General features: G+C 61.9%; 41 protein-coding genes. 32 read left to right on the forward strand and 9 right to left on the reverse strand.

Going from position 1 to position 42,635, the window contains the following annotated elements:
* The first annotated feature begins 284 nt into the window (after positions 1–284).
* The 18 genes from greB (at position 285) to secF (ending at position 15,838) form a co-directional block, all read left to right on the forward strand.
* Positions 285–803 carry a transcription elongation factor GreB gene (gene greB, locus GY725_00565; GenBank protein ID MCP4002661.1) on the forward strand — a complete coding sequence of 173 codons (519 nt, stop codon included), beginning with the start codon at positions 285–287 and terminating at the stop codon, positions 801–803.
* 120 nt (positions 804–923) lie between these two features.
* The gene (locus GY725_00570; protein MCP4002662.1) at positions 924–1,190 is read left to right on the forward strand and encodes a hypothetical protein; all 267 of its coding nucleotides are present in this window, start codon (positions 924–926) and stop codon (positions 1,188–1,190) included.
* Positions 1,191–1,346: 156 nt separating this feature from the next.
* Positions 1,347–1,904, forward strand: coding sequence for an LPS export ABC transporter periplasmic protein LptC (gene lptC, locus GY725_00575; GenBank protein MCP4002663.1), 558 nt, complete (start codon positions 1,347–1,349; stop codon positions 1,902–1,904).
* Positions 1,904–2,458: a hypothetical protein gene (locus GY725_00580; protein ID MCP4002664.1), complete on the forward strand. Its 555-nt coding sequence runs from the start codon at positions 1,904–1,906 to the stop codon at positions 2,456–2,458. Before lptC ends, GY725_00580 begins: the two co-directional genes overlap by 1 nt.
* The gene (gene lptB / locus GY725_00585) at positions 2,455–3,180 is read left to right on the forward strand and encodes an LPS export ABC transporter ATP-binding protein (protein ID MCP4002665.1); all 726 of its coding nucleotides are present in this window, start codon (positions 2,455–2,457) and stop codon (positions 3,178–3,180) included. The genes GY725_00580 and lptB overlap by 4 nt, the downstream gene beginning before the upstream one ends.
* Positions 3,181–3,185: 5 nt before the next feature.
* Positions 3,186–4,646 (forward strand): RNA polymerase factor sigma-54, encoded by a 1,461-nt coding sequence (rpoN, locus tag GY725_00590; protein MCP4002666.1) that lies wholly within the window; start codon positions 3,186–3,188, stop codon positions 4,644–4,646.
* A gap of 27 nt (positions 4,647–4,673) precedes the next feature.
* Entirely contained in the window at positions 4,674–5,135 is a 462-nt protein-coding gene (locus tag GY725_00595) for a PTS sugar transporter subunit IIA (GenBank protein MCP4002667.1), read from the forward strand.
* Positions 5,136–5,155: 20 nt separating this feature from the next.
* On the forward strand, positions 5,156–5,677 hold the full coding sequence (locus GY725_00600) for a hypothetical protein (GenBank protein ID MCP4002668.1): 522 nt from the start codon (positions 5,156–5,158) through the stop codon (positions 5,675–5,677).
* Positions 5,674–6,552, forward strand: coding sequence for an RNase adapter RapZ (gene rapZ / locus GY725_00605; GenBank protein MCP4002669.1), 879 nt, complete (start codon positions 5,674–5,676; stop codon positions 6,550–6,552). Before GY725_00600 ends, rapZ begins: the two co-directional genes overlap by 4 nt.
* The gene (locus GY725_00610) at positions 6,549–6,974 is read left to right on the forward strand and encodes a PTS fructose transporter subunit IIA (GenBank protein ID MCP4002670.1); all 426 of its coding nucleotides are present in this window, start codon (positions 6,549–6,551) and stop codon (positions 6,972–6,974) included. The genes rapZ and GY725_00610 overlap by 4 nt, the downstream gene beginning before the upstream one ends.
* Positions 6,975–6,993: 19 nt before the next feature.
* Positions 6,994–7,242 carry an HPr family phosphocarrier protein gene (locus tag GY725_00615; GenBank protein MCP4002671.1) on the forward strand — a complete coding sequence of 83 codons (249 nt, stop codon included), beginning with the start codon at positions 6,994–6,996 and terminating at the stop codon, positions 7,240–7,242.
* Positions 7,239–9,008, forward strand: a complete 1,770-nt coding sequence (gene ptsP, locus GY725_00620; protein ID MCP4002672.1) for a phosphoenolpyruvate--protein phosphotransferase — start codon at positions 7,239–7,241, stop codon at positions 9,006–9,008. The genes GY725_00615 and ptsP overlap by 4 nt, the downstream gene beginning before the upstream one ends.
* Before the next feature lie 110 nt (positions 9,009–9,118).
* Positions 9,119–10,282, forward strand: coding sequence for a methionine adenosyltransferase (locus tag GY725_00625; protein ID MCP4002673.1), 1,164 nt, complete (start codon positions 9,119–9,121; stop codon positions 10,280–10,282).
* A 26-nt stretch (positions 10,283–10,308) separates the two neighbouring features.
* The gene (locus GY725_00630; GenBank protein ID MCP4002674.1) at positions 10,309–11,754 is read left to right on the forward strand and encodes an adenosylhomocysteinase; all 1,446 of its coding nucleotides are present in this window, start codon (positions 10,309–10,311) and stop codon (positions 11,752–11,754) included.
* A 125-nt stretch (positions 11,755–11,879) separates the two neighbouring features.
* Positions 11,880–13,007, forward strand: coding sequence for a SpoIID/LytB domain-containing protein (locus GY725_00635; GenBank protein MCP4002675.1), 1,128 nt, complete (start codon positions 11,880–11,882; stop codon positions 13,005–13,007).
* Positions 12,989–13,348 carry a preprotein translocase subunit YajC gene (yajC, locus tag GY725_00640; GenBank protein ID MCP4002676.1) on the forward strand — a complete coding sequence of 120 codons (360 nt, stop codon included), beginning with the start codon at positions 12,989–12,991 and terminating at the stop codon, positions 13,346–13,348. The genes GY725_00635 and yajC overlap by 19 nt, the downstream gene beginning before the upstream one ends.
* Positions 13,345–14,916 carry a protein translocase subunit SecD gene (secD, locus tag GY725_00645; GenBank protein MCP4002677.1) on the forward strand — a complete coding sequence of 524 codons (1,572 nt, stop codon included), beginning with the start codon at positions 13,345–13,347 and terminating at the stop codon, positions 14,914–14,916. The genes yajC and secD overlap by 4 nt, the downstream gene beginning before the upstream one ends.
* Position 14,917: 1 nt before the next feature.
* A complete protein-coding gene (secF, locus tag GY725_00650; protein ID MCP4002678.1) occupies positions 14,918–15,838 on the forward strand; it encodes a protein translocase subunit SecF in 921 nt (306 codons plus the stop codon).
* 17 nt (positions 15,839–15,855) lie between these two features.
* Here the strand turns inward: secF and GY725_00655 are convergent, their stop codons facing one another.
* From GY725_00655 to GY725_00675, 5 genes are all read right to left on the reverse strand, one after another.
* Positions 15,856–17,169: an MBL fold metallo-hydrolase gene (locus tag GY725_00655; protein ID MCP4002679.1), complete on the reverse strand. Its 1,314-nt coding sequence runs from the start codon at positions 17,167–17,169 to the stop codon at positions 15,856–15,858.
* A 72-nt stretch (positions 17,170–17,241) separates the two neighbouring features.
* Positions 17,242–17,775, reverse strand: a complete 534-nt coding sequence (locus GY725_00660) for a TetR/AcrR family transcriptional regulator (GenBank protein MCP4002680.1) — start codon at positions 17,773–17,775, stop codon at positions 17,242–17,244.
* Positions 17,776–17,846: 71 nt separating this feature from the next.
* A complete protein-coding gene (locus GY725_00665) occupies positions 17,847–18,224 on the reverse strand; it encodes a polymer-forming cytoskeletal protein (GenBank protein MCP4002681.1) in 378 nt (125 codons plus the stop codon).
* A 348-nt stretch (positions 18,225–18,572) separates the two neighbouring features.
* The gene (locus GY725_00670) at positions 18,573–20,147 is read right to left on the reverse strand and encodes a TolC family protein (protein ID MCP4002682.1); all 1,575 of its coding nucleotides are present in this window, start codon (positions 20,145–20,147) and stop codon (positions 18,573–18,575) included.
* Positions 20,144–20,776 carry a TetR/AcrR family transcriptional regulator gene (locus GY725_00675; GenBank protein MCP4002683.1) on the reverse strand — a complete coding sequence of 211 codons (633 nt, stop codon included), beginning with the start codon at positions 20,774–20,776 and terminating at the stop codon, positions 20,144–20,146. Before GY725_00675 ends, GY725_00670 begins: the two co-directional genes overlap by 4 nt.
* A 312-nt stretch (positions 20,777–21,088) precedes the next feature.
* Between GY725_00675 and GY725_00680 the strand changes: the two genes are divergently transcribed.
* From GY725_00680 to GY725_00720, 9 genes are all read left to right on the forward strand, one after another.
* On the forward strand, positions 21,089–21,634 hold the full coding sequence (locus GY725_00680) for a CarD family transcriptional regulator (GenBank protein ID MCP4002684.1): 546 nt from the start codon (positions 21,089–21,091) through the stop codon (positions 21,632–21,634).
* A 109-nt stretch (positions 21,635–21,743) separates the two neighbouring features.
* Positions 21,744–22,442, forward strand: coding sequence for a 2-C-methyl-D-erythritol 4-phosphate cytidylyltransferase (gene ispD / locus GY725_00685; protein MCP4002685.1), 699 nt, complete (start codon positions 21,744–21,746; stop codon positions 22,440–22,442).
* Between the two features lie 16 nt (positions 22,443–22,458).
* The gene (locus GY725_00690) at positions 22,459–22,938 is read left to right on the forward strand and encodes a 2-C-methyl-D-erythritol 2,4-cyclodiphosphate synthase (GenBank protein ID MCP4002686.1); all 480 of its coding nucleotides are present in this window, start codon (positions 22,459–22,461) and stop codon (positions 22,936–22,938) included.
* A 32-nt stretch (positions 22,939–22,970) separates the two neighbouring features.
* On the forward strand, positions 22,971–24,338 hold the full coding sequence (locus GY725_00695; GenBank protein MCP4002687.1) for a cysteine--tRNA ligase: 1,368 nt from the start codon (positions 22,971–22,973) through the stop codon (positions 24,336–24,338).
* Positions 24,331–26,385 carry an excinuclease ABC subunit UvrB gene (gene uvrB, locus GY725_00700; protein ID MCP4002688.1) on the forward strand — a complete coding sequence of 685 codons (2,055 nt, stop codon included), beginning with the start codon at positions 24,331–24,333 and terminating at the stop codon, positions 26,383–26,385. Before GY725_00695 ends, uvrB begins: the two co-directional genes overlap by 8 nt.
* Positions 26,382–28,379: an excinuclease ABC subunit UvrC gene (gene uvrC, locus GY725_00705; GenBank protein MCP4002689.1), complete on the forward strand. Its 1,998-nt coding sequence runs from the start codon at positions 26,382–26,384 to the stop codon at positions 28,377–28,379. Before uvrB ends, uvrC begins: the two co-directional genes overlap by 4 nt.
* Before the next feature lie 24 nt (positions 28,380–28,403).
* The gene (locus GY725_00710; GenBank protein ID MCP4002690.1) at positions 28,404–29,297 is read left to right on the forward strand and encodes a DUF4124 domain-containing protein; all 894 of its coding nucleotides are present in this window, start codon (positions 28,404–28,406) and stop codon (positions 29,295–29,297) included.
* Positions 29,298–29,465: 168 nt separating this feature from the next.
* Positions 29,466–29,804 (forward strand): hypothetical protein, encoded by a 339-nt coding sequence (locus GY725_00715; protein ID MCP4002691.1) that lies wholly within the window; start codon positions 29,466–29,468, stop codon positions 29,802–29,804.
* A gap of 84 nt (positions 29,805–29,888) precedes the next feature.
* Positions 29,889–32,219 carry a DNA internalization-related competence protein ComEC/Rec2 gene (locus GY725_00720; GenBank protein MCP4002692.1) on the forward strand — a complete coding sequence of 777 codons (2,331 nt, stop codon included), beginning with the start codon at positions 29,889–29,891 and terminating at the stop codon, positions 32,217–32,219.
* A gap of 118 nt (positions 32,220–32,337) precedes the next feature.
* On the opposite strand, the gene GY725_00725 is transcribed toward GY725_00720, so the two are convergent.
* Positions 32,338–32,874, reverse strand: a complete 537-nt coding sequence (locus GY725_00725) for an HAD family hydrolase (protein MCP4002693.1) — start codon at positions 32,872–32,874, stop codon at positions 32,338–32,340.
* On the reverse strand, positions 32,871–33,869 hold the full coding sequence (locus GY725_00730; GenBank protein ID MCP4002694.1) for an aminopeptidase: 999 nt from the start codon (positions 33,867–33,869) through the stop codon (positions 32,871–32,873). Before GY725_00730 ends, GY725_00725 begins: the two co-directional genes overlap by 4 nt.
* Here GY725_00730 and GY725_00735 point away from each other — a divergent pair.
* Positions 33,863–34,738, forward strand: coding sequence for a methyltransferase domain-containing protein (locus GY725_00735; protein ID MCP4002695.1), 876 nt, complete (start codon positions 33,863–33,865; stop codon positions 34,736–34,738). The genes GY725_00730 and GY725_00735 overlap by 7 nt on opposite strands.
* Here the strand turns inward: GY725_00735 and GY725_00740 are convergent.
* The gene (locus GY725_00740; GenBank protein ID MCP4002696.1) at positions 34,720–35,667 is read right to left on the reverse strand and encodes an NAD-dependent epimerase/dehydratase family protein; all 948 of its coding nucleotides are present in this window, start codon (positions 35,665–35,667) and stop codon (positions 34,720–34,722) included. The two genes, GY725_00735 and GY725_00740, sit on opposite strands and share 19 nt — an antisense overlap.
* A gap of 29 nt (positions 35,668–35,696) precedes the next feature.
* Positions 35,697–37,556, reverse strand: coding sequence for a tetratricopeptide repeat protein (locus tag GY725_00745; protein ID MCP4002697.1), 1,860 nt, complete (start codon positions 37,554–37,556; stop codon positions 35,697–35,699).
* A gap of 406 nt (positions 37,557–37,962) precedes the next feature.
* Here GY725_00745 and GY725_00750 point away from each other — a divergent pair, with 406 nt between their 5' ends.
* The 4 genes from GY725_00750 to GY725_00765 all read left to right on the forward strand — a co-directional run bounded on the left by GY725_00750 (position 37,963) and on the right by GY725_00765 (position 42,410).
* Positions 37,963–38,658, forward strand: coding sequence for a hypothetical protein (locus tag GY725_00750; GenBank protein ID MCP4002698.1), 696 nt, complete (start codon positions 37,963–37,965; stop codon positions 38,656–38,658).
* Entirely contained in the window at positions 38,655–39,911 is a 1,257-nt protein-coding gene (locus GY725_00755; GenBank protein MCP4002699.1) for a VCBS repeat-containing protein, read from the forward strand. The genes GY725_00750 and GY725_00755 overlap by 4 nt, the downstream gene beginning before the upstream one ends.
* Before the next feature lie 234 nt (positions 39,912–40,145).
* A complete protein-coding gene (locus GY725_00760; protein ID MCP4002700.1) occupies positions 40,146–41,825 on the forward strand; it encodes a choice-of-anchor D domain-containing protein in 1,680 nt (559 codons plus the stop codon).
* Positions 41,826–41,882: 57 nt separating this feature from the next.
* Positions 41,883–42,410 carry a hypothetical protein gene (locus GY725_00765; GenBank protein MCP4002701.1) on the forward strand — a complete coding sequence of 176 codons (528 nt, stop codon included), beginning with the start codon at positions 41,883–41,885 and terminating at the stop codon, positions 42,408–42,410.
* Positions 42,411–42,635 lie beyond the last annotated feature (225 nt).

Raw genomic sequence — 42,635 nt, forward strand, 5'->3', positions numbered from 1 at the left:
CGAGCGGCGCATTCCGACCCGCAGACTGCCGGGCGGACGGAGTCACGAACTCTCTTACGCGTACTGAGTCCAGGGAACGGGTCAGATGGCCTGCTCCGAGAAGACCTGCGGACTCGAAAGGCACATTCTTCGGACCACAACTCAAACCATCGGGCCTCTGCGGTCGATGTGAGCTGGTGATCGACTCCCGACTGGGCAGATCGATGTACGGATAGAAACCGCTCCGGCCCCGGTCGTCCAGGCGATCCGTTGACCCGCTTTCTCGAGCGAGCGATGCTCCCTCCGTGGCGACACCCGAGCGATCCAGGAAGAGCTGCATCACGCCCGAGGGCGTCAAGAGGCTCCAGGCGGAACTCGAACGCTTGTGGAAGACCGAACGACCGCGGGTGACACTCGAGGTCCAGGAAGCGGCAGCGATGGGCGATCGCTCCGAAAACGCCGAGTACATCTACGGCAAGCGCCGCCTGCGGGAGATCGACAGTCGGATCCGTTTCATCCGCAAGCGCTTTGATCAACTCGTGGTCGTGCAACCCGGAGAGGTCGATGAGGATCGCGTGTTCTTTGGCGCGTGGGTCACTCTCGAGCCCGAGCAGGGTGAGACGGTGCGCTACCGGCTGGTGGGTCCCGACGAGACCGATGTCGAAAACGGGCTGATCAGCATCGAGTCGCCCATGGGGCGGGTGCTGGTTGGCAAGGAGGAGGGCGAGGAGGTCATCGTCCGCCGCCCAGCGGGTCCTGCGAGCTTCACGATCCTGGAGATCGACTACGCAGGCGAGGCTGACGCGCCGGGCGCGTTTGGCTAGCCGTGCCCACTCATGTCTGCTTCCCGGGTGGTCGATAGAGCCATGAAAGGCCAACGGCGCCAGCAAGGTCCCGAGAGGTCGGCTATCTTGGTACGGTCAATCCGCGGAAGGATGAGATCTTTGAAGCTCACAAGCCTCGTTTCAGCACTGATTCTGGTCTGCGCACTCACGTTGCCGGCTTCCGCGAAGCCTCGCTCGGACTACAACCCACGCCATGCCGGACACCCGCTGCGGGTCGTGGCCTATGCCCTCCATCCGGTCGGTGTGGTCCTGGACTACCTGATCTTCCGCCCCGCCTGGTACATCGGCGGGGTCGAGCCGTTCCGCACTCTCGTGGGTCGCGATCTCGAAGAGGTTCGCGACGACGCTGAGCCGATCCAGCCCTAGGCTCCCGCGCCACTCCTTGCGGGTTGCGCCAAGGGAATGGTATGTTTCTTGCTAGGGGCGGAAAGTTCCTCCCCCGCGAGTCGGTTCCGGTACCCCCGGTCGGTTCGCTCCGAGCTGTCGGCAGGCGTTCCTGTCCGGCAGGGGAAGAGACATCGCTTGCAGATCGGGAACACACTCCAGGCCGTCGCTGTGCGGCTCCTCTCCGCAATCGCTTGCTGCGCCCTGCTGGGCTGTGATTTGGGGCGCGACGCCGATCTGGCGGCCCTGGCGGGCGACCTGAGCTTGCCGCCCGCGCAGTTGACCGGGGTGGTGTTCGAGGGCTACGCAGCTGGAGCTCGAGACCTCCTGATTTCGGCGGCGACGGCCGAGGTCGATTCCAGTGGCGGCGTCGCGAGGCTCGAAAAGGTGATGATCCTGTTCGCCCAGGAAGAGCGAGGTCGAACACGAATCACGGCGCCCCACGCCGAATTTCGACTCGACAGTGACGACTTCCTGCTGACCGGCGGTGTCGAGGGCACGACGCAAGACGGAGATCGCTTCGTGACCGACGAGGTCCGATATGAACACGAACGGCGCAAGCTGTACTCGAGTTCGGGGGTGCGTGTGGAGCGGGAGAACCTGAAGTTGAAGGCTGACGGTATGGAACTCGACGTGGCCACGCGCAGTTTGAAGCTCACCGGCCGCGTGCAGGCGAACATGAACGGGGGCTCCTAGTGCGCACACTCGTCTCCCTCCTGTTCGTCTCCGCCTTCGCCCTGGTGGTTCAGGGCCCCGCGCATGGCCAGGACAAGACCTCTCCGGGCGCGGAAAAAAACACCGGCGAAGCCGCTGCGCGTCTGGGATTCGAAATCGCTCGCAATTCACCGCTCGAGATCAAGTCGAAAGAACTCGAGTTGATGCCCGATCAAGGTGGACAACGGCGAGTGGTGTTCAAGGGTGGTGTGAGAGCGACCCAGGCCGATATGAGCTTGAGCTGCGACTGGGCAGAGGCGGTCTACCAGAAGACGGGGAGCGGCCAACCCGATCGCATAACCGCAGGCGGAAATGTGCGCATCGTTCAGGGCGCCAATACCGCACTCTGTCACAAGGCAGTTTTGGACAACCTCGCCTGTACGGCCTTGTGCAAGGGAGGTATGGCCCGGGCCGTGTTGCAACGCGGCGACGATGTCGTAGAGGCCGACGAGATCTTCTTCGATCTGTGCGAGGGCCTGGTCCGGGCAAGTGGGGGAGCCACCGTCCGGGTGAAAGGCGAAACGGCGAGCGAGTGAATCCCACCCTTCACGCTCACGATCTCTGCAAGAGTTTCGCGGCGAAGGAAGCCGTGCGAGACATTCGCCTCGCGGTCGCGCCAGGCGAAGTCGTTGGGCTTCTTGGGCCCAACGGTGCCGGTAAGACGACAACGTTCAACATGATGGTCGGGCGCGTACGCCCCACGGCCGGTTCGGTTTTTCTGGGTGATGAGGAAATCACCAAGATGCCGATGTATCAAAGAGCCCGTAGGGGAATTACCTATCTGCCGCAGGAACCGTCCATCTTTCGCAAGCTAACGGTTGAGGAGAACATTCTGTCGATTCTGGAGACGCTGCCGATCTCCCGCTCCGAACGCCATGTTCGTCTGGAAAGGCTCATGTCCGAGTTGAACCTCACGGCCAAGGCGAAGCAGAAGGGCGCGACACTGTCGGGTGGAGAGCGCCGACGCGTGGAGATCACGCGCGCACTGGTTCTCGATCCGTGCTTCATGCTGCTTGACGAACCGTTCTCGGGTATCGATCCGATTGCAGTGATCGACATCCAGAAAATCATCTCGCAGTTGCGCGAACGCGGCATCGGTATCGTGATTACCGACCACAATGTGCGCGAGACACTTTCGATCTGTGACCGCGCTTCGATCATCAAGGACGGACGCATCATCCGAGAGGGAACCCCCACCGAGATCACTGAGGATCCGACGGTTCGCGAAATCTATCTCGGCCAGAACTTCCGGATGTAGATCTCATGGCGCTTGATCTCAAACTTCAGCCGAAGCTCAGCCAGACTCTGGTCATGACGCCGCAGTTGCAGCAGGCGATCAAGCTTCTGCAGCTCTCGCGCCTGGAACTCCAGACCACGATCCAGCAGGAACTCGTCGAAAACCCCGTTCTCGAAGAGGTCTACGAAGAAGAGAGCGACGAGAGCGGTGTCGACGATACGAGCAAGCCCGAATCCGACGACACTCCGGCACCGGTCGAAGAGGCTCCCGCGCCCGAAGCCGAGGCTCCCGAGCCTACGACGGATGACATGGTGGGAGACGTCGACTGGGAAAACTACATGGAGTCCCAGCCGCAGACGAGTCTCTCGCGGGCCGACGACGAGCGGCCCCCGCTTGAATCGACCCTGACCGAGGGTGCGTCGCTGACCGATCACCTGATGTGGCAGCTCGGGTTTTCCGATCTCGACGATGGGGAACTCACGGTCGCGACCCTGATCGTGCACAACCTCAATGACGATGGGTATCTCGAAGAAGATCTCGAATCGATCGCCGAGACCGCCAATATCGCTCTGGACAACGCTGAAAAGGTCTTGATGCGCGTGCAGCGACTCGATCCCGTCGGCGTCGCAGCGCGTTCGCTCTCGGAGTGTCTGCTCGTGCAGATGCGCGTCGTGAACCTGACTGACAAGCTCGTGTTGAAGATCACCTCCGAGCATCTCGATCTGCTTCAGCGCAAGGACTACCGCGCGATCGGCCGAATCGAAGAAGTTTCAATCGAAGAAGTGGCCGAAGCGGCGCGTACGATCGGTAGCTTCGAACCCCGCCCCGGACGTCGGTTTTCCGGTGAAGATCCGGTGTACATCACACCGGATATCTACGTTCACAAGATCGCCGATGAGTATCACGTCGTTCTGAACGAGGACGGCATGCCGAAGCTGAAGGTGAGTCCGGCGTACCGCGAAGTGTTGGTCCGGCGCGATGGCGAATCGAAGGACACTCGCGAGTACGTGCGCGAGAAGCTGCGATCAGCCGTCTGGTTGATCAAGTCGATTCATCAGCGCCAGCGCACGATTGTGAAGGTGATGGAGTCGATCATCCGCTTCCAGCGCGACTTTTTCGACAAGGGCCAGGAGTTCCTCCGGCCTTTGAATCTGCGCGACGTGGCCGACGACATCGGCATGCACGAGTCGACCGTGAGCCGGGTGACGACGGCCAAGTACGCGCAAACGCCGCACGGCGTATTCGAGCTGAAATTCTTCTTCAATTCGAGCATCCGAACGGGTGACGGCGACGGGATCGCGTCGGAGAGCGTCAAGGAGAAGATCCTCCAGATCATCAAGTCCGAGGATCCCCGCAAGCCGTATTCTGACCAGAAGCTGGTCGAGATCCTCAAGAAAGCAGAAATCCACATCGCGCGGCGGACGGTAACGAAGTACCGCGAGGCACTGCGTGTTCTTTCTTCGACAAGGCGTCGGCAGATCGGCTAGACTCGCCGCCCTTTTCTGGTACCCGGCATGAAGCTGACAGACATTCTCGTTCGCGAAGCCTGCCTCGTCGATATGAAGGCGAGAACCAAGAAAGAAGCTCTTCGGGAGCTCGCGGATGGGCTCGCGGCCGAGGTGAAGGATCTCGACGCGGCCGAGCTTCTCGACATGCTCCTGGAGCGAGAACAGCTGGGTACGACCGCCATGGGAGACGGAATCGCGATTCCCCACGCCCGCATGGAGTCGTTGGATCGCCTGCTGGCCAGCTTCGGCCGCAGCCGAGAGGGAATCGACTTCGATTCGGTGGACGGCGATCCGACGCATATGTTCTTTTTGCTGGTGGCCCCTGGCCGCGAAGGCAGCACCCATTTGTTGACGCTCGCACGGCTTTCGAGACTGCTCACCTCCGAAGAGTTCCGCTCGCGGCTGCTGGAGATTCCTTCCACCGACGATCTGTTCAAGGCGATCGAGGAGGAGGAGTCGAGGCTCTGACCTGTTCGCAGTCGCCACCGGTGCGTATTCACGGAAGCCTGGTCGAGGTGGCGGGGCTCGGCGTGCTCCTGCTCGGCGGAAGCGGAATCGGAAAGAGTGAAGCGGCACTCGAACTGGTGCGCCGTGGGTACCTTTTTGTCGCCGACGATGTGGTCTTGATCAAGGCCGATGAAGACGGTCAGCCGTGTGGATCGAGTCCCGAACTCGTGCGGCACTACATGGAGTTGCGCGGCATCGGGATCATCCATATTCCGAGCCTGTTTGGAGAGGAAGCGGTCCTCACGAGCGCGCGAATTAGGCTGGCGGTCAATCTTCAGAAATGGGGATCGGGTGAAGTGGATCGGATCGGACTGGAGCAGCGCAAACAGGACGTAGCCGGGTTCGAGATCCCCGCGCTAAATCTCCCCGTCGCACCTGGGCGCAATCTGGCGACGCTGATCGAGGTAGGTGTGCGCAATTATAAACTTCAGCAGGACGGCTCCAGTAGCGCGCGAGATCTGGACGAGCGAATTCGCGAACAGCTGCGCAGGGGGCGCCAGTGACGCGCAGCCGAAATCCCGAACTGGTCGTGCTTTCCGGCATGTCGGGTGCCGGCCGTACCACGGCCATGAAGGCGCTCGAGGACCTGGACTTCTTCTGCGTCGACAATCTGCCCGTTGTCCTGCTCGATCGTTTCGTCGACCTGTTCGGCGAAGGTACGGACCGTCTGGCGGTGACCGTGGACGTGCGCGAGCGGGATTTTCTCGAGGATTTTCCCGCTGTGCATACCCGCCTGCGTGAACGCGGTGTGCTGCGAGATCTGATCTTCATCGATGCGTCCGACGACGTGTTGCTCAAGCGCTTCAACGAGACGCGCCGCGCCCATCCTACGCGCGGTTCGGGATCGCTCCTCGAAGATATCGCCCAGGAGCGGGATCAACTGGCCGCGATGGCGGCTCGTGCCGATCAGATCATCGATACGACACATATGAGTGTGCATGAGCTCAAGCGCACGATCACGAGGATTTTCAGCGGAGCGGCGCGGACCGGGCATCTCGAGGTCGAACTGGTGAGTTTCGGCTTCCGCTACGGCGCGGCCGGGACCGCCGACCTGCTGATTGATGTGCGATTCCTGCCGAATCCGAATTTCGAACCGGAGCTCTGCGCCTTCACGGGACTGGATCCGCGGGTCTCGAGCTATGTGCTCGATGATCCGAGAACAGCCGCGTTTCTAAAGCGGTTTTTTGGATTTCTGGACTATATGATCCCCCTCTACGAGGAGGAGGGGAAAGCGTATCTGACGATAGCGATCGGCTGCACCGGCGGTCGACATCGCTCGGTGGCTGTGATCCAGGCTCTGGACCGCCACCTTCGAGAACGTAATATCGGGGTCCGGGTGAGTCACCGGGACATCACCCGAGGAGAGGCAAAATCTTGATCGGTCTGGTCATACTTTCCCACTACCATCTGGCAGACGAGCTTCTGGGCGTCCTGCGCCTGATCGTCGATGACATCGAACACGTTCACGCGGTCGGGCTCGACCCCACGAAGACTTCACCCGAAGACATGCGTTCGCTGCTCGACAAGGCGATTCGAGGAGCCAATACAGGCGATGGCGTGCTCGTCCTCGTCGACATGTTCGGTGGAACACCGTCGAATCTGGCTCTGTCGTTCATGGAAGAGGATGAGGTCGAGATCGTTACCGGTGTGAACATGCCAATGCTGGTCAAAGTCGCTCGCACTCGAGAGGGCACGACGATCCACGCGCTTGCGGAACTGGCTCGCGACTACGGACGGCACAATATTTCGGTGGCAAGCGACGTACTCGCCGGGCACGAGGGTGAAGTCTCCGGTGAGTAAGGTCACTGGCGACTGTGAGATCTGCAACGAACTCGGACTGCACCTGCGAGCTGCGGCCGCTTTCGTGAAGCTGGCAGAGGGTTTCAAGAGCACGGTGACCGTCGAACGCGGCGTTGCATCGGCGAATGGCAAGAGCATCATCGCGCTCGTGACTCTGGCTGCTCCCAGGGGTACGAGCATGCGTGTCAGCGCGGAAGGACCCGATGCGAAAGAAGCGGTGAACGCGCTCGTCGGACTCGTACAGGATCGGTTCGGGGAAGACGCTTGAGTTCCAACGGGAACGACAGACGCGGAATCCCCGCGTCACCGGGTATTGCAATCGGGCCCGCCTACATCCTGCGGCGCGAGCGCCTGATCATTCCTGAGCACCACGTTCGTCCTGACCACGTCGAACTCGAAGTCGAACGCCTGCAGGAAGCCTTCCGCGAAACCCGCGCGCGTCTGGAAGAGATCCGGGACGGCATGCAAAGTACGGGGCTGGTCGGCAGCATCTTCGACGCGCAGTTCCTTTTCCTGGAAGATCCCACACTCCTCGATCAGGCGATCCAGAACATTCGCGAACACCAGCTCAATGCCGAGTGGGCGTTGCAACGCGAATTGCGCCGCCTCGAAGCCATGTTCGAGTCGATGACCGATCCGTATATCCGAGAGCGCGCGGGCGACGTCGGGTTCATCGTGCGCCGCGTCCTTCAAGTCTTGATGGGCCGCGAACCCGAAGGGCTGGGCAATGCACCCGCGGGAGTGATCGTGGTCGCCGAAGACCTCTCGCCCGCTGAGATCGCGCAGGTTACTCGAGACGGCATCGGTGGCATCGCGACCGAAGCGGGTTCGCGCACCTCGCACGTGACGATCATGGCGCGTAGCCTGGAGATCCCCGCCGTTGTCGGTGCCGGGCACGATCTAGTACCCAACGTCAACGATGGCGTGACGATGATCGTCGATGGTCGTTCTGGCCGTGTGCTGCTCGATCCCGATCCCGATACGATTGCGGAGTACCGCAAACAGCTGGCCGATTTCCGCGCGATGACGCGCGAGCTATTGCGCTACGTGAATCTTCCGGCCGAGACCAATGATGGCGTGAGCGTGAAGACGCTCGCGAACATCGATCAATCCGACGAGATTCCCGACGCGGTGCGCTACGGCGCAGAAGGCATCGGACTGTTCCGTACCGAGTTCCTGTTCATGAACCGTCCCGACCTGCCGAGCGAAGAAGAGCAACTCGCCTCGTATCGCGAGATCGTCGAAGGTATTGCGCCGCACGGGGCGGTCATCCGCACGCTCGATCTGGGCGGCGAGAAGGTGCCTTCGGGCCTGGAACTCAGTGAGGAGCCCAATCCGGCGCTCGGCTTGCGGGGAGTGCGCATGTCGGTGAGTCGCCCGGAGTTGTTCGAGGTCCAGTTGCGCGCCCTGCTTCGCGCGAGCCAGTACGGCAAGCTGAAGATTCTTCTGCCCATGGTGTCGGGTCTGGCGGAAGTCCGCTTCGCGCGCGAAGCGCTGGAGCGCACCAAGGCGCAGTTGATCAAAGAAGGGGTCGCGATCGATCGCGAAGTGCCGATGGGCGTGATGATCGAGACACCGGCGGCCGCGATGATCGCCGACCTGATTGCTCCTCACGCGGGCTTTCTGTCGATCGGTACCAACGACCTGGTCCAATATACGCTCGCGGTGGACCGGACGAACGAGCAGGTGGCGTATCTGTACGAACCCCTGCACCCGGCCCATTTGCGCATGATCCAGCGCATTTGCCAGGCCGGAAGGCGCGCGGGAATCGTGGTCGGAATGTGCGGCGAAATGGCGGGCGATCCGCTCAATTGCTGGATCCTGCTGGCGCTCGGAATCGGCGAAATGTCGATGGCGCCGTTCTCGATCCCGCTTCTGAAGAAGATTCTTCGGGATTCGACCGTCGTGGAGGCCCGAGCTTTGCTCTCGGAAATCTGGCCGCTGGATAGCGCTGCCGCCATTCGGCGCCAGGTAGAAGCCGGAATGCGGCGCAGATTTCCTCTGGAGTTTGAGCGAATCGCTCTGGAGGGGTAGGATTCGCGGCCAATGATCGGCCCCCCGACTGTCGGAGCCGGTTGCGACCGGGCAGACAGATTCCGCCCGGTCCTGGCGAAGTTCCCGAAGAGGCAAAGGGGAAAGCTCTCATGGCACGAAGATTCTTCACTTCAGAGTCGGTCTCGATGGGCCACCCTGACAAGCTGTCCGATCAGATATCCGACGCGATTCTCGATGCGTATCTGGAAGGCGATGCCAATAGCCGGGTGGCCTGTGAAACCCTGGTCAAGACGGGCTTCGTCTGTGTCGCAGGCGAGGTCACCAGCGAGGCAACGGTCAAGATTCCCGAGGTCGTCCGTCGGGCGGTGCTCGATGTCGGTTACGACGACGCGGCCATGGGCATCGACGGTGCGGGCTGCGGGATTCTGGTGGCGCTCGAAGAGCAGTCCCCCGATATCTCGCAGGGCGTGACAGAAGGCGAGGGCCTGCACAAGGAGCAGGGGGCCGGTGACCAGGGAATGATGTTTGGTTTCGCGTGCGATGAAACCGAAGAGTTGATGCCGCTGCCGATCACGCTCGCGCACAAGCTGATGGCGCGTCACGCTGAATCGCGGTTTTCCGGGGAACTGGAATTCCTGCGTCCCGACGCGAAATCCCAGGTCACCGTCGAGTACGACGGTGACCGCCCGAAGCGGATCGACGCGATCGTGCTCAGCACGCAGCACTCCGAAGACGTCTCCTATGAAGACCTGAAGGCGCGGGTCAAAGAAAAGATCATCGACCCCGTGCTTCCAGGCGATCTGGTCGACACCGAGACGCGCTTCTTCGTCAACCCGACCGGTCGTTTCGTCGTCGGTGGTCCGCACGGGGACGCTGGACTCACCGGTCGCAAGATCATCGTCGACACCTACGGCGGGATGGGTCGCCACGGTGGCGGAGCTTTCTCGGGCAAGGATCCGACCAAGGTCGACCGCTCGGCCGCTTATGCATCCCGTTGGGTGGCCAAGAACCTGGTCGCGGCAGGGGCGGCTCGTCGCCTCGAAGTCCAGGTGTCGTATGCGATCGGCGTCGCAGAGCCGGTCTCGATCCTGGTCGATACCTTCGGAACGGGAAAGGTCGACGACGATTCGATCGTGCGCGCCATCCGCAAGTTCTTCGACCTGACGCCGCGGGGCATCATCGATTCGCTCAACCTGCGCCGTCCGATCTATCAACAGACCTCGTACCACGGCCACTTCGGCCGCACCGGCGACGACTTTACCTGGGAAGGCACAGGCCTCGCAGACAAACTGCGCAGCGATCTGGGCATCTGACGGCGCTGCGCGCCACGGGAGACACCATGCACGAGACCGAAAACTACAAGGTCGCCGACCTGTCCCTGGCCGAGTGGGGCCGGAAGGAAATCCGCCTGGCCGAGCACGAAATGCCCGGGCTCATGGAACTGCGCGAACGCTACGGCGCCGCCCAGCCACTAAAGGGTGCGCGCATCATGGGCAGTCTGCACATGACGGTGCAGACGGCCGTATTGATCGAAACCCTCGTGGATCTCGGGGCCGACGTCCGCTGGGTCAGCTGCAATATCTTTTCGACGCAGGATCACGCCGCGGCCGCGATTGCAGTCGGTCGCGATGGAACGGTCGACAACCCCAAGGGTACGCCCGTGTTCGCCTGGAAGGGCGAGACCCTCGAGGAGTACTGGTGGTGCACCGAGCGCGCTCTGATGTGGCCCGACGGAAAGGGTCCCGAGATGATCGTCGACGACGGAGGCGATGCGACGCTGCTGATCCACAAGGGCACGGAGTTCGAAGCGGACGGCAAGGTTCCCGAGTTCGATGAGGAAAATGATCCAGAAGAATGGGGCGTGATTCTCGGACTGCTGCGCTCCGAGCAGCAGAAGAATTCGAAGCGCTGGACCGAGGTCGGTCAGGCGATGAAGGGCGTGAGCGAGGAGACCACGACTGGGGTTCTGCGCCTCTATCAGATGGAGAAGAACGCTTCGCTGCTCTTCCCCGCGATCAACGTCAATGACTCGGTGACCAAGAGCAAGTTCGACAATATCTATGGTTGCCGACACTCGCTGGTCGACGGTCTGGACCGCGCCACCGACGTGATGCTGGGCGGCAAGGTCGCAGTCGTGTGCGGTTTCGGCGAAGTCGGAAAGGGCTGCGCGCAATCGTTGCGCGGTCAGGGCTGTAGGGTGATCGTCACCGAGATCGATCCGATCTGCGCGCTACAGGCCGCGATGGAGGGCTACCAGGTCTCGACGCTCGACGATGTGATCGGTCTCGCCGATGTGTTCGTCACAGCAACGGGCAACTTCAACATCATCACCGCCGATCACATGTCGCGCATGAAGGACAAGGCGATCGTCGGCAACATCGGGCACTTCGACAACGAGATCGAAATGGCCGGCCTCAAAAAATTCAAAGGCATCCAGAAGATCAACATCAAGCCGCAGTACGACGAGTGGTTGTTCCCGGACGGTCATAGCGTGATGGTTCTGGCCGAAGGCCGTCTGCTCAATCTCGGTTGTGCGACGGGTCACCCGAGCTTCGTCATGTCCGCTTCGTTCGCGAACCAGGTGTTGGCGCAGCTGGAGTTGTGGACGAACACTTCGCAGTACGACAAGAAGGTCTACGTGTTGCCGAAGCATCTGGATGAAGAGGTCGCGCGGTTGCACCTCGATCATCTGGGTGTGCGACTCACCGAACTGACGCAGGCTCAGTCCGATTACCTCGAGATTCCCATCGAAGGTCCGTACAAGCCCGATAGTTATCGTTACTGAGTCGCGTCGACGAGTCCCCCGATCCTGGGTAACTCGTTGACTCAGCACGCCTTTTTTGCGATACCTCCGACCCCCGGGGCTTCCGCCCCGGAGTGGGGAGGGACTTGGGCTGCTCTAGCAAACCCGTGAGGTCACCGGTCTGGTTCAACGCGTTCGTCGCGGGCCTGATTGCCTCGATCCCGGTCACGCCGGAGACGGCGCTGGCCGAGGTGATCGTGCGTGTGCGGATCGCGGAGGATGTCTCTTCCGTCTCGCTGGGCGGGGAGGCCCTGCGGATCGCTGAGCAGGCCGTGAGCGCGGAGCAGGTGCTCGCTTCGGCGGGTTCCGGACTGCTGAGAGTGGGGCCGATTCTGAGCCGCACTCCGATCACGGTCAGATCGCGTAACCGTTTGAAGATCGACGGGAAACCCGCAGAGGGTGAAGTGTTGCTGATTCCCCGCGCCGATGCAGGAATGGATGTGGTCAGCCGGGTTCCCCTGGAGACCTACGTTGCTCGAAGCGCGGCCAGCGAGGTCTACGCAGACTGGCCGATCGAGGCCCTGAAAGCGCAGACCATCGTGGCGCGCACCTACGCCCTGCACGAGCGGCAGCGCAATCGCGAGGCGGGGCACGACGTGGATGCATCCGTGATCTCGCAGAAATACGAAGCGGGGCAGGTCTCGCCCCGGCTGGTAGAAGCGACACGCACGACCGATGGTCTTTACCTGAGCCATCGAGACGGCCCCATTCTCGCGGCGTTTCACGCCTCTGCGGGCGGACACACGGCCTCGTCACAGGAAGTCTGGGGCCAGGCACTTCCGTATCTGAAATCCGTCCGTTCGCCCGACGATGACGCTCCTCACTTTTTCTGGAGCTACGAGATCGAGTTGAAGGAGTTGCAGGCCGCTCTGAAGGACGCAGGCTATCCGGGTCTGGGCAATGGTGTCGCCCGTGTCGTCTCTCTCTCCCAGAGCGGGCGGGTCCGCGAACTCCAGTTCGGCGAGGTGCGACTCTCCGGTCGCGAACTGCGTCAGGTTCTGGGCGGAGGAGCGATTCGCAGCACGATGTTCGAGGTTCGAGTCGACGGTTCCAGCGTGCGCTTTCTCGGCAGTGGCTCCGGTCACGGAGTAGGCCTCTGCCAGTGGGGAGCGTATGCGATGGCACTACAGGGAAAGACCCACCGAGAGATTCTGGCTCATTACTATCCCGGAACCGAACTGCTGCGACTCGACTCGTCGCGCGCGGATTCGGCCGGATGGAGCGCGCTTCATTGAAAACACCACTCATCGCCCAGTTAGACGTCACTCCGGGGGGGCAATCACCCGCCGAACCGCAAGGTGGCATCCTCGGCAGCCCGCTTCTGTTCATCGTGGCGATGCTGCTGATCATGTACGCCCTGATCATCCGCCCCCAGCAGCGCAAGGAAAAGGAGCACAAGACCATGCTCGCCCAGGTTGCGAAAGGCGACGTGATCGTGACCTCGGGCGGAATTCACGGCAAGGTCACCGGCGTGACGGACGATGTATTGACGGTGGAAATCGCGAACAACGTCAGGGTCAAGCTCAACAAGAGCGCCATCGGGTCGCGTGTTTCGAGCAACGGAGATAAATCATGAGCCTTCGGGGCCGGAGCATTCTGGTCGGGATCATCGTCGTGCTGATGGCGTACCTGGCCGTTCCGAGTTTCTTTTCGCAAGAGCAGCGCGACGCCAGCCCTTTCCTGCGGGATCGCGCCGTACGACTCGGGCTGGACCTGCAGGGCGGCATCCACTGGTTGCTGCGCGTCGACGATCAGGTGGCATTCAGGCAAGAGGCCGACTCGATCAAAGGCGCAGTCGAGGCGCTGGCCAAGGAGCGCGGCATCGAGTTGACGGCGGCCGAGGTCTCCGAGGAGGGATCGATCGAACTCAGCGGCGATGGCGCGGCGCTGAAGTCGCTGCTCGACGAGCAATTCCGCGACATCGACGTGACCCAGAACAACGGTAGCCTACAGATCGAACTCTCCAGTCAGCGCCGGCAAACCGTGCTGAAGACGGCGGTCGATCAGTCGCTCGAGGTCCTGGACCGGCGCATCAACGGACTCGGCGTGACCGAACCGGTGATCGCGCCCCAGGGCGAAGGTCGCATCCTGGTGCAGATGCCCGGCGGTGAAGTCGATCCGGCCACTGCGCGAAAGATGCTCGATCGGACCACCTTCCTGGTCTTCCACAAGGTCGAAGCCTTTGCGGCCAACGAGGAGCTTCTGGAAGCGCAGTATCCCGACGGTCTACCCGCCGACACCAAGATCGTCGTCGAACTCCTGGACAGTGGCGATCCCAATTCGGTAACCGAGGCGTTGCTGGTGCCGAGCGACCCCGTCCTCACGGGCCTCATGCTCCAGGACGCGCGCATCGGATTCGATCGCCGCAATCGCCCGATCATCCTGTTCACCTGGAACGCAGAAGGAACCCGCATCTTCCGCGAGTTCACCGGCAATAACGTTGGCAACCGGCTCGCATCGATCATCGACGGCAAGGTGATCACCGCGCCCACGATCCAGGGGCGCATCGGCCGCAACGGTCAGATCACGGGCAGTTTCACCCGCGAGGAGGCGGCCAATATCGCCGTATCGCTGCGCTCGGGCGCCTTGCCCGTACCGCTGAAGATCGAAGAAGAACGCACCGTCGGTCCGCAACTGGGTGCCGACTCGGTCAGTCAGGGAGCGCAGTCGATCCTGCTCGGCGGTGCGCTCGTGATCGTCTTCATGCTCATCTACTACAACAAGTCCGGACTGCTGGCGAACACCGCGTTGATCGTGAACCTGACGATCATCATCGGCTTGATGAGTCTGGCGGAAGCCACACTCACCCTGCCGGGCATCGCGGGGCTGGTGCTCACGGTCGGAATGGCGGTCGATGCGAACGTGATCATCTTCGAACGCATCCGCGAGGAACTCCGCACCAACAAGAACACGCGCAACGCCATCCAGATCGGTTTCAAACGCTCAGCGTTGACGATCATGGATGCGAACGTCACGACCTTGATCGCGGCGATCGTTTTGCTCTACTTCGGGCGCGGTCCCGTACAGGGCTTTGGTGTAACACTGGCGATCGGGATCATTTCGAGTGTGTTCTGCGCACTGGTGGTCACACGCCTGCTCTTCGACCTGGCCTACACACGCAACCCCCAGACGTTGAGGATCTGAAATGGAGCTGATCAGTCCCGGAACCAAGATTGACTTCGTCGGGCAGTCGCGCGCCTTCTCGATCGTTTCTGTGGCCGTCGTCGTCGCCGCACTCGTGCTGATGCTGGTGGCGGGGTTCAACCTGGGGATCGATTTCAAGGGCGGCACCGTGGTGCAGGTCCACGTCGCCGAGGCGGCGGGCGCGATCGACGAAGGCCAGGTGAGGGCGTCGGTGAGCGAGGTGGGCTTTCCCGATGCGGTCATCACGCGCTTCGGTTCTGTCGAAGACAGGAGCTTTCGCATCAGCCTGCCGATCTCCCACGAGGAAGACCGCGATCTGGCGATCAATCTCGCCGGCCAGTTGACCGAACTCCTCGGCGGTGAAGTCAGCGCGCCCAGCGTCGAGTCGATCGGCCCGCGCGTGGGAGAGGAACTCCGCCAGGCCGGTGTTGGTGCCATGTTGCTGTCCTGGGCGTTGATCCTGATCTATATCTGGTTCCGTTTCGATCTTCGCTACGCGCCGGGAGCCGTCGTTGCCCTGGTGCACGACGTCATCATCACCGCCGGCGTCTTCGTGCTTTTTGGCTGGGAGTTCAATCTACAGGTGGTCGCGGCTCTGCTCGTGGTCATCGGCTATTCGCTCAACGATACGATCGTCATCTACGATCGCATCCGCGAAAACCTGGGTATGCGCGGCGCGACCCATCTGGACGACGTAGTGAATCAGAGCATCAACCAGACGCTCTCACGTACGCTCCTCACTTCTCTGACCACTCTTTTCGTGATCGTCGCGATCCTGTCTCTGGGCGGTCCCGTGCTGCGCGACTTCGCACTCGCGCTGCTAATCGGCATCGTCGTCGGAACCTACTCGACCGTCTACGTGGCCAGCGCCATGCTCATCTTCCTGGAGCGTCGCTACCCGCCCCAGACTGCGGCCGCATAGGGTTTTCGGCCGGGCCTCTAGGCCTTTCCGCGACTTCTGAACTCGAGGTGCCCATGGTGTTCGCGCGCCTGCGCGAGCGCCGCCTCGATGCGTTCGGCCAGTGCGGTTTGATCGTTCCAGATGTAGCGTTCCCGCTCGACTTCGCGAAGATCTCCACAGGCGAGCAGATCCTGGATCCATGAGCAGGCTTCGTCGTGAGCCACGACCAGGCGATACGTACTGCTTTCGACCTTCCAGATCGGTGCGTGGTCTGTACCGCCCCAGGCGAGGTCCAGGGCGCGCATCGGCTCGCGGCGATGTTCGCTGAGCACCTTGTACATCATCGGTACGCGCTCGCTCAAGATCTCGAGATCGCGCATGGCCATTCGCTTCGGGTTTCGAAACACGATTTCGTGGCTGGGGTACGACTGGCACTCATCGACGTCCATGGAAAGGAGTCGTGCGCCGGAGCGAAGGTACTCGAGGATGCCGCAGTGCTTTGCGGGAATGCCGGCCATTTCGGCGAGTGTGCCCGGCGTTACCAGCGAGGTCGTCGCCGGTAGCCACATATCACCGGAGATGAAGTGGCTGCGGTCAACTAGCACGCACAGATGCCCCGGAATATGACCGTCGAAACGCAACACCTGTACGCGCCCACCGGCGAGTTCGATCGCGTCCTCCCCGGGGTCCAACTCCCGATCCACTCGAAGCGGACCCTCTTCCAGGCCTCCCATCGGTGAATTGTTCAGGTTTACACCGGACTTCTCCATCTGGGTCAGGTAGTGGCTTCGCAGTTGCTCGGTCAATCCGTCGAGATCCAGTTCGACCCCGCAGTCGCGGAAGAAGCCGGTCTTCGTTTTCAGGAAGTTCTCGCGCCGGCACAGGAGGGGGAAGAGCTTTGCCGTGTAGGGATGCGCCACGACCTCGACCTCGCCGTCGAGTTCTTCGACCGCGAGATGCCCGCCGGAGTGGTCGAAGTGGGCGTGGGTATACAGGACCGTGATGGGCCGATCTCCCGGCCTGCGACCTTCCGCACGGACAATCTCTTCGAGCACGGAGGGAAAGATCTTCCCCGCCGTCGTCCGGTAGCTCGTGTCGACTACGAGTATGGCTTCGGGCAGAGAGATGACGTGGCAGGCAACGGAGAACGAACTCGCGCCGACAGGGGGAGTGCTTTCGGAAAAACGCTCGTTCAGGTATCGAGCCGTGGGTGTTTCCTGAAGTTGCAGGATCAGTGAGAGAGGGCTCTTGACCGCCTTGCCCGAAGAGTCCGAGAAAGAGCCCGGAGAGGCGTCGATGCGATAGAGGCGCAGGCCACCGGGGCCAGCGGCCAGTTCTTTCCAATCGATCATCGAGGCTCCTCTTTGGAGTTTCAGACGGGGTGTTTCAGACGGCGCGGCGGTCGTCGGTCACAGGCAATCGCCTCAGCTCAGCAGGCGCTCGAAGACGGCGCGGACGCGTGGAGTATGGCTGGACAGGTTTTCGCCGGAGTCCGTCTGCAGCGCGTGGGCGGCAACGCTTGTGACCGCACCGATCAGTGACAGGCCGACCGTCTCGGGGTCGAGTCCTTCCAGACCGCCGGCTTTTTCGGCCTCCTGGCACTGGTCGACGACCCAGTGCTGGAACGCCGCGAGCATATTCGAGGAGGCTCCCATGTTCTGCTGAATTCGCCACGGGAGTCCGTTCGTTCCCAGCAGGATCATGCGCAATGCGCCCCGGTTCTCGTCGAAGCACTCGAGCAGCGCATCGATCAGGCCGAGCACGCGTTCGCGCGGGTCGGAGAGGTTGCCGATCCTGTCGCGAATGCCGTCTCGCATGTGCGCGGATGCGTCGCGGATGACTTCCTGGTAGATCTCGTGCTTGCCGTCGAAGAGCGCGTACGGGCTTGCCCGGGAGAGCTCCGCCGCAGCTGCGATCTCGGTCATCTGCGCGTCGTGGTAGCCCTTCGCGGCGAACACCGCGCTGGCGCCGTCGATGGCATCGCGCCGCCTGCGGTCCTTTTCTTCGGCCCCCCGGGTCTCGATTCCGATCAGTGATGCTGTGTCTGGTTCGGCTGGTGCTGCGGCTGTGCAGGCTGCTGCGGCTTGCCGGAACTGACTTCCTTCATCGTGATGGCGCCGTTGATGAGCGCGCCCTCGGTGACCAGCAGGCGCGGGGCCAGAACGTCGCCCTCTACGCGACCGGAATCGCGTACCTCGACGCGCTCGCTCGCGATTACGTTGCCGGCGACCTTGCCCACGATCGTGATCTGCTTCGCCGAAACCTCGCCCTGGACGTCGCCATTGGAGCCAATCGTCAGGTGGTGGTTCTTCAGCGAGACCCGCCCCTCGACCCGGCCCTCGATGACGGTGTCCTCGTCGCCAAGGACGTCTCCCTTGATACTGATCGACTTTCCGATGTTCGCCATGGTCGTTTCTTCCTTCATTTCGTGACGGGCTCCCTGAACATTGGATGTTTTGGACGGAGTGGGTGGCGGAGTTTCGCCATCTTCCCGCGCGGAGGGGCCGGTTTCGGCCGCCCGTGAACTCCCGGGCGCGACCGGATCCGGCCGGTTCTTCGGCGGTCCCTCGTCCTTTTCCTTTTTCCAGATGGCCATTTGGTCCTTTGGGGATGGCGTGAGAGTGCTCGCGCTCGTCCCCGCGGATGGGAAACCTATACAGGTTCCGCAGGGGGCTGCTAGCGAGTCGATTATCTTACATGCACAGGAATTGACAAGCGGCACCACGTGAGGCGCGCAGTCTGCCAGGGCATTCTGCTAGGGCATTCGACGCAACTCTTCTTCGACCTTGATTCCGCGGGATTCCAGCAGGCTGGACTGAGCGCGTTCGAGCGCACTGATCGCCACTGCGTAGCGTTGCAGAGCTGCGATTTCCTGTTGTTCTGCGGCCGCCAGGTCTTCTTCGACTTCGAGTACGTTGCGCGGCGTCGAATCGCCGAGTCGCAAACGCTCCTGCTCCGCTCGCAAACTCTCGCTGCGAGCGGCCACATTGCGCTCCGCCGCCTTCACCGCGTCGATCGCATTGCGCAGTTCGCGCACCGCGACCCGCACATCGATCGTCACGGTCTGCTCGCTCTGACGCAGCTGAGTCTTCGCGCGGCGAAACATGATCTTGCTCATGGAATAGCGAGAATCAGCTACGTCGTTTCCGAACGGAATCTCGATGCTCGCACCGACACTCCAGCTGTGCGCCCCGTCGTGGCGGAAGAACTTGTCGTTTGCGCTATGGCTGCCTTCACTGATTCCCAGACTCGAAGTCGCACTTGGTTTCGGGTCACCCGAGAGACCGTCCATCGAGTAGGAGGCGGAGGTGTCCAGCGCGGGCAGGCGCTGGTTGCGCGCGTACTTGAGCTGGAGGTCGGCGTCCTCGACGCGCTTGCGAGCAGCAGCGATCTCCGGTCGACGCTCGAAAGCTCTCTGGATCGCGGCCTCTGCATCGACCTGGTAGACCACGAAGGTCGGTTCTTCCGTGCGCACTGTCGTGACCGTGAACTCGCGGAAATCGGGCGCCAGGATCAGATCGAGAAGTGTGTCCTGGCCCCGCGTCGCGGCGTTGCGTGCGACGATCGCATCGAACTCGCGTTGCGCGACTCCTGCTTCGGCCTGCGCGACGCTCACCTTCGATACCACGCCCACCTCGTACTGCACCTGGGTTTGCTCCAGTACGGCGCGCGCGGTCTTTAGGCTCTTTTCGGCCACGGTTTCAGACTCGCGCGCCGCAGTCAGATCCCAGTACGCCGCCTCGACCTGGAATACGGTCTGATTCAGCAACGCGCGGAAGTCCTGATTCGACACGTCGTTGAGCACATAACTGCGGCGCACGGCGAGATCGCTAGCGCTCCAGTAGAAGCCGCGCAGCAGGGGAATCGTGATCTCGGTCTTCCACTGCGCGCGCCATTCCGGATCCAGCGCGTTGAAGCCCGAAGTCGTTTCCAGGCGATTGAGCGCGTACATGGATCCGTAGGTCAGGCCCCAGGGCAGCTGTCCCTGTAGACCGCCGTTGTAGGTCCACGTGTCCTCATCGATGGAACTTCCGCTTCCGAAGGCCGACTGGAGGTTGCTGGCCACCGGTTGTTCCGAGTGGCCGAACGACGCTCCGCCGACGAATTTCGGATCGAAGGCGCCTTTGCTCTCTTTGATGCCGAGCCGGGCGAGCGCCGGATCGGTCCGGCTTACCTGCAGATCCAGATTGTTCCGAAGGGCCAGTTCGATCGCCTCTTGCAGAGTGATCAGCCGATCGGAACCGATTACCTCTTCATCACTGATTGCGTGCGCCGGAGTGGTTCCGGCGAGGATCGAGACCAGGGTCAGGAGGGCGAGCGAGCGAATCATTCAGTGTCCCTTGTTGCAATACCGTTGAGAAAAAAGTCCAGGATCGCTTCCGTTTCGCGAGCCAGGCTAGGAGGGTCTTCTTCGCGGTAGCGAGCCCGGATAGTACCCCGAAGGCACTCCGCAAGGGTCAGGGCAATCCGCGCGTTCGAACAGTCTCGGAAGGTGCCTTCCGAGCGGCCCTGTTCGATGAATCGAGCGATGAAGTCGACGTAGGCATCGGAAGCCCGGTCGAACTCTCTTTCGAGGTGGGTTGCGCCTATGGGACCCGCGGTCGCTTGTCTCCCCACTGCCTGGAAGAAGGCTTCGTGTTCAGAGGAATGGCCCAACGCCGTTTCAATCAAGGCGCGCAGCTTTGCCCGTGAGCTTTCCACGCGATCCGTCGCCTCCCTGGAGTGCTCGATGATCTGTTCAAAGCTGCGCCGAACCACGCGTACGAGCAGATCTTCCTTGTTCTTGAAGTAGAGGTAGATCGTGCCTTTGGCAACACCCGCTTCTTCGGCTAGCCGCTCCATGGAGGTGTCGGGGATCCCGACCGCCTCGATGACACGCCGCGCCGCATCCAGGATCTCGGCTGCTCGGGACCCCTGGCCGGGCGTATCTTCGGGATTCGACGGTCGGGGATCGCTCATCAGTGCTCACCGCGTGGAGGGTTCGTTTGATCAAGCTGACCGCTAGCAGCTTAATCCGCCAAACCCATGTCGCAACCCGCCACCCGTGGTGCAGAGAATGGGTCCGGGGCTGTCGGGGGTTCTGATTGGGGTGGGAGACACGGAGCGCGGTTCTTGGAGTTGTCGAGAATCCTCAATTCGGCCTCTTCCCGCTCAGGCACATTCTCCGCACCACCTCTCTTTCTCCGCCGAAGCGCTAATCTCGGGCCTCCGATGCCGGTCGTCAGTGGTAAGATGTTGTGGCCGGGACGACCGGCGTTCCCGGGGGTATCGATGGCGGCAAGGGCAGAGTCTTCAGAGACCGCGAAGCGGCCGACTCGTCGCGCTGCGAAATGGCTCGGCAAGGTCGGGCAGCTGGCCGTCTACCCGGGGCACGGTGTGGCCGAGATCGAGGCGTTGCAGACGCGCGAGATCGGCGGCGAAAAGTGCGAATTCCTGGTTCTGCGCAAGCTCGAGGATGAATCGCGCATCCTGATTCCCACAGATCGCGTCGCTGAAGCGGGTCTGCGCGGAGTCATGAAGCGCAAGGAAGCGGATCAGGTCTGGGAGATTCTGCGGCGCCGGAAGTCGGGGCGCCGCAAGGCCATGCCCTGGAGCCGTCAGTTCCGCGAGTACCAGGACAAACTTCGGGATGGCGGCATTTTCGAAACGGCCGAAGTGTTGCGTGATCTTCTTCAGTTGCAGCACACGAAAGAATTGAGCTTCGGCGAGCGAAAGCTGTTGGAGAGCGCTCGCTCGCTCCTGGTGCAGGAACTGGCTGCGGCTGAAAACACCGGCACGGAGAAGATCGAAGCGGACATCCGCGCGGCCGTCGACTGATCGGGCATGCAGGCCGGTCGCAGCAGGCGAGAATCCCGGCGCCGCTCGACTATCGCAGCCTGAAATGTGGACACGGGTCGATTCCCGTTGTCGGAGCTATAGTGTGAGCATGAGCGTCGTCGCCCTGGTCCTGGGCGCTGGGCAGGGCACACGCCTGGCGCAAGGGATGCCAAAAGCCACCGTCGAGTTGGCCGGTCGCAGTGTGCTGGAGTGGAGTGCGGGCGCGCTCGGGCGCGCCCGCGATGTGGATGCCGTGCTGCCCGTGGTGCCTCCGGGTGCTTCTGGATTCGAAGCCCTGTCCGCGCGCTGGGACGGACCGGCGAAGCTCCTGCCCCCAACGCCGGGCGGAGCCTCGCGCCAGCAGTCGGTGGCGTGCGGGCTTCGAGCGGCTTGCTCGGTTTCAAACTTCGAATGGGTGCTGGTGCACGACGCTGCGCGCTGTCTGGTTCTGCCCGCAGACGCCGAAGCCGTGCTCGAAGCGGCGCGCAGCACAGGGGCCGCATTGCCTGTGATTCCCGCGAGCGATACGGTCAAACTCCTGGACGGCGAGCGCGTGGAGCGCACACTCGACCGCAGCACACTGGGTCTCGCGCAGACGCCGCAGGCGTTTCGCGTCTCGATCCTGAGCGAAGCTCTGGCCAAGGCCGAACGCGACGGATTTCTCGCGACCGATTGCTCTTCCGCAGTGGAGCGCCTGGGGGTCGAGGTCAGAACCAGCATGGGGCGATCGGGGAACTGGAAGTTGACCCATCCAGAGGATCTGCCCCGGGCCGAGGCGGTGCTTCTGAGCCGAGGTCAGGCGGAATGAGATGAGTACGGATGATATGCGCATCGGACAGGGCTACGACATCCACCGACTGGTCGAGGGGCGACGCTTGATCCTCGGGGGCGTCGAGATCTCCGGCGAAATTGGCCTGGACGGTCACTCCGATGCCGACGTGCTCGCGCACGCGGTGGGCGATGCCCTGCTCGGCGCGATTGCAGCGGGCGATCTGGGTACGCATTTCCCGTCCGGCGACGAGCGCTGGCGAGATGCTTCAGGGACCCGCCTGCTCACTCATATCCAAGCGTTGGTCGACGCTGCCGGATTCGCGCTCGGCAACGCCGATGCTACGTTGATCGCGGAACGGCCCCGTCTTGCTGCGGTGCTACCGCAGATCCGCAAGGGCCTGGCCGAGATGCTCGCGGTAGACATCGAGCGCGTGAACATCGCGATCAAGAGTCACGACGGACTGGGTGCGATTGGTCGAGGAGAGGGTATTGCGGCGCAGGCCGTCGTCTTGCTCCGGCGGAAGGACACGTGACGCAGCTTCGCTTGTACAACACGCTGACTCGAATGAAAGAGGGATTCGCACCGCTTGAGAGTGGTGCGGTGCGCGTGTACACCTGCGGGCCCACGGTCTACAGCCGCCAACATATCGGGAATCTGCGGACCTATGTCTTCAGCGATCTCCTGGTCCGCGGACTGCGCATGTTTGGCTTCGAAGTGAAACAGGTGATCAATATTACCGACGTCGGACATCTGACTGACGATTCCGACGACGGTGAAGACAAGATGGAGCAGGCCGCCGCCGCCAGTGGAGAGACGGCCTGGGACGTCGCCGAAAGGTGGACGACGATCTTTCGCGAGGACCTCGCGAAGATGAACATCGGAGAACCCGCGATCTGGTGCAAGGCGACCGATCACATCGCCGAGCAGATCGAGATGATCGAGAAACTCGAAGGAAAGGGTTTCATCTACACCACGGACGATGGTGTGTACTTCGACACCGCCAAGGATCCTCACTACGGCGAACTGGCCCGGCTCGATATCGAGTCGCAGCAATCACAGGATCGCATTGAGGGTGCGTCGCAAAAACGCAACCGTGGAGACTTCGCACTCTGGAAGAAGTCTCCCGAAGATGGACCTCGACGTCAGATGGAATGGGACAGTCCCTGGGGGCGCGGTTTTCCCGGCTGGCACATCGAGTGCTCAGCCATGAGTACGAAGTATCTGGGAGAGCAGTTCGACATCCATACCGGCGGAGTCGATCACGTTCCCGTTCACCATCCCAATGAGATCGCGCAGTCAGAGAACGCGCTCGGCGTGCGCCCCTGGGTGCGCTTCTGGCTGCACGGCGGTTGGTTGATGTTCGACGGCGAGAAGATGTCGAAATCCAAGGGCGGAATTCTCGCACTCGACGAACTGGAAGAGCGCGGTATTGAACCGCTGGCCTATCGCTACTTTCTGCTGAACGGACACTACCGACAGCAGCTCAGCTTCAACGACGAAGGGATCGAGGGAGCGAAGACCGCGTACCGCAGACTGCACCGACGCGCCGCAGAGATTCGCCAGGCTGACGACAGCGCGGGTGGGGATCGGGTCGCCGGATTTCGCGAGCGCTTCGTCGAAGCGATCAGCGATGATTTGAATGCACCGCGCGCCCTGGCTGTTACCTGGGAAGTCGTGCGCAGTGATGTACTGGGCTCCCGTGAGAAGGCGGGTCTGCTCGCCGAGTTCGATCAGGTGCTCGGACTCGATCTGGCCCAGGCTGAGGTCGCCGCGGGGGAGAGCGATGAACGCATCGACGCACTCGTGAGGGGCCGCGACGAAGCGCGTGCGGCCCGCGACTGGGCGCGAGCCGACGAGATTCGCGATCAGTTGCAGGCCGAAGGCATCGTACTCGAGGATTCGCCCGACGGGACGCGCTGGCACCGTGCCTGATTTCGAGGTGGTCAGTGGCTACAAGCCCTGTGGAGATCAACCGCAGGCGATCGAGCAGCTGGTCGATGGCATCAGGCGTGGATTGTCCCACCAGACCTTGCTGGGAATTACCGGAAGCGGCAAGACGGCCACGATTTCCTGGGTCATCGAAAAGCTGCAACGCCCCGCACTGGTCATGGCGCCAAACAAGACCCTGGCCGCCCAGCTCTACGGCGAATTCAAGAAACTGTTTCCCCACAACGCCGTCGAGTATTTCGTTTCGTACTACGACTACTATCAGCCCGAAGCCTATCTTCCCACCACGGACACGTTCATCGAGAAGGACTCCTCGATCAATGAGGAAATCGACCGGATGCGGCACTCCGCCACCCGTTCGGTTTTGTCGCGACGGGATGTGATCGTGGTGGCATCGGTTTCCTGCATCTTCGGCCTGGGATCGCCCGAGACCTACGAAGAGATGCACACCTATGTGCAACGGGGCGACACGCTCAATCGCGACGAGTTCCTGAAGAAACTCGTCAATATGCTCTATGATCGGAATGACTATGACTTCCACCGGGGCACGTTCCGTGTTCGGGGCGATTCCGTCGAAGTATTTCCCGCGTACGAAGATGCACGGGCGATCCGAATAGAGTTTTTTGGCGATGAGGTCGAATCGATCACCGAGATCGATCCTTTGCGTGGGCTCGTTCTGTCGAGACCCAGTGGCATGGTGATCTTTCCCAATAGCCATTACGTGTCGACGCAGGACCGCATTCGCAAAGCGATTGCGGGAATCCGCTCTGAACTCGACGAGCGCATCCAGCACTTCCGCGGGGAAGACAAGCTGCTCGAAGCCCAGCGAATCGAGCAGCGCACCATGTACGACATCGAGATGTTGTCGGAGATGGGCTTCTGTCACGGTGTCGAGAACTACTCGCGTTGGCTCGACGGACGCTCTCCGGGTGAGACGCCCAGCACGCTGCTCAATTTCTACCCGGACGACTTCGTGTGCTTCGTGGACGAAAGCCATGTCACCGTGCCACAGATCGGTGGCATGTATCGAGGAGACCGGAGGCGCAAGGAGACTCTTGTGGACTACGGCTTCCGCCTGCCTTCTGCGCTGGATAATCGGCCGCTGCGCTCAGAGGAGTGGGAGAAGCGCGTGAATCAGGTGGTCTTCGTTTCGGCCACACCGGGCGAAACAGAATTGCACGCCAGTAAGGGCGTCGTGGCCGAGCAGGTCATCCGGCCGACCGGACTCCAGGATCCCGAGGTCGTGATCCAGCCGGCCAGGAATCAGGTCGAGGATCTGATCGGCGAGATTCGCGAGCGCGTTTCCTGGGGCCATCGCGTTCTGGTCACGACCCTGACCAAACGCATGTCCGAAGAACTTACGAACTACTACGAAGAACTGGGCATTCGCGTCCGTTATCTCCATTCCGAGATTCCGACGATCGAACGCACCGAGATCCTGCGAGATCTGCGGGCCGGTGAATTCGACGTACTAGTCGGGATCAATCTCCTGCGCGAGGGTCTCAACCTGCCCGAAGTCTCCCTGGTTGCGATCCTCGATGCCGACAAAGAGGGCTTTCTGCGCTCGACGCGATCTCTGATTCAGACGATCGGGCGCGCGGCTCGAAACGTGCGCGGCAAGGTGATCCTGTTTGCCGACAAACAGACCGACTCGATCCGAGAGGCCGTTTCCGAAACGAATCGACGTCGCGAAATTCAAGCGGCCTATAACGAAGAGCACGGCATTACTCCCACCAGTGTGGAAGCGGAAATATCCAGTCTGAGCGACAGTCTGTACGAGGCGGACTATGTGACCGTCGACGCTGTGTCCGATCGGGAGATGTCGGTCGACGAGCGCGGTGCCAAGGTCGAAGAGTTGCGCAGCGCCATGCGCAAGGCGGCAGAGGATCTGGACTACGAACGCGCGGCCCAGATGCGCGACGAGATCCACAAACTCGAAGAGGGTGCGCTCATGGCCGGTTTCGAAGCGCCTTCCAGAATCGGAAACAGCAAACCCGGCAAGGGGCGCGGCCGCGGGCGTCGACGCCGGTGAGTGAAGGCCCGCTCGAGGAGCGCCAGGCGGCGCTGCAGGAGCGGATCCAGGCGCTCCCCGCATCGTCTGGCGTCTACCTGTTCCGCGACGTGAAAGGCGTCGTGCTGTACGTGGGCAAAGCGCAGAGCCTGCGGGTTCGCGTGCGGAACTACTTTTCGGCTGCCGGTGATGGACGTCTGACTCTGAAATACCTGGTGCCGCGTATCGCCGATGTCGAAGTCGTCGCCACGTCCAGTGTCAAAGAGGCTTTGCTGCTCGAAAACGAGCTGATCAAGAAACACAAGCCGCGCTTCAACGTCCGGCTGCGCGACGACAAGAACTATCTGGCACTTCGCCTCGATCCGCGCGAAAACTATCCGCGCTTCACGGAGACTCGCAAGTTCCTGCGCGACGGTGCGCTGTACTTCGGTCCGTATACGTCCAGTCGATCGCTGCGCGACACCCTGGATTCACTGCAGCGCCTGTTTCCGTTGCGTACCTGTTCGGATTCGGGTTTCAAGAGTTACCAACGTCGCGGGCGCCCTTGTCTCGAACACGCCGTGGGCCGCTGCGCGGGGCCCTGTTGCGGACTGATAGAAGAAGACGCGTATGAAGACCTGGTCAAGTCGGCCACTTTGTTCATGCGCGGTCGTGCGGACGATGTCGTCGGAGATCTTCGCCAGCGCATGGAAGAAGCTGCGCAAGCAGAGCGTTTCGAAGAAGCCAGCCGCTTTCGCGATCGATTGCAGGCGATCGAACGAACTGTGGAACACCAGTCCATGATCTCTACGCAGTTTACCGATCGCGACGTGTTTGCAATGGCTCGCGAGGGCAATCAACTCGAGATCCAACTCCTGCACGTGCGCATGGGAAAGCTCCTGGGGGGGAGTTCGCACAGCTTTCGCGATGTGCGAATCGACGACGCCGAAGCGCTCGATTCCTTCCTTTCGCAATACTACAGCGGAGATCGCGACCTTCCGCTCGAAGTCCTGTTGCCGCTCGAAGTAGAGGGCCGGGAGTTTTTCGAGACCGCCTGGCGAGAACGCGCGGGCCGGGCCGTGAAACTGCTCGTGCCAAAACGCGGGGAAGGGCGCCGTCTGGTCGAGATGGCTCAGCGAAATGCCGCACTCGCACTCACGGAGCGCACGCGAAGGGAGCGCAATGCCGACGAGTTGCTCGAGGCCTTGAAAGAAGTGCTCCGCCTGGATCGCATCCCCGAGCGCATCGAGTGCTACGACATCTCGCACCTACAGGGAGCGCTCACGGTGGCTTCGCGCGTGGTCTTCGTGGATGGCGATCCCCACAAGGACGGCTATCGGCGCTACAAGTTGCGCGAGACCCAGCCCGGTGACGACTACGGGGCCATGCGTGAAGTCCTGGGGCGTCGCCTGGCCAGGCGCGATACCGATCCTGTGCCCGACCTGCTCCTGCTCGACGGAGGCAAGGGGCAGTTGGGCATCGCGCGGGCTCTGGTCGAGGATCTGCAGATCGAAGGTCTGTCGCTGGCTTCTCTGGCCAAGGAGCGCGACGACGAATCGCCATCCCCACGCGTGATGCGCCACGGAGGGGCCAAGCGCGAGAGAGTCTTTTTGCCGAATGTGAAGGACCCCATCCTCCTGCCCGCAGATTCACCGGCGTTGATGCTCCTGCAGCGCGTGCGCGATGAATCTCATCGTTTCGCGATCCGCTATCACCGCGAATTGCGCAGCAAGGCGCAGTTTCGTTCGATCCTGGACGAGTTGCCGGGGATCGGCCCGGTCAAGCGTCGTTCGCTCCTGCGCACGCTGGGTAGCCTGGAGCGGATTCGCAACTCCAGCGCAGAAGAACTGGCGGCGGTTCCCAAGATCAGCCAGGCCGATGGGCAACTCATCCATCGCTTCTTTCGCGCGGCAACAGACGACACATCGGTCAAGAATCCCGAACGCGAGCCCGATCCCATACAGGTAGAGGGCGGCGAGTCAAAAGGCGGCGGCGAGTCCGAGCGGAAGCCGCCGGAATCGGGCTCGGACGACTGAAACGCCCGTTCTCGGGGGCAATCGATGCGTCAAATAGCCAAGGTTTCGTTGCAGTTGCTGGCGATCTGCGCGCTGGCTGCGCCCGTTCATGCAGATCTCTACCAGTGGGTCGATGCGGACGGAAAGCTCCACTTCACCGATGACCCGACGACGGTCCCGCGGGACTACCGAAAAGATGCGCGGCGCGAAGATCCGTCTTCGATGCGCAAGGGCGGTTGGAACACCCTGAAGATCGAGCTTCCGAAACCCGCAACGAGCATGCGTTCCGCGCCTCCTCACTCTCGTTCCGCCAAGGCCGGCAAGAAGCATGTGATCGGCGTGCAACGCGGTGCGAACGAGATCCGTTTGATTGCGAGACTCGATGGAAACGTCGATGCGCATTTCATCGCGGACACCGGTGCGTCCATAAACACGATGCCTCTGTCGGTTGCCAAGCAGCTGGACATCGAAATCGGTTTCGATACGCCCCGGATCAACGTGGTCGGTGTGGGTGGAAAGCCGATCGAAGCGCCTCTGGTGCGGATCGATTCCATTCAGGTCGGGTCCGCCATCGTTCGCAATATCGAGATTGTGGTTCTCGATACCATGAGCACAGGATTGCTCGGAATGCCGTTTTTCAACCACTTCAAGGTCGAGATCGATCCCTCTGTGGGAACGCTGACGCTGACGGAGTTGCAGGGGAGCGATGGGGCTCCGAGTGGCCGCGACAGGGCCGCCTGGCGGCAGCGCTATCGGCAACTTCACCGCCGCCAGGACGCGGTCGAGGAGCAACGCGAGAAGGTTCTGCCGGAGTATGCGACGGCCTCGGAGCCTTTCCTTGAGCGCCTCGAGCTTGCGGAGCAGCAGATCGAAGAGGAACTGGCGAATCTGGACGATGAAGCGGCGCGCGCTGGCATCCCCGCTTCCTGGCGTGAGTAGATTCGTCCCCTGTTGGTGAACCCGTCTTCCCCACAGACTGGAATTCTCTCGCCGCGGCCGGTCTTCACCTCCACGCAACTCCGCTTGCAAATAGCCGGATGTCTGTCAGACACGGGATCGAGTCGCGAGGTCCGGGAGCTTGGCACCTGGCTTGCTTAGTACGAAGCCATGTCGTTGTTCACAAAGAAGCTGGTTCAGGTATTGGAGGACAGGTTCCAGGTTGCGCCGGAGTTTTCGGCTCACCTGGTTCCACTATTCGAGCGCTTCGCTGAGCGGCGGCCCAGTCCCGCTGAGTGGGAAGACGTTCTTTCGCGGGTTGCAGCCGCCTATCATGCGAACCAGGAGTCCCAGATTCCTGTCGCCGCCGTAGGGGAAGCATCCGAGCTGATCAGGCAGTTCCTGGGGGAGGTCAAGAAGATCGACGAGAGCTTGAAGGTTCTCGGCAGCTATCTTCAAAGACTTCGCCAACATCTGGATAAGCCTGAGGCTGCACGCGTCGTTCATTAGTTGCTCCCCCTAGGTGGCATCGTGAACAGGAACTGACCCCGGTCCCGGGGACCACATGGGCTGAGTCGTCTCCCGCTCCTGCGCTTGACCGTGCCGTTTGCGCTGGGTGTCTTCGTCGAAGACACGCTGATGGCACCGATTCGCCTCTGCCTGGTCCTCTGTTTGGTCGCGGGAGTCCTTTGGATTCTTCGTCGCTCTTCCGCCTGCGCGGAAATCTCGCTCGGTATCGGGTTGGGAGCGCTTGCGCTTGCGCTGCGCCTTCACGCGCCCGTTCCGATTCCCGATCCGGGGCATACGGTTCTGAGTCTGCTCGAAGCCCCGGTGCGCGATGCCTTCGGCTGTCGCGCTCTCGCACACGCTCACTCCACACATCCTGGTCGGATCTCTCTGCGCCTGCCAGAAGACGCGTGCCATCTCCTGCCCGGTCAACGAGTCGCGGCGCACGTGGAGTTCGAACGACCTAGACCTCAAACCAATCCAGGTGGTTCGGACCGTCGCAGGCGCCTGGCCCGGCGCGGCGTGCACGTGACCGGTCGGATTACTTCAGGCCGATGGGTGTTGCTGGCGAGCGGATCGCCAGGCGTGCCGGCCCTTCTGGAACGAGCCAGGCGAGCGATCGGAAACGCACTCGATCCAATCGATCAATCGCGCCGTTCGAGCGCTTTGTTGCGCGCGCTCGCGACGGGCGATCGACAGCGACTCGATTTCGAAACACGCTCCGCTTTTTCCCGTTCCGGAACGGCGCATCTGCTCGCGGTATCGGGCCTGCACGTCGGCTGGGTTCTGGCACTGGTGCACGGGATCGGTCTGCGAATCCTCCGGCATTCTTCGCGACTCTTCATCTTGCGTCGAGCGGGCTCGCTCGCGCAGATTGCAGGTGTATCCTGCGCATGTCTGTACGCGGCGTTGTCCGGATTCGGCGTTCCTTCGTTGCGCGCGGCGACCATGGCCTTCGCCGGTGCGCTCGCCATCTCACGCGGACGCTCTCCCGCTGGCGCGAATGCGCTCGCGTTCGCCTGTCTGGTCGTTCTGGCGACGGACCCGGGTTCGCTCTTTGACGCCGGTTTTGCGCTCTCCTTTTGCGCAGTTGCGGGTCTGCTTCTCTGGCGGCCTCCGACCGCTGCATTCTCCGGACTCGTGCATTGCACGCTCGCCGCCACGTTGGCCACCGCGCCTCTGGTGGTGGCGATCGGCGCACCACTACCGCGCGATGCGCTGGCTGCCAATGCCGTCGCGGTTCCGTATTTTGGACTCGTGGTCGTACCGGCCGCTCTGCTCACGGGTGCGGCCGGGGCGCTGTTTCCGGATCTGTCGGGTGGATTCTCGACAACGGCCCGCGTCGCAGCGGAGTTCGGAATCGAGCTGATCACGTGGCTGGAAAGTCCGGATCTGAGTCGAGCGCTCGGTGGGGCCGTTGAACTGGCCGCCGCTGTGTCGCTATCGGGCTTTGCGCTGCGCCTGTTGCTCGTCCAGCGACTCGTGCCCGCGACTCTCTGCATCGCGGGCGCCGCGGGTGGGCTCGTCCTCGCAGCGATGGACGGCCCGCGACCGAATGACACGACTTCCGCGCTCTTCTTTGACGTGGGTCACGGTGATGCCGTTCTATTGCGTGATTCGGAACACGCCTGGCTTGTGGATGCGGGCCCGCGAGTCGGTGCTTTCGACGCGGGCCGTCACGTACTCGCGCCCGGTCTGCGCGCGCTTGGAGTGCGGAGGCTCGATGTCCTCGCAATCACTCATGCCGACAACGATCATATCGGCGGAGCTCGCAGCGTGATCCAGAGTCTTGCTGTGGGCGAGCTATGGCTGACCCGACTCGCATTGGAGTCAGAAGCGGCCGGTCCGTTGCGAGATGCCGCCGCTGCGCGGGGGATTCCGATTCGTGTCGTGGCGGCCGGGCAGAAGCAGGGCGATGAACGCGTGAGTCTGCAGGTGCTCTGGCCGGTATCTGAATTGCTGGATGTCTCGTCCAATCTCGGATCGCTCGTCTTGCGCTTCGAAACTCCGGGCGGATGCACCTTTCTGTCCGGCGATCTGCCTGTCCGTGCCGAGCGCACGCTCGCCGCAATGCAAACTCCTTGTTCGTTGCTGAAGCTCGGGCATCACGGCAGTCGGACGTCGAGCGATCCGCTCTTGCTCGACGCACTCTCACCGCTGGCGGCGGTTGCCAGTTCGGGCCGGCGCAGGCGGGCCGAACTGCCTCATCGGAGCGTGCGCACCCGGCTCGCGGAGCGCTCAATTCCGCTCTGGATCACGCGGCGCCATGGAGCGATTGAAGCTCGTATGAAAGCGGGAGGTTTGGTCATACTGCCGTTTCTGTCCGCTCCGATCGAAGAGTTGACGGCCTGCAGTACTCGTTCGGGGGCTCTACACTGCCGGGATGGCCAAGCGACCCCCAGATCAGGACCCCGATGAGTGGAAGGAAGCTCGCACCCGACACTGGTCTCGGGTCAACTGGATTCTCAATATTGCGATGATCGCGGTGGTCACCCTGGTACTGGTCCGAAACTGCAATTGAGGTGCGCCCGGATCCCTAGGTCTTTTCGTCGACGATGTGTCGCGCGGCTTCGAGCAGATCCCGTGCAACCAGAATGCGATCCTCTGGTGTGGGCTGCTCCGCACCCTTGCCCGTCAGCACGAGTGCTCCCTTGCAGCCGCAGGCTTCGGCCAGTTCGAGGTCCGAGGTCTTGTCGCCAATCACCCAGCTGCTCGCCAGATCCGCCTCGAGTTCTCGCACGGCGCGCTCGATCAGGCCCGGCGCTGGCTTGCGACAGGTGCAGGCCTCGACCGGAGCGTGCGGGCAGACGTAGAGTCCGTCGAGTTCGATGCCTCCCGCCGCCAGGTCCGAGCGCAGGCGTTCGTGGAAGCGCTCCATTTCCGACATCTCGAACAAGCCGCGCCCGACTCCGGACTGATTGGTCACGATGGCCAGGCCGAACCCCGCACCGCGAAACAGGTGCAGGGCGTCGAGTGCACCGGGCAGGAGTACACAGTCCTGAACTCGATGTGCGTAATGCCGATCCTCGATCAGCGTACCGTCGCGATCCAGGAAGATGAACGGCCGGCTCATTGCGAAACGCCTCCAGAGGGACAGGTTTCGGGTCGGCGCCCGGGTTTGTCGCGATGGGCGGCGATGAAAATCGCGAGATTGTCCACGCCTTCGAACTCCGCTTCGAAGCAGGGCAGGTCGCCCAGATAGGTCTGCATCGCGACCACGTAGGCGTTGGAAAGCTCGCGGGTCTTGAAGCCGGAGTAGCGCTGCGTTTCCCATTCCTGCGCTTCGAACAACGCACCCTGATAACGAGCAAAGACCTCGCCGCGTTCGCGGATCGCTTGTTCGACGTCTTCGCTCCGCTCGTAGAGTGCTTGCAGATCGCTGCGCAATGCGTGCAGTAGTTCTGCGAAGCGCTGATCGTCGCGAAAGCTGCGCTGGGCGCTTGCGACTCGTTCTGGCTTCTCGGCAAAGAAGGCCAGCGTCGCGCGGTGGGCGATGAAGGTTGCCAGGGATTCGTTATAGGCGGAGTCACCCGACACGAATACGGTCTCGTGAACCAGTTCGTGAAGCACGGTGTCGATGATGGCCCAGTCGGGCCAGCTCAGCATGGTGCGCGGAATCGGATCGTCAAAATAGCCGAGCGTGCTGTACAGCGCGGCGCTGCGCACATAGATATCCAATCCGTCGCCTTCCAGTTCCCGGGAGAAGCGTTGGGCGCGCGCGGGGTCGAAGAAGCTGCGATAGGCCATACTGCCTACGATCGGAAACCACCACGTGACCGCCTCGATCCGATCGGGAGGTGAAGCGACCGCCACCTGCAGGGCTTCATCCGGGGCGCGGTCGAGCAGATGTCGGTAGCTTGTGGTGGGAGCGAGTCCCAGGGATTGGCCGTAACGCAGACCGGTTTGCAGGAGTTCGAGTGAATCGCGCTCACCGGCAGACAAGCTGGCGATGCGGTTTTCGTCGAGTGGTTCGCGATCCAGCAATACCCGAACCTGACCGACACCCAGATGCGCGAGATAGCCCACACCACAACCCGTCGAGTAGAGTGTGAGAAGCGAGAATGCCACGAGCGTTGAGTAGCGCCGGACCGGAGTGCGATGTCTTTCGCATCGAAAGCCCGGTTTCGGAATCCGAAAACCTCGTAGCCGAACTCCACTCACTGGGGACCTCGGGCATCGAGGAGCGCATCGTTTCGGGCGATCTCGAACGCGTAGTTCTGCTCGCCTATTTTTCGGCAGATCTCGAGGTCGAAGAGGCCCTGCGAACACTGGCCGATTCTCAGGTGCAGATTGCAATCTCGGGTCCCGAACGAGTTCCGGAAACCGATTGGGAAGTCGAGTGGCGTCGGGGCCTGGCCCCGCGTCGAGTGGCGGGCCTGTGGATCCGGCCTTCCTGGTGTGATTCCCCGGGGACCCCCGAGATCGTCATCGACCCGCAACAGGCTTTTGGATCGGGCGAGCATGCCTCGACGCGACTCGCGCTCGAACTGGTGCTCGAGGAGTTGCGGAGCGGTGACGAACTGCTCGATGTGGGTAGCGGCAGCGGGATTCTCTCGCTCGCCGCCTTGCGACTCGGCGCGCAGCGGGCGACGGGAATCGATTTCGATCCCGCAGCCTGTCGGAACGCCGCCGAGAATCGAATGCGCAATCGGCTGCCTTGTGAATTCGTGTGTGGCACGCTGGCGGCGATCGATGCCGACGCGCGCTTCGACCTGGTCGTGTGCAATATGCTCCTCGGGCGCATGGAGCCGTGGTTCGAGCGCATCTGTGCCCACGCCACTCGAAGTCTCGTTCTCTCCGGCTATCTGGAGTCGGAGTGCAAGCCTCTCGACGAATTCTGCGAGCGCGCGGGTTGGCGAACTCGACGAGAGTTGAAGGAAACGCAATCGGGCGATACCTGGTGTGCGCGAAGTCTGACTCACGCGCGCGCCCGATAATCGTCGAGTAGTTCGCCGAGGGTTTCCTTCAGCGAAAAGCGCGCCGTCCAGCCCAGATTGCACAGGCGTGACGCATCTCCGGCCAACGCAATCTGCTGGCTGGATTCTCCGCGGTAGAGCTCGGGATCGACCTCGACCTCGGGTTGGGCATTGGAGTGAGCGAGAAGCAGATCGAGCACTGAGCGGATGGACCGCGCCTGGCCGCTGGCGATGTTGTACACGGCTCCCGATTCCCCGCGCTCCATGAGCAGAAGATAGGCGCTCACGACATCGCGCACATCGCTGAAGTCGCGCATCGCCTCCAGGTTGCCGACGCGGATCAGCGGATCTTGTTGTCCGCGTTCGATGCGCACGATCTGCCGCGCGAACGCACCTTCGGCGTAGTCGGGTGGACGACCTGGACCGGTGTGATTGAAGGGGCGGGCGCGTATCAGATACAGGCCCTGTTCGCGCGCAAAGCCCACGGCCAGTGCTTCGGCTGCGGCCTTGGTGGCGGCGTAGACGGATGCCGGCGCAAGCGCGGCTTCTTCCGTGTGTGGCGCGGCATCGGCCGATTGGTTTGGATACACCGCGCCCGTGCTCACGAGAAGCGTGCGCGAGCGCGGCGCGTGCGCGGCGAGTGCGCGCAGGAGATGCAACACCGAGTGCACGTTGACGCGCAGGGCTTCCAGCGGATCGGCGCGTGCTACCGACACCACGGCGATTCCGGCCAGGTGCAGAAGCCGGGTGGGTCGCTGTTCTTCGATCAGCGCATCGACTGCATCAGCATCGCGCAGATCGGTCTCGATCCAGTCGATGCCGAGTTCGGGGACGGGAACACCGGGCTTGTTGACGCCCACGACTTCGTGACCCGCACGCCGCAATCTCGGCACGAGCCACGAACCGACGAAACCGCCGGCACCGGTTACCAGGACTTTTTCCCCTCTCACAGGGAGAGAATTAGCACGCTCGGCCGCGTCTAACCGGACTGTTCCTCGGATTCGCCCGTGAGGCGCCGGGCCAACGCTTCGTAGTGCTCAGCGCGCTCTCCATCCTGGAAGGCGCGTCGGTAGACGACCGCCAGATTGCGAATTGCGGGCAGGTGCGAGGGATCGTGCTCCAGCGACTCCAGGAATAGCTCGAGCGCGCCCTCGAGGTCACCGCGTGTGGCGTGCAGGCGGCCCAGATTGTTGTAGGCCGCCGCGAAATCCGGACGGAATTCGATCGCCTGCTCGTAAGCCTCGATGGCTCGATCCGTCTTTCCGAGGCGCTCGTGAATCACACCCTTCTGAAACCAGGCTTCCGAGTACTCGGGCCATTTCTGGAGAGCGGACGAGAGCGCGTTCTGCGCATCGACGACGCGACCCATGCTCAGATAAGTGTCGGCTAAGCCAATATACGCGGGCCTGTAGATCGGCAGGATCGTGCGCGCCTTTTCGTAGTGCATCAATGCCAGTTCGAAATCACCGGATTCCCGGTAGGCGTTGGCCACTCCCTTGTGTGCGCGAACAGAGCGTGGATAGCGGTCGACCGCGTCCTGCCACAGGCTCAGTTCGCTGCTCCAGATGCGGTTGCGCAGCACCGTTGCCGAACCGAGCAACACCAGTACCCCTACGCCGAATGCGAGCATGGGTCGCCCCCAGCCCGGCTTGCGTGCGAGTTGCACTCCCAGCCCGGCCAGCGCCACGCAGATCCCCGCAGCGGGAAGGTAGAGGAAGCGCTCGGCAAAAACCTCGTGCCAGCGGATGAAGCCCATGGTCGGCGCCAGAAAGAGCAGGAACCAGATGCCGCCGAAACCGATCCAGTTCAGTCGCCAGAGGCCGATCGCCGTGAGCACCAAAAGTGCGATCAGCGTGCCGAGGTCCAGGACCTCGAGAGGAGTCCAACCCGGCGCCGCAATCTGCATCGCGTCGTAGAAGTAGTCGACCGATTGGCCAATGGGAACCAGCAACAGACGCGCACCGGTGCCGACCAGGCGCGCGCGATCCGTGAAACCGAGTTCCTCACCGTTCGCGTCGTAGTAGCTAGGGGAGCCGCCGCTTTCCTGCAGGTAGACGCTGAAGGTCGACTGGGAGACCAGCGCGGCGGACGCGATCAAGACCAATGCGATCGCGCCCAGATAGCGCAGTGGTTGCTCGCCCATGATGCGTCTTAGGGCGGTGGGCAGGTTCGCGCGCCCCTGGCCGGATTGTTCGCTCAGCCCGCGCCGATAGAGGTCGACCAGAATGAACCCCGCCACCGCGATGATGCCCACCTCTTTGGAGGCGATCGACAAATAGAGCGAAATCGCGGCCAGCGCGATCCAGCGGAATCCACCTGAACGGCGCGCGTGGTCCATCAGGAGTACGGCAAGGAGCGCGAAAAGCGCTGCGAGCAAGCCGCGCACACCCGAGGCCGGGGTCACGACATCTGTAAGTATGGGATGCACCGCGAAGAGTGCACCCGACCACCAACCCAGCCAGCGATCGCCTGATAACCTCGCGATCAGCGCGAAGAGCAGAATCGCTACACAAGCATGCAAGATGATATTCGTCGCGTGATAGAGCTCTGGCGCGGGGCCGGCCAGCGCCCATTGTGCAGCCTGGAGCGCCTTGCGGGTCCAGCGGGCGCGCAGGAAAAAGCCGCTTTCCTTGAGTCCGATCGCCGGGATCAGGTTGTCGAGTGAGCGGATCTCAGGATTCTGCAGGATCAACGGGATGTCGTCGTACAGAAATGGATTGGAGAGCGAATCCGCGTAGGCCAGAGAGGCCAGCACCAACAGAAGGACCGCCAGAAGCCAGGAAGGCAACGGGCGAAACCTGGCGGGCTTCACGACATCAGGCTGCGGTAAATTACTCACGGAGTATTTATACCACAGGTGTCCAGGGGGCGCGTGACTCCGAGTGGGTATCAAAAAGATCAGTATTGTCACTGAGTTATAGCTAGCGATGCACGGAGATGCCTGCGCGATTCCGGGGATTTGCTACGAAGTTTTTTCAATACATATTTCCCGAAATTCGGGTATACTGCCTCCGATTTTGCGTGGCTCCGTCGCCATTTCTGCGAGTCCCTCGGATAGATCGGCGGCGGGATCTGCAGCGGTCAGCAAGGGATTGCCACCTTTTTGATGGGGAAGCCACTCATCAATGCAGACGAATAGGTCGCTCTTGTGCCCCTGTCACAGGTCGCTGACTTTGCTGAATTGGACACAGGGTACTCGGTGGCCGGATGGATCGAGTTAGAGGGGGACTAAGAGGATGCAGAAGATGAAGCTGGGATTCGAAAGCAATTTTGTCCGCAGAGCGCGCACGTATGCGCTCGCTCTGCTTGGTGCGGCGCTGCTTCAGCCCGCTACGGCCAGTGCTCTTGGAGTGGACCTCACGCTCGAGTTTCCGAGCCAGGTCGTGCTCGGGTCATCCGTGGCCTTGCATGATGACTCTCCCGCGATCTCCACGCTTGCCATGACCCTTACCGGCAACACGCTTTCTTTCGACAACCTGCAGATTCACTCGACCAATGCCTCTGCGGTTTCGACGTACCAGTTCCTGGTTCTCGGTCCGGTTTCGGGTACGCTCAACGCGAACGGCTCCTATACTACGAATGCCTTCGACGTTCAGGTTACGAAGTACCAGACCGGTGGCGCCGGAACTCTCTGGACCGACACCATGACCGGCATTGTGCTGACCACCGAGAGTAGTTTTCGCGATTGCAACGACAACGGCAAAGACGCCACGTTCTTCGGTTCGCGATTGGGTGCGGCTGCGACCAACCACATCACTCTGGTTGGCACGGCCTGTCCGCAGGACTTCGGCGGCACGACGCTTCCCGAATTTCAGGACGCATCCTTCATGATGAGTCTGAACGGCGTCCTGCCGATCGTGCTCCCCGAGCCGAGTGTGGCTCTGCTCCTGGGTGCAACTCTGTTCGCGCTGGCCGTTCCGGTTCGGTCCCGTCACAAGTGACTTGGAACCAGGACTCGGGGCGTTGCCCGAGAGTCCTGGCTGCAGTCGCCCTCAGCGCTTCGGTTGCCCTGCTGTCTCCTTCGGGAGCTGCAGCCGGCGAATGCCCTTCGTTCGTCTCGAACTCGGAAGGGCTACCGACGCAAATCGAGTGGCGCACGCGGCCGGCTCTCGCCGACGTCAATAACGATGGACTACTGGACCTGGGAGCCAACCCGCGCAAGGGCGCACGGCCTTACGTCTGGCTTTCAAAACAGGACGGCAGCTGGGAAATGTCTTCACGCGGTCTGGCCACACCGGATTTCGACTGTGGCGTCGGCGTCGACTTTGCTGACGTAAATGGCGACGGTCACCAGGATCTCGGGGTTGCGGATCACTGCCAGGGGCTCTTCGTATTCATGGGTGACGGTACCGGCCGCTGGCGGATGGGCCGACGGCCCAATCCGGGCGGACACCAGAACTACGAGGACCTGACCTTCGGCGACATCAATGGCGATGGCCACCAGGACATCGTCGCGGTCGGCGCACTCAAGGGCGGTATGATCGCGTTGCTGGGCGACGGCAAGGGCGGCTGGAAACGCCACCTCGGGGAACTGCCACGCACGGGCTACGGCACGAACGTGATCCTGGACGATCTCAACGGAGACTCCGCACTCGACATCGTAGCGGCGTTTTCGCCCATGGCGCGACGGGGCCGCAAGTTGCACGCCGTCTGGTTGAGCAAGAACGCGGGCGAGAGCTTCGAGTCGGTCGAGACGGGCCTTCCCGACGAGGGTTCCTACTACGGTGTGGCCACGGGCGATGTGAATGGCGACGGCCACCGCGATCTGGCACTGGCGAGTAACCGGCGCTCCGACTGGTTCCCGCTGCGCGTACTGCGCGGAGATGGAACCGGCAAGAACTGGTCGCATCCGGCTCCAGGCCTTCCGGAACCGGGAACGGACGTCTTCTATGCAGTCGAACTCGTGGATATCAACGGAGATGGCCTGGATGATCTGATCGCGAGCCGTCACCATACCTCGGGAATCCGCCTCTGGCTGGCCAGCAAGGAAGGCCGTTGGAACGAGTGCACCGACACCGGATTGCCGAGCGATGGCGGTGAGGAGATGCGAGGTTGGGGGCTGGCCGTGGACGACGTCAACGGAGACGGGCTGAGAGACATCGTGTTTGCCCGCGGCCGTCAGAGCCACGGTGCGATTGAAACATGGATTCAAACAGGCAGCGTCCCGGCAGGCGCGGCCGGAGATTCGCAATAGAACACACGGAACGATGGACGGGGTGATATCGTTTTTCAGGCCGGTAATTCCGTCGCAAAGGCTCTGCCTCCAGAGGGCCAGCGACACCCGGTGCAGGCTGCATGCTCGCAGCCGCACCGACCGGGATTCCCGAACTATTTCCTTTACTTCTAGCTTTCCGATCGGGCATGATCGGTCGCGTTCGGAACGAAATCAGGTTCGAACGGCTGAGCTGGATATGCGGAGTTGGACTCGATGAGTTTTCGAAAAGTTTGCCTTCTGGGCATTCCACTCGTACTGCTGGCAGCAGCTGCGTTTGGATTTCAGCGCGCAGGTCTTTTCGACCTGTCAGATGTGCTGAGCTTCGGCGGCGAGGGACGCCTGACGCTCGATCCAGCGGAGATCGATTTCGGACCGGTGACCTTGGGAACGGGTTCGCGGGTGATCCAGGTACTGGCCATCAACGACGGTGACGAGCTTCTCTCCGTAGAGAGCGTGAGCGCCGAGGCACCCTTTCTCCCGGAAATGGATCCCTTCGAACTGGAGCCCGGCGACGCGCGTTTCTTCTCGGTCAGGGTCCTGCCGAAGCAGGCCGGCGAGATCAACGGCACGCTGACGGTCGAGACGTCCGAGGGCGGACACAAGGCGTCGCTCAGGGCGCTGGCGCAACTTCCTCCACGGATTTCCATCGAGCCCGCGTCGCTTTCGTTCGGAGCCGTGCAGTTGCTCGAAACGGCGACCGGTGTGATCACGATCAGCAATCACGGACAGGGAGACCTCGAAATCAACGCGACTTCTCCGAGCGTGTTCAAGTCGCACCTCGCGGACAAGCGGATTCCCGCGGGCGGCAAGACGACGCTGACCGTCGTGTTCAGCCCGGCCGAGGCCACCGAGTACATGATGAGTTTCACCGTGGTGGCCAATGACCCAGAACACGAGAAGACCGTGGTCGGCCTGAGCGGGAGTGGGGTCGAAGATCCCTTGAACCCAATCGCGAGTGCCAGCCCGGCTCAGCTGGATTTCGGCAAGGTGCCGGTCGGTTCCACGGAAACGCGCTGGATCAGCGTGAGCAACTCCGGAACGGATCCGCTCACCATCAATAGCACGAGGATTCCGGCACCGTACTCCACGTCCATTCAGGGGCGAATCATTGCGGCCGGTGAAACGCTCGGCTTCCCGATCAGCTACGCGCCGACCAACGATCAGACTCACTCCGGCACGCTCTCCATCCTTAGCAACGATTCCGTCCGCGGCCCGCTCGCGGTGTCTCTGACGGGGGAGGGCTATCCCGGAACTGCGGAGCAGCTTGCGGCCACCGGCTACCAGGCGCCGACCGAGGGTTCGACCAATCCGACCAAGTCGATTCTCGAGCGTCTGGCGCTGTACGGCGGCAGCAGCGAGGACACGCTCATGACCGACGAGAGCCTCGGAGACGCTGACGAAACTGTCGCGGCACACCGGTCGATTCTCGACGGAAGCCAGATCACGTATGGCGCGTACTACGCGAAAATCGACGACTTCCACATCGACAATGTGCGTTTTGGCGAAGCGACGATCGAGTTCGAGGGTGTGAATTTTCCCATTGTCAGCGGAGCGATCGGCTCGTACTGGGAGTTCGATCCGACCAGCGCGATCGGAACCGTCAGCGATAACGGCGATATCGGAAACATGACGATGTCGCTCACCGGAGTGGATCGGGGCAACTACCCACTGGCCGTGAACATCGAGTTCACCACGGGCACGACCCACTATCAGATTGGGGACGGCCAGTGGAAAACGATGACCGGGAGCGCGATCAATGAACGTGGCATATACACCGTGGTGGGTTCTGGAATGATGACACAGGGCGCGCTGAAGGGTGAGTGGGTTCGAGTCAAGATCAATGGGAATGTCAATACGGGTGAGATTGTGGTTGTTTCGGATGGGGGCGAATAACAAGTCGGGGAGATTCCCGGCGAAGTTTTCGATTTAGAGAGGAGCTGGATTATGCGGATGTTGGATTTGATGCTGAGTGGAACGTTGATGTTGGGTACGATGGCGCCGGGCCTGGGCTTTGCCGAAGAGGCCGGGGGCAGTGCGGCTACGCCGGCTGCGGCCAGTTCGGAGTTGAGTGAGCAGGAGGTTTTTCAGGCTCGGCTCAATGACTACTGGGAATCGAAGCTCAAAAACATCGCGAAGGTGTACACGTTCTATCAGCCGCATTCCGAAGGTGGCCCCAAGTTCACCAATGAGGTGTCTGAGGGTGGGTCCATCTTTCCGGAGAGTTTCGAGATCACGAAGGTCGAGGTGGACGGAGAGAAGGCGGATGTCGAGGTGGAGGTCGTCATGGACACCGAATCCGTCGGCGTGAAGCTCGCCCTGAAAGACCGCACCATGACTTTCAAGTCGAAGTGGTTCAAGTCGAAGACGGGTGTCTGGTACAAAGTGCCGGTCAAGCCGAAGGGCCTGCCGACCACGCAGCCGCGACGCAAGCCCGCGCCAGATCCGGCGCGAGTGGAGGAGGGCGCGAAGGCCGAATAGGCCAGTGGCCTGAAACGGCCCACTGCAAGCGAATTGCTCAGATTCGCACGGATGATTGTTCTGTTGTTGGATGCATGCTGATGCTGATGTTGGCGTAGCTACGCAATGGTGTGTGGTCACGTAAAGGGTGGGAAACCCTGTGGGTAGGAGAATGAAGATGAAGCGACTATTTCGCTCGATGATTGCTGGGGCCCTTGCGGTTCCGTTGCTGGTTGCAGCGGGTGC

It is taken from the genome of bacterium (assembly GCA_024226335.1).
Lineage (GTDB): Bacteria > Myxococcota_A > UBA9160 > SZUA-336 > SZUA-336 > JAAELY01.

Coding starts and splice junctions, on each gene's coding strand:
- rpoN (MCP4002666.1), top strand. CDS start 3,186: ATGGCGCTTGATCTCAAACTTCAGCCGAAGCTCAGCCAGACTCTGGTC.
- GY725_00595 (MCP4002667.1), top strand. CDS start 4,674: ATGAAGCTGACAGACATTCTCGTTCGCGAAGCCTGCCTCGTCGATATG.
- GY725_00625 (MCP4002673.1), top strand. CDS start 9,119: ATGGCACGAAGATTCTTCACTTCAGAGTCGGTCTCGATGGGCCACCCT.
- GY725_00630 (MCP4002674.1), top strand. CDS start 10,309: ATGCACGAGACCGAAAACTACAAGGTCGCCGACCTGTCCCTGGCCGAG.
- yajC (MCP4002676.1), top strand. CDS start 12,989: ATGGAGCGCGCTTCATTGAAAACACCACTCATCGCCCAGTTAGACGTC.
- secD (MCP4002677.1), top strand. CDS start 13,345: ATGAGCCTTCGGGGCCGGAGCATTCTGGTCGGGATCATCGTCGTGCTG.
- secF (MCP4002678.1), top strand. CDS start 14,918: ATGGAGCTGATCAGTCCCGGAACCAAGATTGACTTCGTCGGGCAGTCG.
- GY725_00655 (MCP4002679.1), bottom strand. CDS start 17,169: ATGATCGATTGGAAAGAACTGGCCGCTGGCCCCGGTGGCCTGCGCCTC.
- GY725_00665 (MCP4002681.1), bottom strand. CDS start 18,224: ATGGCGAACATCGGAAAGTCGATCAGTATCAAGGGAGACGTCCTTGGC.
- GY725_00670 (MCP4002682.1), bottom strand. CDS start 20,147: ATGATTCGCTCGCTCGCCCTCCTGACCCTGGTCTCGATCCTCGCCGGA.
- GY725_00675 (MCP4002683.1), bottom strand. CDS start 20,776: ATGAGCGATCCCCGACCGTCGAATCCCGAAGATACGCCCGGCCAGGGG.
- GY725_00680 (MCP4002684.1), top strand. CDS start 21,089: ATGGCGGCAAGGGCAGAGTCTTCAGAGACCGCGAAGCGGCCGACTCGT.
- ispD (MCP4002685.1), top strand. CDS start 21,744: ATGAGCGTCGTCGCCCTGGTCCTGGGCGCTGGGCAGGGCACACGCCTG.
- GY725_00690 (MCP4002686.1), top strand. CDS start 22,459: ATGCGCATCGGACAGGGCTACGACATCCACCGACTGGTCGAGGGGCGA.
- GY725_00695 (MCP4002687.1), top strand. CDS start 22,971: ATGAAAGAGGGATTCGCACCGCTTGAGAGTGGTGCGGTGCGCGTGTAC.
- GY725_00710 (MCP4002690.1), top strand. CDS start 28,404: ATGCGTCAAATAGCCAAGGTTTCGTTGCAGTTGCTGGCGATCTGCGCG.
- GY725_00715 (MCP4002691.1), top strand. CDS start 29,466: ATGTCGTTGTTCACAAAGAAGCTGGTTCAGGTATTGGAGGACAGGTTC.
- GY725_00725 (MCP4002693.1), bottom strand. CDS start 32,874: ATGAGCCGGCCGTTCATCTTCCTGGATCGCGACGGTACGCTGATCGAG.
- GY725_00735 (MCP4002695.1), top strand. CDS start 33,863: ATGCCACGAGCGTTGAGTAGCGCCGGACCGGAGTGCGATGTCTTTCGC.
- GY725_00750 (MCP4002698.1), top strand. CDS start 37,963: ATGAAGCTGGGATTCGAAAGCAATTTTGTCCGCAGAGCGCGCACGTAT.
- GY725_00760 (MCP4002700.1), top strand. CDS start 40,146: ATGAGTTTTCGAAAAGTTTGCCTTCTGGGCATTCCACTCGTACTGCTG.
- GY725_00765 (MCP4002701.1), top strand. CDS start 41,883: ATGTTGGATTTGATGCTGAGTGGAACGTTGATGTTGGGTACGATGGCG.